37 protein-coding genes and 4 pseudogenes are annotated in these 48,297 nt (G+C 67.8%); 23 read left to right on the top strand and 18 right to left on the bottom strand.

Annotation, left to right across the window (positions count from 1 at the left end; translation table 11 throughout):
* Both OZ671_RS25765 and lpdA read left to right on the top strand, forming a co-directional pair.
* Positions 1 to 801 (top strand): dihydrolipoamide acetyltransferase family protein (locus OZ671_RS25765; protein WP_268863362.1); only part of this gene is annotated, 801 nt, incomplete at its 5' end.
* 4 nt (positions 802 to 805) lie between these two features.
* Entirely contained in the window at positions 806 to 2,203 is a 1,398-nt protein-coding gene (gene lpdA / locus OZ671_RS25760; RefSeq protein ID WP_268863361.1) for a dihydrolipoyl dehydrogenase, read from the top strand.
* A gap of 100 nt (positions 2,204 to 2,303) precedes the next feature.
* Here lpdA and OZ671_RS25755 read toward each other — a convergent pair.
* The 3 genes and pseudogenes from OZ671_RS25755 to OZ671_RS25745 form a co-directional block, all read right to left on the bottom strand.
* Positions 2,304 to 2,582 (bottom strand): annotated as a pseudogene (locus OZ671_RS25755) (type II toxin-antitoxin system RelE/ParE family toxin); the annotation flags it as partial.
* 24 nt (positions 2,583 to 2,606) lie between these two features.
* Positions 2,607 to 2,797: pseudogene (locus OZ671_RS25750) on the bottom strand (ribbon-helix-helix domain-containing protein); the annotation flags it as partial.
* A gap of 100 nt (positions 2,798 to 2,897) precedes the next feature.
* A complete protein-coding gene (locus OZ671_RS25745; protein WP_268863360.1) occupies positions 2,898 to 3,500 on the bottom strand; it encodes a nuclear transport factor 2 family protein in 603 nt (200 codons plus the stop codon).
* A gap of 87 nt (positions 3,501 to 3,587) precedes the next feature.
* Here OZ671_RS25745 and OZ671_RS25740 point away from each other — a divergent pair, with 87 nt between their 5' ends.
* Positions 3,588 to 4,361, top strand: a complete 774-nt coding sequence (locus OZ671_RS25740; RefSeq protein WP_268863359.1) for an IclR family transcriptional regulator — start codon at positions 3,588 to 3,590, stop codon at positions 4,359 to 4,361.
* A gap of 149 nt (positions 4,362 to 4,510) precedes the next feature.
* Positions 4,511 to 5,485, top strand: coding sequence for a Bug family tripartite tricarboxylate transporter substrate binding protein (locus OZ671_RS25735; RefSeq protein ID WP_268863358.1), 975 nt, complete (start codon positions 4,511 to 4,513; stop codon positions 5,483 to 5,485).
* A gap of 13 nt (positions 5,486 to 5,498) precedes the next feature.
* Here the strand turns inward: OZ671_RS25735 and OZ671_RS25730 are convergent, their stop codons facing one another.
* Positions 5,499 to 6,188, bottom strand: coding sequence for a TetR/AcrR family transcriptional regulator (locus OZ671_RS25730; RefSeq protein WP_268863357.1), 690 nt, complete (start codon positions 6,186 to 6,188; stop codon positions 5,499 to 5,501).
* A gap of 279 nt (positions 6,189 to 6,467) precedes the next feature.
* Between OZ671_RS25730 and OZ671_RS25725 the strand changes: the two genes are divergently transcribed.
* The 3 genes from OZ671_RS25725 (at position 6,468) to OZ671_RS25715 (ending at position 9,059) form a co-directional block, all read left to right on the top strand.
* Positions 6,468 to 7,274 (top strand): SDR family NAD(P)-dependent oxidoreductase, encoded by an 807-nt coding sequence (locus OZ671_RS25725; RefSeq protein WP_038301740.1) that lies wholly within the window; start codon positions 6,468 to 6,470, stop codon positions 7,272 to 7,274.
* A 74-nt stretch (positions 7,275 to 7,348) separates the two neighbouring features.
* Positions 7,349 to 8,470, top strand: a complete 1,122-nt coding sequence (locus OZ671_RS25720) for a DUF5938 domain-containing protein (RefSeq protein ID WP_268863356.1) — start codon at positions 7,349 to 7,351, stop codon at positions 8,468 to 8,470.
* A 166-nt stretch (positions 8,471 to 8,636) separates the two neighbouring features.
* Positions 8,637 to 9,059 carry a hypothetical protein gene (locus tag OZ671_RS25715; protein WP_268863355.1) on the top strand — a complete coding sequence of 141 codons (423 nt, stop codon included), beginning with the start codon at positions 8,637 to 8,639 and terminating at the stop codon, positions 9,057 to 9,059.
* 35 nt (positions 9,060 to 9,094) lie between these two features.
* Here OZ671_RS25715 and OZ671_RS25710 read toward each other — a convergent pair whose 3' ends face one another.
* Positions 9,095 to 10,693, bottom strand: a complete 1,599-nt coding sequence (locus OZ671_RS25710) for an ABC-F family ATP-binding cassette domain-containing protein (RefSeq protein WP_268863354.1) — start codon at positions 10,691 to 10,693, stop codon at positions 9,095 to 9,097.
* A 307-nt stretch (positions 10,694 to 11,000) separates the two neighbouring features.
* On the opposite strand from OZ671_RS25710, the gene OZ671_RS25705 reads away from it, so the two are divergent.
* A complete protein-coding gene (locus tag OZ671_RS25705) occupies positions 11,001 to 11,954 on the top strand; it encodes a hypothetical protein (RefSeq protein WP_268863353.1) in 954 nt (317 codons plus the stop codon).
* Between the two features lie 214 nt (positions 11,955 to 12,168).
* Here OZ671_RS25705 and OZ671_RS25700 read toward each other — a convergent pair whose 3' ends face one another.
* From OZ671_RS25700 to OZ671_RS25655, 10 genes are all read right to left on the bottom strand, one after another.
* Positions 12,169 to 13,632, bottom strand: a complete 1,464-nt coding sequence (locus OZ671_RS25700; protein ID WP_268863352.1) for a hypothetical protein — start codon at positions 13,630 to 13,632, stop codon at positions 12,169 to 12,171.
* A gap of 180 nt (positions 13,633 to 13,812) precedes the next feature.
* On the bottom strand, positions 13,813 to 16,443 hold the full coding sequence (gene tssH / locus OZ671_RS25695) for a type VI secretion system ATPase TssH (protein WP_268863351.1): 2,631 nt from the start codon (positions 16,441 to 16,443) through the stop codon (positions 13,813 to 13,815).
* Positions 16,440 to 17,477, bottom strand: a complete 1,038-nt coding sequence (tssG, locus tag OZ671_RS25690; protein WP_268863350.1) for a type VI secretion system baseplate subunit TssG — start codon at positions 17,475 to 17,477, stop codon at positions 16,440 to 16,442. Before tssG ends, tssH begins: the two co-directional genes overlap by 4 nt.
* The gene (tssF, locus tag OZ671_RS25685) at positions 17,474 to 19,438 is read right to left on the bottom strand and encodes a type VI secretion system baseplate subunit TssF (RefSeq protein WP_268863349.1); all 1,965 of its coding nucleotides are present in this window, start codon (positions 19,436 to 19,438) and stop codon (positions 17,474 to 17,476) included. The genes tssG and tssF overlap by 4 nt, the downstream gene beginning before the upstream one ends.
* Positions 19,435 to 19,995: a type VI secretion system baseplate subunit TssE gene (gene tssE, locus OZ671_RS25680; protein ID WP_268863348.1), complete on the bottom strand. Its 561-nt coding sequence runs from the start codon at positions 19,993 to 19,995 to the stop codon at positions 19,435 to 19,437. The genes tssF and tssE overlap by 4 nt, the downstream gene beginning before the upstream one ends.
* 127 nt (positions 19,996 to 20,122) lie before the next feature.
* Complete coding sequence (locus OZ671_RS25675) at positions 20,123 to 20,602, bottom strand: Hcp family type VI secretion system effector (RefSeq protein ID WP_038301731.1); 480 nt, start codon at positions 20,600 to 20,602, stop codon at positions 20,123 to 20,125.
* Positions 20,603 to 20,702: 100 nt separating this feature from the next.
* Complete coding sequence (gene tssC, locus OZ671_RS25670) at positions 20,703 to 22,196, bottom strand: type VI secretion system contractile sheath large subunit (protein ID WP_268863347.1); 1,494 nt, start codon at positions 22,194 to 22,196, stop codon at positions 20,703 to 20,705.
* Positions 22,197 to 22,240: 44 nt separating this feature from the next.
* Positions 22,241 to 22,759 (bottom strand): type VI secretion system contractile sheath small subunit, encoded by a 519-nt coding sequence (gene tssB / locus OZ671_RS25665; protein ID WP_268863346.1) that lies wholly within the window; start codon positions 22,757 to 22,759, stop codon positions 22,241 to 22,243.
* A gap of 90 nt (positions 22,760 to 22,849) precedes the next feature.
* Positions 22,850 to 24,340 carry a type VI secretion system protein TssA gene (locus OZ671_RS25660; RefSeq protein ID WP_268863345.1) on the bottom strand — a complete coding sequence of 497 codons (1,491 nt, stop codon included), beginning with the start codon at positions 24,338 to 24,340 and terminating at the stop codon, positions 22,850 to 22,852.
* Positions 24,341 to 24,434: 94 nt separating this feature from the next.
* Positions 24,435 to 25,106: an OmpA family protein gene (locus tag OZ671_RS25655; protein WP_268863344.1), complete on the bottom strand. Its 672-nt coding sequence runs from the start codon at positions 25,104 to 25,106 to the stop codon at positions 24,435 to 24,437.
* A gap of 239 nt (positions 25,107 to 25,345) precedes the next feature.
* Here OZ671_RS25655 and OZ671_RS25650 point away from each other — a divergent pair, with 239 nt between their 5' ends.
* The 3 genes from OZ671_RS25650 (at position 25,346) to tagH (ending at position 29,166) form a co-directional block, all read left to right on the top strand.
* Positions 25,346 to 27,202 carry a type VI secretion system Vgr family protein gene (locus OZ671_RS25650; protein WP_268863343.1) on the top strand — a complete coding sequence of 619 codons (1,857 nt, stop codon included), beginning with the start codon at positions 25,346 to 25,348 and terminating at the stop codon, positions 27,200 to 27,202.
* An 11-nt stretch (positions 27,203 to 27,213) separates the two neighbouring features.
* A complete protein-coding gene (locus OZ671_RS25645) occupies positions 27,214 to 27,765 on the top strand; it encodes a DUF6931 family protein (RefSeq protein ID WP_268863342.1) in 552 nt (183 codons plus the stop codon).
* Between the two features lie 84 nt (positions 27,766 to 27,849).
* Entirely contained in the window at positions 27,850 to 29,166 is a 1,317-nt protein-coding gene (tagH, locus tag OZ671_RS25640) for a type VI secretion system-associated FHA domain protein TagH (RefSeq protein ID WP_268863341.1), read from the top strand.
* 44 nt (positions 29,167 to 29,210) lie between these two features.
* Here the strand turns inward: tagH and OZ671_RS25635 are convergent, their stop codons facing one another.
* Positions 29,211 to 34,520, bottom strand: coding sequence for an autotransporter domain-containing protein (locus OZ671_RS25635; RefSeq protein ID WP_268863340.1), 5,310 nt, complete (start codon positions 34,518 to 34,520; stop codon positions 29,211 to 29,213).
* Between the two features lie 241 nt (positions 34,521 to 34,761).
* On the opposite strand from OZ671_RS25635, the gene OZ671_RS25630 reads away from it, so the two are divergent.
* Together OZ671_RS25630 and OZ671_RS25625 are read left to right on the top strand one after the other, a co-directional pair.
* On the top strand, positions 34,762 to 36,348 hold the full coding sequence (locus OZ671_RS25630) for a sensor histidine kinase (protein ID WP_268863339.1): 1,587 nt from the start codon (positions 34,762 to 34,764) through the stop codon (positions 36,346 to 36,348).
* Positions 36,345 to 37,040, top strand: coding sequence for a response regulator transcription factor (locus OZ671_RS25625; RefSeq protein ID WP_268863338.1), 696 nt, complete (start codon positions 36,345 to 36,347; stop codon positions 37,038 to 37,040). The genes OZ671_RS25630 and OZ671_RS25625 overlap by 4 nt, the downstream gene beginning before the upstream one ends.
* Positions 37,041 to 37,097: 57 nt before the next feature.
* On the opposite strand, the gene OZ671_RS25620 is transcribed toward OZ671_RS25625, so the two are convergent.
* Positions 37,098 to 37,688 (bottom strand): helix-turn-helix domain-containing protein, encoded by a 591-nt coding sequence (locus OZ671_RS25620; RefSeq protein ID WP_268863337.1) that lies wholly within the window; start codon positions 37,686 to 37,688, stop codon positions 37,098 to 37,100.
* A gap of 336 nt (positions 37,689 to 38,024) precedes the next feature.
* Here OZ671_RS25620 and OZ671_RS25615 point away from each other — a divergent pair, with 336 nt between their 5' ends.
* From OZ671_RS25615 to OZ671_RS25570, 10 genes and pseudogenes are all read left to right on the top strand, one after another.
* A complete protein-coding gene (locus tag OZ671_RS25615) occupies positions 38,025 to 39,644 on the top strand; it encodes an ABC transporter substrate-binding protein (RefSeq protein ID WP_268863336.1) in 1,620 nt (539 codons plus the stop codon).
* Between the two features lie 60 nt (positions 39,645 to 39,704).
* Complete coding sequence (locus tag OZ671_RS25610; RefSeq protein WP_268863335.1) at positions 39,705 to 40,703, top strand: ABC transporter permease; 999 nt, start codon at positions 39,705 to 39,707, stop codon at positions 40,701 to 40,703.
* Positions 40,696 to 41,541 carry an ABC transporter permease gene (locus tag OZ671_RS25605; protein WP_268863334.1) on the top strand — a complete coding sequence of 282 codons (846 nt, stop codon included), beginning with the start codon at positions 40,696 to 40,698 and terminating at the stop codon, positions 41,539 to 41,541. Before OZ671_RS25610 ends, OZ671_RS25605 begins: the two co-directional genes overlap by 8 nt.
* Positions 41,538 to 42,530 (top strand): ABC transporter ATP-binding protein, encoded by a 993-nt coding sequence (locus tag OZ671_RS25600; RefSeq protein ID WP_268863333.1) that lies wholly within the window; start codon positions 41,538 to 41,540, stop codon positions 42,528 to 42,530. The genes OZ671_RS25605 and OZ671_RS25600 overlap by 4 nt, the downstream gene beginning before the upstream one ends.
* Before the next feature lie 2 nt (positions 42,531 to 42,532).
* The gene (locus OZ671_RS25595) at positions 42,533 to 43,516 is read left to right on the top strand and encodes an ABC transporter ATP-binding protein (protein WP_268863332.1); all 984 of its coding nucleotides are present in this window, start codon (positions 42,533 to 42,535) and stop codon (positions 43,514 to 43,516) included.
* A 104-nt stretch (positions 43,517 to 43,620) separates the two neighbouring features.
* On the top strand, positions 43,621 to 43,875 hold the full coding sequence (locus OZ671_RS25590) for a hypothetical protein (protein WP_268863331.1): 255 nt from the start codon (positions 43,621 to 43,623) through the stop codon (positions 43,873 to 43,875).
* 88 nt (positions 43,876 to 43,963) lie between these two features.
* On the top strand, positions 43,964 to 44,452 hold the full coding sequence (locus OZ671_RS25585; protein WP_268863330.1) for a (2Fe-2S)-binding protein: 489 nt from the start codon (positions 43,964 to 43,966) through the stop codon (positions 44,450 to 44,452).
* On the top strand, positions 44,439 to 45,416 hold the full coding sequence (locus OZ671_RS25580; protein WP_268863329.1) for an FAD binding domain-containing protein: 978 nt from the start codon (positions 44,439 to 44,441) through the stop codon (positions 45,414 to 45,416). The genes OZ671_RS25585 and OZ671_RS25580 overlap by 14 nt, the downstream gene beginning before the upstream one ends.
* 61 nt (positions 45,417 to 45,477) lie before the next feature.
* Positions 45,478 to 45,813, top strand: a pseudogene (locus OZ671_RS25575) (hypothetical protein); the annotation flags it as partial.
* 105 nt (positions 45,814 to 45,918) lie between these two features.
* A complete protein-coding gene (locus tag OZ671_RS25570; protein ID WP_268863363.1) occupies positions 45,919 to 47,613 on the top strand; it encodes a xanthine dehydrogenase family protein molybdopterin-binding subunit in 1,695 nt (564 codons plus the stop codon).
* Between the two features lie 12 nt (positions 47,614 to 47,625).
* On the opposite strand, the pseudogene OZ671_RS25565 reads toward OZ671_RS25570, so the two are convergent.
* Positions 47,626 to 48,297 (bottom strand): annotated as a pseudogene (locus OZ671_RS25565) (hypothetical protein); the annotation flags it as partial.

Here is a 48,297-nt window from a genome sequence, read left to right as displayed (position 1 = left end):
CGCGGCACCGGCCCGGCCGGCCGGATCGGCCATGAGGATCTCGACGCCTTCATCGCACGCGGCCCGTCCGGCGAACGGGCGAGCGGCCTTGCCGAGAACCATGCCGTCGAGGACATCAAGGTGGTGGGCCTGCGCCGGCGCATCGCCGAGAAGATGGCGCTGTCGAAGTCGCGCATCCCGCACATCACCTATGTCGAGGAGGTCGACGTCACCGCGCTGGAGGACCTGCGCGCGGCGCTCAACAAGGCCAAGCGCGCCGATCAGGCCAAGCTCACCCTCCTGCCCTTCCTGATGCGCGCCATGGTCAAGGCGCTGGCCGACCAGCCGGGCCTCAACGCCCTGTTCGACGACGATGCCGGCATCATCCACCAGCATGGCGGCATCCATATCGGCATTGCCGCCCAGACCCCGACCGGCCTCGTCGTGCCGGTGGTGAAACATGCCGAAGCCCGCGATCTCTGGAATTGCGCCGCGGAGGTGAACCGCCTGGCCGACGCCGCGAAGGCCGGCACCGCGACGCGCGAGGAGCTGACCGGCTCGACCATCACCATCACCTCGCTCGGCGCGATGGGCGGCGTGGTGACGACGCCGGTCATCAACTATCCGGAAGTCGCCATCGTCGGCGTCAACAAGATGATGATCCGCCCGGTCTGGGACGGCACGGGCTTCATCCCGCGCAAGATGATGAACCTCTCCTCCAGCTTCGACCATCGTGTCGTCGACGGCTGGGACGCCGCGGTCTTCGTCCAGCGCCTCAAGACGCTGCTCGAAACCCCGGCCATGATCTTCGTCGAGGGCTGACGCGATGAAAGAGATTTCCTGCAAGCTGCTGGTCATCGGCGGCGGCCCGGGCGGCTATATCGCCGCGATCCGCGCCGGCCAGCTCGGGCTCGACACGGTGATCGTCGAGAAGCGCAAGCTCGGCGGCACCTGCCTGACGATCGGCTGCATCCCCTCCAAGGCTCTCATCCATGCGGCCGAGGAGTTCGACAAGGCCAGCCACATGGCCGCCGGCACCAGCCCGCTCGGCATCAGCGTGGCGAAGCCGGCGCTCGATCTCGGCAAGACCATCGCCTGGAAGGATGGCATTGTCGGCCGCCTCAACAGCGGCGTCGCCGGTCTCCTGAAGAAGGCGCGCGTCAAGATCGTCGGCGGCACCGCCCGCTTTCGCGACGGCAAGACCGTCGAGGTCGAGACCGAGACCGGCCTGCAGGTGATCCGCGCCGAGACGGTTGTCATCGCCACTGGCTCGGCGCCGGTCGAACTGCCTTTCCTGCCCTTCGCCGGACCGGTCATCTCCTCGACCGAAGCGCTCGCCCTGACGACGCTGCCGAAGGCGCTCGCCATTGTCGGAGCCGGCTATATCGGCCTCGAGCTCGGCATGGCCTTCGCCAAGTTCGGCACCGCCGTGACCGTGGTCGAGGCCGAAGCGCGCATCCTGCCGCAATATGACGCCGAGCTGACCCGGCCGGTGGCCAGGCGCCTTGCCGATCTCGGCGTCGAGGTGCTGACCGGCGCCAAGGCCAAGGGGCTCGCGCCGAAGAACGACGGGCTGCTGGTCGAAACCGCCGCCGGCACCGACCGGCGCATCGCCGCCGACCGGATCCTCGTCACGGTCGGCCGCCGGCCGGTCACCGAGGGCTGGGGGCTCGAAGAGCTCGGCCTCGACATGGACGGCCGCTTCATCCGCATCGACGACCGCTGCCGCACCTCGATGCGTGGCATCTATGCCATCGGCGACGTGACGGGCGAACCCATGCTCGCCCACCGCGCCATGGCCCAGGGCGAGATGGTCGCCGAGATCGTCGCCGGCCATGCCCGCAGCTGGGACAACCGCGCCATCGCCGCGGTCTGCTTCACCGATCCCGAGATCGTCACGGTCGGCCTGTCGCCCGATGCGGCGCGCGCCGCCGGCATCGAGGTGAAGACCGGCCAGTTCCCGTTCACCGCCAATGGCCGCGCCATGACCATGCTGGGCGAGGCCGGCTTCGTGCGCGTCGTCGCGCGCGCCGACAATCACCTGGTGCTCGGCATCCAGGCCGTCGGCCAGGGCGTCTCGGAACTGGCCGCCGCCTTCGGACTGGCGCTCGAAATGGGAGCTCGCCTCGAGGACATTGCCGGCACGATCCATGCCCATCCGACCCAGGGCGAAGGCTTCCAGGAGGCGGCGCTGAAAGCGCTCGGCCACGCGCTGCACATTTGACAATGAAATGGCCTGCCCTGTCGCGCCGACGTGCTCTGCAGGGCAGGCTGTCTCGGGAAGCGCAATCCAATCCCGGCAGATCTCGGCTCGACGCCGCTTCCGCCCAATCCTCGTGCCCGTGACGCACACGGACAATGAGAACGTCGCCATCCTCGTCAATACGATAGATCACCAGATGCGCCCTGAAGGGATGAATACGCATCGGCGGCGATAGTTCATGGCGCTCGCGCGCCATGCGCGGACTGCCGGCAATCAGGTCGCAGATGCCGAACAGTTCGCCATGGTACGGCCGGGCTTGTGCAATGCCGAACAGGCGCACGCCATTCTCGGCAATGCCGACAATGTCCTCTTCAGCCGCGAGGGAAAGGCGAAACCCCACCGTCGATCGCCGCGCGGAGTTTCACGCGCGTGCCAGCGCCGCCGCAAACAGGTCGTCCGTGGTCCTGTCGCCGATGCCGCTCTTCAAGCCTTCGTCGACAAGACGCCGCATGGCGGCAATCCTGTCGTTGCGCTCCTGATACCGGCGGATCAGGTCACGCACATAGTCGCTCGCATTGGCGTAGGGTCGGGCAAGGATACGTTCATCGTCGCCATGGCGGTCTCCCTTGGCATCAAGGTCGTTTGCCAAAGCTTGTCAAAAAATTGATCCACCGGCCGACCGGCGCCTATCCTGCCATGTCGCCTTTCGCCACGCTCAGCGCGCCGGACCACCCTCGAGCCAGCCGCGGCCGCGCGCATAGAGCGCCTCGACCTCGGGGCCGCTGAGCCCAGGCATGTCGCGCTTCACGCGATAGCCGATCTCCTCCTGGATATAGGCCAGATGGCGGTAGCCGGCCGGCAGGGCCGCCAGAACCTCCTGCTTGAGGCTGAGCCGCGCCGCCGGATCGACCGGATCGATCCGGTCCTTTTCGTAGATCGGCTGGCGCAGGACGACACCCCAGCGCCCGTCGCGCTTCTCCACGAAGTCGAAGAAGCGCCCGGTGCAGACGACGTCGCAGAGGACGCCGTGCACCTCGGCGCGCTGGGAGATGGTCATCTTGGTCTGGGCGATGGCCCGGGTACCGGCGAGCTCGATGCTCATCCCGCCGAGGAAATGCAGGATGCTGACGCCCCGCGACCGCCCCTCGCGGCTGACCTTGATGAAATCCGCCGCCGGCCCCTGAAACCAGGTCGCCGACATCCAGCCGTCGTCGTGCCAGACGGTCGCGAAGCGCTCCCAGTCGCCGGCATCACGCCAGACCGCCCAGTTTTCGATGAGCTCGCGAATGATCAGGCGATCCGTCAGAGATGAGTCCATCGGGTAGGATCCTCGGCTGCCGGCCTCCCGCATTCTGGACAACCAGGTCGGCCGCATATAGTTTATACTCATAAACCGGTTCACCAAATGAAAACCGAGCCGACTGCCGCCGTCAAGTCCGCCGACCGCGCCCTCGACATTCTCGAACATGTCGGCGACGCCGCCGAGCCGCCGTCCTTTTCCCGCCTCATGGCGGATCTCGCCATTCCCCGCAGCAGCCTGTTCCACCTTCTGAACACGCTCCTGGCGCGCGGCTATCTCGACCAGGACCTGGGCAGCGGGCGCTATCGCCTCGGCCCCAGGGTCGCGATGCTCGCCGGGCGGATGGCCGGGCCGCCGCTCGCGGTCCTCGTCCAGCCGGTGCTGAACGACCTGAGCCACCAGCTCAACGAAACCTCCGGCTTCTACATGCGGGCCGGCGACCGGGCCGAGACGATCGCCTCGGCCGTCGGCAACCAGGCCCTCTCCTATACGATGAGGGTCGGCGAGCGGGCTCCGCTCTATGCGGTTTCCGCCGGCAAGGTGCTGCTGGCGGCCTTGCCGCCGGATGAGATCGCCAGCTATCTGGAGAGCGTCGGCTTCGACGAGATCACGCCTGCCACCATCCGCTCCAAGGACCGGCTGCGGGAAGAGATCGCCGCGGTGCGCCGCGATCGTTTCGCCTATTCGCGCGAGGAGTTCACGCCGGGCATCACCGGCATCGCGACCGCGGTCCTGCGCCACGGCGTCGTTTGCGGCGCGCTCAATCTCGCCGTCCCGACCGCACGCTTCCCGCAGAGCCGCGAAGCCCTGTTCCGGCGCCACCTGGAGGCGAGCGCCGCAGCGCTCGGCCGTCTTCTCGATCAGAGCCGGGCGGCCTGACACGCGCCTGGAAGGCTGCGACGCGCCGGCAGCCTTGCCGCCATTGACGGCAGGTCGCCTCTGTGTTCAGTTCATAAATAAGAACAGTTTCACAGATGAAACTCGGCAAGTGCAAGGCACCGCCGCGAAACGAGCCTGGGGAGGCCGTCATGATTCTCTCGCGCCGCGACGCGCTGGCCCTCGGCGCCGCCGTCGCCGCTTTTCCGGCACGGGCCGCAGACTATCCGAGCCAGGCGATCAAGCTGATCGTGCCGCAGCCGGCCGGCGGCGGTTTCGACACGGTCGCACGCATTCTCGCCGACCGGCTGGCGCCGCGCCTCGGCCAGGCGGTGGTGGTGGAGAACCGGCAGGGCGCGGGCACGATCGTCGGCACGCAGGCCGCGGCGCAGGCCGCCGCCGACGGCTACACGCTGCTGCTCGGCGGCCTCTCCAACATCGCGCTCAACCCCGGCCTCTATCCGTCCCTGCCCTATGATCCCGAAAAGGACCTCGTGCCGGTCGGCCTCGCCGTCAGCTGGTCCTACACGCTCATCGCCCGCAAGGACCTGCCGCAGCCCGACCTCGCCGCGCTGATCGCCTTTGCCCGCGCCAATCCCGGCCGCGTCACCTATGCCTCCGCCGGCCGCGGCTCAGGGCAGCACATCGCCGCGGCGGTGACCGAACATCTCGCCGGCGTCAGGATGACCCATGTGCCCTATCGCGGCGCCCAGGCGGCCTATCAGGACCTGATGGGCGGGCGGGTCGATCTGTTCTTCGACATTTCCTCGACCGCCCGCGCCCAGGTCGAGGCCGGGACGGTCAGGCCCCTCGCCGTCTCCTCGCGGCAGCGCCAGCCGTTCCATCCCGACGTGCCGAGCGTCGCGGAGACCGGCATCGCCGATCTCGACATGGAAAGCTGGTTCGGCCTGTTCGCGCCCGCCGCGACGGCGCCCGCCATCCTCGAGCGGCTGCGCCGCGAGCTTGCCGCCGTGCTCGCCCTGCCCGATGTCGACACCGCATTCGCGCGCACCGGGGGCCGGATCCTGAGGCTCGGCGCGGAGGAGACCCGCGCGCAGATCCGCGGCGACATCGAGCGCTGGACCCGGCTGATCCGTGCGGCCGGGCTCAGCGAGGCGGCAAACTGAGACGCGAGTCTATTCAGGCGACGAGCGGAAACAGGCGCCGCAATTCGCCGGCAAGGCTTTCGGCCGCGGCATCGTCGCCGGCGAGCTGCCGGAGCAGGTGGCGCTGGAACAGGCCGTCGAAGAGCGCATAGAGAGCGGCCGGCGAGACCGCCGGCTGGCGACCGTCGAACGCCGCCAGGCGCGCCAGGATGCGCCAGATCATGTCTTCCAGGCTCTTGTCGATGGCCTCGACATCGTCCTGGAACGCCTTCTCGAACAGCGCCTGCGAGCGCAGCTCGTACCAGAGCCGGTGCATCGGCGCCTCATCGCGCAGCGTCTCGCCGAGTTTTTCCAGAAAGCCTTCGATCAGTTCGTCGCGGCCGCGCGCCGTCACCGTGATCTGGTCGTAGCGGCTGACGCAGCGCGCCTTGTAGTGCTTCACCGCGCAGCAGATCAGATCGACCTTGTCGACGAAATAATAATGGAAGACGCCGTGCGAGAACTCCGAGTTCTGGGCGATCTCGCGCAGGCTCGCCCGGGCAAATCCGAGCTCCGCCAGCGTCTGCAGGGCGGCATCGGCAAGCTCCATGCGGCGTTCGTCGAACCTGTTGACGCCGGCGCGCTCCTGTCGCCGTGCCACGGCCCCGGCCGGCCCGCGCTTGGGGGCCACCGCGGTGCCGCGCCTCGCCGCATGCTGGCGCACCGTGCTGCCTGTGACTGCCATTGCTGCCGCTACACTGTCCTCGACCGCCTCCATTTAGGCGCCGGCGCCCGGCTTGACAACATCGAGGGCCGGTGCCGGCGGCATGACGCCGGGATCGTGCCGCCGAACCGGCGCCGGACCAGCTTCGGGGGCTCCTCGCCCCGCCAGGTTGCGCGCGCCGCCTTCTTTGACAGATGTCAAAATCAATCTTGACACATGTCAAGTTTCGTTCCGGAATGATCGGAACACCCATCAAGGGAGCCGCGGCCACGAACGGCATGCGCACGGGAGGAGGAACGGATGGCTGGACAGTTCGATCTGGCGGGCCGCAAGGCCCTGGTCACGGGCGGCGCCCGCGCGATCGGCGCAACGATCGCGGAGGCGCTCGCGGAGGCCGGCGCGGCGGTCGTCATCGGCGACATTCTCGACGATGTCGGCCGCCAGACCGCGGCGAAACTGGCGTCCAAGGGCGCCAAGGCCGGCTATGTCCACCTCGACGTGGCCGATGACGCCCAGTGGGAAAAGGCGGTGCCGGAGGTGATCGGCCAGATCGGCGGTTTCGACATCCTCGTCAACAATGCCGGCATCGAGGTCACCGCGCTGGTGTCCGAGATCGACGCGGCGAGCTTCCGCCGCATGCTCGACATCAACGTCCTCGGCGTTGCACTCGGCATGAAGCACGCCTTCAGGGCGATGCGGCCCGGCGGACCGGCCGGCGCGGGCGGCGCCGTGGTCAATATTTCGTCGGTGGCGGCGACCATCGCCTTCCCGGCCATATCCGGCTATTCCGGCAGCAAGTCCGCGGTCGACCGCATGACGCGCATCGCGGCGGTCGAAGCCGGCAAGCTCGGCTACGGCATCAGGGTCAACTGCATCTATCCCGGCCTGATCGCCAATGAGATGGGCGTGAAGCTTGCCCAGGACATCGTCGCGCTCGGCCTTGCGCCCGATATCGACGCGGCGGTCGCCGATGTCGTCGGCCAGACGCCGCTCGGCCGGCTCGCCGTCATGCCGGAGGTGGCCGACGCCGCGGTGTTCCTCTGCTCCGACGCTGCCCGGTTCATCACCGGCGCCGGCCTGCCGGTCGATGGCGGCATGGGCACGTGACGCCGCACCGGCGCCGTTTCCGCGGTCTGCAACCACAGCCTTCGAACCGACCCTGATCAGGAAGGAGCCACACGATGAGCGGCAAGCGACCCGTCGTCGTCTACGGCGTCTCCGGCTATACCGGGCGCCTCGTCTGCGAATATCTGCGCGAATACAACATCCCCTTCATTGCCGCGGGCCGCGACAAGGCCAAGGTGCAGGCCGTGGTCGACAAGATCCCCGGCATCGAGACCGCCGACTGCGAGGTGGTCGGCGTCGAGCACACGGTCGAGGCGCTCACCGAACTGTTCCGGGGCGCGCGATATGTCTCCAACATGGTCGGCCCCTTCATCAAATACGGCTCCGAAGTGGTCGAGGCCTGCCTTGCCGCCGGCTGCCACTATTCCGATACGACCGGCGAACAGGACTGGGTGCTGCTGGCAAAGGAGAAATGGGGCGCGAAATTCGCCGAGAAGAACCTGCTGCTCGCGCCCAACATCGCGCAGATGTACACGACCGGCGAGATCGCCGCGAACATCGCGCTCGAGACGCCCGGCCTCGACACGCTCGACATCCTGGTGTTCTGGAAGGGTTTTCCGACCTACGCCTCGACCCAGACCATCTTCACCATCCTCAAGGCGAAGTGGTTCCACATGGTGCAGAACAAGTTCGTCGAATGGGACGTGACCGCGCGGGCCGACGTCGTTGTGCCAGGCCAGCACGAAACCGCGATCGCCGTCCCCTGGGGCGGCACGGCCCATCCGGTCTGGTTCAAGGATGACCCGCGCGTCGCCAATGTGCGGGCGCTCGGCGGCGTTCTGGCCCGCGAGGTGATGGAGGGCGTCGTGCAGACGACCCAGATGGTGAAGGAGACCATCCGGCCGCTGCCGCTCGACCAGCAGGAAATCGAGCTCGGCAAGATCGCCGCCTCGCTGCAGGCGGCGATGCCCCCGCGCGAGAACCCGCGCATCAACACCTCGATCGATTCCGTCTACGCCTCCGGCCCGCTCGGCCGCAGCCATGTCGTCATCCACGGCAACTGCAACTACAAGCAGACGGGGCTTCTGCAGGCCTATGCCGGCTATTCCCTGCTGCAGCAGGCGCCGAGACGGGTCGGTTTCGCCTCCGGTTGCCAGGCCTTCGGCTACAAGGAGCTGCTCGGCCAGTTGCGCGCCTTCGGGCTGGTGATGAATCCGATCGTCACCGTTCACGCCTGAGCGAAAGAGCCTGCATCGTGGCCATGCCGGCGCCCGCGGTCACCCGCGGGCGCCGACGCTTTTGCGCAAGGCTCGGCAAGCCTCGGCAAGCCGAACCGATTGCGGTGCTGGCGCGCCCGGTTCACGCTGCCTTGCGAGCCACCGCCACCATCGACGAGGCCCTGCCATGACGCATTCACGCCTTCTCGCCAGCCTGGCCGGCGCCGTCTGCACGGTCCTGGCCACGCAGGTCGGCCGGGCCGAGCCAGCAGCCCGGGCGGAACCGCCGCCGACGGTCCGTCTCGCTCAGGCCGGATCCGTCGTCTATTCCGGCCCTGGCCGCTGCCTCCTCGAGATCAACGGCCGGACATATCTCGCGGGAGCCTGCCAGATCGAGCAGGGTTCCGACACTTTGCGCGCGCTGCCGCCGAACGGCCGGCTCCCGGGCTATTTCGGCTACCTCGTTTTCGACGACGCGACACAGGCCGAGGGCTACTGGAACGGCGAGCCCCGGGCGAGCCGCGCCCACAGCCGGCTCGGCACGATGCGACGCGACGGCGATTGCTGGGTCAATGCCGGCGCCCGGATCTGCGCGACTCCGGCACGATGATAGCGACGGGGCGGCTGGGACATCGAGAAGCGCGGCTAGTGAGCCGGCTCCTGCACCGGCAGCACGAGCCTCCGGTCGAGGTCCAGCGCGGCGAGGAAATCCTCGTCGTGGCTCACCACCATCAGCGCGCCGCCGAAGCCGGCGAGCGCCGTTTCGACCGCCGCGATGGCGGCGAGGTCGAGATGATTGGTCGGCTCGTCCAGGATCAGAAGGTCGGGCGGCCGGTCGCCGGCCAGCGTCGCGGCAAGACCCGCCCTCAACATCTCGCCGCCGGAGAGATGTCCGACGGGGGCGAGCGCCGCATCGGCCCGGAACAGGAAGCGGGCCAGCGCCGCGCGGCAGGCATTGTCGTTGCAGCCGGGATTGAGCCGGCGGAAATTGTCGAGGATCGACGCCGCGGGATCGAGCAGCGCCACCTGCTGGTCGAGCATCGCGACATGCCCGGCGCGCCGGATGGTCCCGTCGACCGGCGTGATCAGTCCTGCGGCAAGTTTCGCCAGGGTCGATTTACCCGCACCGTTCGGACCGACGATGGCGAGCCGGTCGGCGCCGGTCACGTCGAACGACAGTCCGCGGATCGCCGGGCGGCGCGGATCGGCACCACCCGTCACGCGGTCGAAGGACAGGATCACCTTGCCATGGGCCGCGCCGCCATTGCCGACGGCGAAGGCCAGCGGCGCGACGGTCTCGACCCGCCTGCGCGCCTCCGCCAGGGCGCCCTCGGCCTCCGCGCGCTGCCGGTCGGCCAGCGCGTGGCCGCGCCCGGACGTCTTTTCGGCACGGTCCTGACGCGCGTCGAGCAGCAGCTTGCTGGCCCCCGCCTTGGCGCGCGAGCGCTTGCCCGCGCCGTCCCTGCGCGCCTGGCGCTCGGCGGCGAGCTGGGCGCGCTCGGCCGTGGCGGCAACCGCCCTTTCCGCGCGTCCGAGCTCGCGCTCGGCGGCGGCGACGTCCTCCGCCTTGCGCTGGGCATAGAGATCCCAGCCGCCGCCGTGGACGCTCGCCCCGAGGCTGCTCAGTTCGACGATCCGGTGCATCCCGCGCAGCAGGTCCCGGTCATGGCTGACGACGACGGCGCCGCCGCGCCAATCGGCGAGGAAGCGGCGCAGCACCGCCCGGCCTTCGCGGTCGAGATTGTTGGTCGGCTCGTCGAGAACCAGGAAGTCGATGGGATCGATCGTCAACCCGGCGAGCGCAAGGCGCGTGCGCTCGCCGCCGCTGAGGCTCGCGAGCGGTCGGTCGAGGGGCACATGCGCGAGGTCGAGCCGCGCCATCGCCTGGGCGAGACGCGTCTCCAGCGTCCAGTCCGGTTCCTCATCGGACGCATCGGCGAGGCCGGCGACCGCCCGCGCGAGCTGATCCAGCCGCGGGCGGATGCCGAGGCCGTCGGCGACCGTCTCGTCCGCGCCGACCTGAACGACCTGGCGCAGGACGCCGATCGTGCCCTGGCGCTGGACCGCACCGGCCGCGGGTGGAAGCTCGCCGCAGATGAGGCGGATGAGGGTCGACTTGCCGACGCCGTTGCGGCCGACGAGACCGGTCAGCTCGCGGCCGAAGCTGAGGTCGAGATCGCGGAAAAGCTCACGCCCGTCGGGCGTCGCATAGGCAAGGGAGAACAAAGTGATGAAGGCAGGCATGGCGGACCAAGGGAACGAGGGCGTGGCGATGGGATCCTTCGCGCGTCCTCAGTCTCATCGGTCGTCCTCCCGTCATGCCCCGTGAAAGCCCCGGGCAGCCCTGCGGCGCCGCCGACATAGGCCGACATGCGGGCATGATCAAGGCAGCACGGGGGTGAAACCTCGCTCGGTCAGACTGTGGTCCAGCGCACAGTGCAGAGCATCCGGCCGGGACTACTGGCATCGAAGGCGGCCGCCAGACTGCTGTCGCCGGACCATCGAGAACAGACGACGCCCGCCGGACCTTGACGTGCGATGGGAGGCATCCATGCCGCATTTCCGCAAGATCGGCTGGGACCAGGTCGGCTTCGACGCGGACCGGAGCCTTCAGCTCATTCCGGTCGGCCGGCAGGCGACCCTTTACCTCGTCGCCGGACCCGGCCTCGACGTTCAGGTCGACGACGACACCGTGGTCAAGCTCAATGCCGGAACCAAGGACGACCGGCAGGCCCATGGCGCGGGCGGTCTCAGCGCCTGGGAGAAGGACCAGACGATCCGCAAGATCGTGCTGACCGCGTCCAGCAAGCCCGATGCGACGACGACGCTGAGGGCCCTGCTCGACGGCCGGGATTTCGCCAAGCCCGTCGAGATCCAGACGATCATGAACAGCAATTGGTGCCAGGCCGGCGCCAAGACGGCCGCAGTGACCCCTGCCCTCATGGCCGAGCTCAAGCGCATGCCGCTGCGCGACGCGGTCATCCGCATCGCCGAGGACCAGATGAACAGCGCCATCGCCAAGCAGGGCGACGGCTTCGGCGTCTACGACATCGACAAGAGCTACAACTGGTGCGGGGCCTTCGCCTACTGGTGCTGGGCCCATGCCGCGGCGGTGCAGGGCGAGTTCAATCCGTTCGGCCCCAGCAACAATGTGCTGTTCTCGCCGCAGAAGGCGATCCATTGGGCCATGAAGCCGGAATCGGCCGGCCAACTGCTGCGCTATTCGGGAACGAGCCCGATGGACGGCAAGGGCCACCAGGACTATCGCGAGATCGGCTGGAACGGCTGCAGCCTGGAACGCGGCGACATCGTCCTGCTGCGCAAGGCCCATGCCGGCGACTGGAAACATGTCTGCCTGGTCGACACGGTCGAGGGCGACGCGCTGACGACCATGGACGGCAACCAGGGCAAGTACAACGCCATCAAGCGCACCAGGCGCAGCCTCAGCGCCATGACGGCCGACGGCAAGGCCCCGGCGCTGGTCTTCGTGCACGCGATGATCTGAGGTGAACGCCGGGACAACGGCTGTCACGCTCCCGGCTTGTCATGCAGGCGATGACAGCCTCCCGGACCCAGGAGCAAAACCGCGGCTTCGACACCCGTCAGCCCCGGAAATCTGGCTGTCGCCGACATTCTTTTTCAGCACAACTCGAAGGCACAGATCCAACCGCCGACAATGACATCTCAGTATGGCTGGACAGCCCCGAGATAATGTTGGTTCAATTTTCGGAATCGAGGTCGGCCTGCAGCTTTTCGAGAAACTTGTTCAACTTCTCCAATGGATCTTTCATTTTTTCCAGCTCTTGCTTGGCGCCAGGCTGCAACAGTTCCAGGGCAATGAGATTTGCTTGAGCATCATCCAATAGAATCGCAATCCGGCTATCGGTCTTGAATTTCTGCTGAACGTCCTTTGCGAGTTGCCCGACCGTCTCCTTCGCGACTGTCAGGAAGCCGCCCGGCAGATGCAGGGCGGTGACGAGGAGCGCGCATTCGATGGTGACGAACAGTATTCGTCCCATCGTTATTTCGATCATCGTTTTTCCCGGTGACGCCTTTCCAAGCAGCATTTTGTCAACGCCGCCCACACCACGCAATATCCTTCCAAGGCAAAAGGCGATGTTTTCCGGATTTGTCACTGTCTCCTTAAGCGCACTGACTATTTCCTGACCTGCAACCTGGCCGATCTTCGCAATCAGGACGGACCATAAAACTGGACAATGATCATTGATATATTTCAACGCTCGGAAGGCTTGCGGTGCGGCGTCATAGGCATCTCCCACAAGTTTCGGATGTGCGCCGCCCCACATGACCAAGACGATGATCTTTCCGGCTACCGCTTCCACGGGGCCAACCAAAAGCCCCTGGATGAAGCCCATGACAATATGCGTGACTCTCACCAGCGGCTTTGCCGCGAGCATGCCTTCGATGATGCCGTCGAGCAGAACCTCTCTGGCAAAGTCAGCGGTTGGGACGGACCAGAGCGTATCTTCCTGCAGATAGACAATATGGTCCCAACCTGTAGAAACGATCAGGCGCTTGGATTTCCCCCAAATATCCCCCTTGCGGACGATCAGAGCACCCCAGGGCGTGGGAAAAGGGGCCATTTCGGGCTGTGGCGTATTGAGCAATTCACGCGCACGCCGCCGCGCTTCCGGCCCTGAGACGATCCAGCTCGGCGGGTGATCGATGTGATTTTCGAGCTTCCCCGCAGTCAATCGGAAAACAGCAGAGCGAAAAAAGCCCTGATGCGACTCGACTTGATCCTTTCTCAAATGAAGCAGTCCGGCGTCGATCCTCGCCAGGTCATCAGCAATTTGAACGGTGTTTGGATTTATCGTCGTTTTGTCGATAGTCGGATCGATCTTGGCCTCGGCTTCAAACATGCGTATCGCCGCCATGGCGGAATTATAGGCTCGTTTTCCGGCAAGATCTTCGTTGAAAGCCCTAGGTCCGGTCGAGCTTGCCATTCCGAGAACCGATAAATTGTATTCGCCCTGCCCCATGGCACGCACGGCATTGATCATATAACGAACAACCTTGCCTCGGATGACGGCCGCGTGTCCGGGAAGTATTTCAGCCTTGTTCTTTTCAAAGAAAAGAAAAAGATTACCCTTGATGACAGCATGGTATTTATCATGACTCGGAGGTAATTCCTCCTTATAGAAAAGGAAATCTTTTGCCATCCCACTCTCCTACGATGATTTTGGACAAAGCGGAGAAATTCGAAACGATGACGCCTGGCAGGCGCAGGTCCATGCCGGACGTCCCGCGCGTTCGTCCGAACGAATGGGAGGGCCGCGAGACATCAATCGGATCAGCGGCTCGACACCATTTCCGCGGCTCGAGCGCACCTCGTTGAACCGTCAGCTCACCGCAAAGGAGAACTGACCGTCTTCGGCGACGCCGACGCGCGCCGTCGTCCACTCCCGCCTGTCGATCTGCTGCTTGAGGATCTGCCGCGACAGCTCCGGCAGGATCCGGTTGGTCAGGATGTTGTCGATCATCCGCCCGCCGCTGGCGGGGTCGTTGCAGAGCCCGACGATCGCCGCCACGACGGCCTCGTCATAGGCGAAGGCCGCGCCGTGATTGTCGCGGATGCGCCGGCCGATGCGGTCGAGCTGCAGCCTGACGATGCCCGCGAGCATGTCGGGCGAGAGCGGCAGGTAGGGAATGGTGACGATCCGCCCGAGCAGGGCTGGCGGAAACACCTCCAGGAGATCCGGCTTCAGGGCGGCCGCGAGCTTTTCCGGATCGTCGCGATACTCCGCCTTGCCGGCGAGATGCATCAGCCGCTCGGTGCCGACATTGGAGGTGAGGATGATCAGGGTGTTCTTGAAGTCGATGCGCCGGCCGCTGCCGTCCTCCATCACCCCCTTGTCGAACACCTGGAAGAAGATCTCGTGCACGTCAGGATGCGCTTTCTCGACCTCGTCGAGCAGCACCACCGCATAGGGCCGCCGCCGCACCGCCTCGGTCAGCCGGCCGCCCTCGCCGTAGCCGACATAGCCCGGGGGTGCGCCCTTCAGCGTGGAGACGGTATGGGCCTCCTGGAACTCGCTCATATTGATGGTGATGACGTTCTGCTCGCCGCCATAGAGCGCCTCGGCGAGCGCCAGCGCCGTCTCGGTCTTGCCGACGCCGGACGGGCCGCACAGCATGAACACGCCGACCGGCTTGTTCGGATTGTCGAGCTTTGCCCGGTTCGTCTCGATCCGCCTGGCGATGGCGGCAAGGCCGTGCGACTGGCCGACCACGCGCCGGTTCAGCCCCTCGGCGAGCGTCAGCACCGCCTCGATCTCGTCCTTCACCATCCGTCCGACCGGAATGCCGGTCCAGGCCGAGACGACGGCGGCGACCGCCTCCTCGTCGACATGGGGATGGATCATCCGGCCTTCCGCCGGCAATGCGCCGAGCGCGGCGCTGCGCTCCTTGAGGCGTGCGCGCGGCTCCGCGCCGTCCTCGGACGCGGGCATGCCCGAAAGCTCCGCCCGCAGCGCCAGGATCTCCTCGACGAGCGCCTTCTCCGCGGCATGGGCCGCCTCGGCGGCGCCGAGCCTTTCCATCAGCGCGGCGATCTCGCCGTCGATCTCGGCCATCCGCGCGCCGGTATCGGCACCGAGATCGACATCCTTGCCGAGCGCATCCCTCTCCTTCTCCCGCGCGGCGATGGTCGCGCGGGTCGCCTCGATCGCCGCCGGCGTGGTCGTCTGGCTGACCGCGACGCGGGCACAGGCCGTGTCGAGCAGGCTCACCGCCTTGTCGGGCAAATGCCGGGCGGGAATGTAGCGCTGCGAGAGCGTGACGGCCGCCACCACCGCGGCGTCGGCAATGCGCACGCCGTGGTGCTTTTCCATCGGCGCCAGAATGCCGCGCAGCATGTCGCAGCAGCGCGCGGCATCGGGCTCGTCGACGGCGACCGGCTGGAACCGGCGCGTCAGGGCGGGATCCTTCTCGATATGCTGGCGATATTCCGACCAGGTGGTCGCCGCGACGGTCCTCAGCGTGCCCCGCGCAAGCGGTGGCTTCAGCAGATTGGCGGCATCCCCCGTGCCGGCCGCGCCGCCGGCGCCGATCAGCGTATGGGCCTCGTCGATGAACAGGATGATCGGCACAGGCGAAGCCTGCACCTCGTCGATGACGGCGCGCAGCCGCTGTTCGAACTCGCCCTTCATCGAGGCACCGGCCTGCATCAGCCCGACATCGAGCGCGCAGAGCCGCACGCCGCGCAGGAGCGGCGGCACGTCCTCGGCGACGATGCGCTGCGCGAGGCCCTCCACCACCGCGGTCTTGCCGACGCCGGCTTCGCCCGTGAGGATCGGATTGTTCTGGCGCCGCCGCAGCAGCACGTCGATCACCTGGCGGATCTCGGCGTCGCGCCCGAGCACCGGATCCATGCCGCCGGCGCGCGCGCGAGCGGTCAGATCCTGGCTGAAGCGGTCGAGCGCGGTCGTGCCCTTCTGGCCGGGCGCGGCGTCGGCCGCCATGGCGCCCGACCCGTCCATCGGCCGCATGCTGTCCTCGACCGAGCCGCTCCAGATCGCGCGATGCTCGGCAGCGAGCGTGTCGGCATTGATCTTCTGGAACTCGGGCGAAATGGTCACCAGCGCGCGCCGGAGGTCCATCGACTTCATGGCCGCGAGCAGGGCATGCCCGGTGCGGATCTGCAGCTCGCCGAAGAACAGCGTCGCGTAGTGCCAGCCGCGGTCGAGCAGGTCGACCATGGCATTGGCGACACCCGGCATCTCGCTTTCGTTCCTGCGGAAGCCGTTGATGGCCGCGAGCGTGTCGGCGCCGAGCCGGGCGCGGTCGAGCTTGAAATGGTCGAGGGTGAGACCGAGGTCGCTTCGCTCGGCCTGCAGCACCTGATGCAGCCAGTGCGCCAGTTCGAGATTGCGGTTGCCGGCGGTCTTGGCCTGCCGCAACGCCTGGATGAAGGCGTCGTAGCCCACCCGGTTCAGCTTGCCGGCGACGGTCTCCAGGCTGATGTCGGTCATCGGCGCGATCCTTGTGCTGAGGCGGCGGCCGCCCGCCGCCGCTTGGCCCGTTCATGCACGTCGAAACGGGCGTCGGTGCGCAGCGCGCCCGGAGCCTCGGTCCAGTCCGGAGCCATCCAGCTGGTCCAGCCGAGGCGGCCGGCCTCGCCGAGGCGCATGGGCGCCGCCTCGCCGGCGGGCAGGGCCAGCTCGACGTCCCATTCCAGCTCCTCGCCGAGATAGAAGCTGACGAGATCGTCGAGCTGGTCGGCGCGCCGGCGCCCCGGCAGATAGGACTCGTATTCGGCGAGCGTCGCGGCGAACAGGCGGATGCGGAACTTGTCCGAGACGCTGTAGGTGCGCGAGCCCAGCATCAGGCTGGCGCCGAGACCCGCATTGGCACCGCCGAGCCGGCTGCGGTCGGCGGCCTCCAGCACCTGCCAGCTGCCGACGAACTCCTCCACCTCGCAGCGCAGGCCGAACACCCCCGATATCAGCGTCGCGAGGCGCGAGGCGCTCTTGGCGCCGGCGCTCATCAGCCCGGCAAAATGCAGCTTCAGGGCATCCGGGACGGTGCCGAGATCGCGAGCTCCGGGTGAGCCGAGCCCGATCGCGGCGCCGAGATAGGCCTTGAACCGGTCGGCCTCCGGCCGGTCGGCCTGGGCGATCGGGCGGACATCGGCCCAGGCCCGGTAGAACAGCTGCAGGAAGCGGTTGTTGAAGAGGTCGGCGAAGCGCACGAAGGCATCATCGCCGCGCAGCTGATAGGCCTGGGCCTCCTCGGTCAGGGCCAGCGGCTGGGCGCCCTGCGGACCGAACTGGCCGAGGAAGCGCACCGACAGCCGCAGGCGGCCCTTGCGGTCCGGCCGGGCAGCCGAGAGGTTCGAGGCCGGGAAGGCCAGGAACGGGTCCTGGCCGAGACAGACATAGTCCTCGCGCGCCGCCGCGCTGTCGCCGATGCGCGGGCGACCGGGGTGCCGCGCCTCCAGCATGCGCATCACCGCGAAGAAGTCGTAGAGCTCCGGGTTTTCGGTGAGGCCCGCCGGCAGCGTCATAGCGGCCTCCTCAGGCCCATGCGCGGCGGCCAGCGCATCACCTCGCCGCGCTCGGTGCTGCGGATGACGGTCTGGGTGAACTGATTGAGATGGCTGTATTCGGCGAAGAAGCGGTCGAGCACGGCGCCGAGCAGGAAGATGCCCGAGCCTTCGAACGCCTTTTCGTCGAAGCTGACGGTCACCTCCAGTCCACGCGCGACGCCCGTGCCGTCGCGCCGCTGGACGCGCCGGACCACCGGCCGGCTCGCCACCTGGCGGATGCCCCAGATGCGCCGTTCGGCGCTGCCGTCGGCAATGTCGGCGAAGATGAACAGCGTCTCCTTCAGCATGCGCGCATCGCCCCCGGCCTGGTCCTCGACGAGGCCGAGATGGTTGAGGCTGAGCAGGTTGAGCAGCCGCCAGACGGTCACGCCGGTCGACCAGGTCTCGGTGCGCCCGCGCCGTTGCGACACGATCGGCTCGCGCGGACGGGTCGGCCCGGCCACGCAGGCCACTTCCAGCTCCGTATCGTTGAGCAGGCGAAAATCGCCGCCGGCGCCGCCGACCGGCAGAAGCTCGGGCAGATGGCGGTTGGAGCAGAGCGCCCTGACCGACAGCTCGACGAGACGGTCGTCCTCGGTCTGGCCGAGCGGCGAGGAGATCGCCAGATACATCTCGGTGCCGACATAGTCCGACGGCGTGCCGTAGCGCCGTTCCGCCGAGGTGCGCCGGCGCGGCAGCCGGCGCACCGTATAGGCGAGCTGGTCGGGACCGGCCGGCCCTTCCAGAGCCGCGCCGTAAAGCGGTGGCACGGGGATGCGCTCGCGGCCGCCGGGGCGGTGGGCATGGACGCTGAGAATGCGGTGCGGCTCGTAGTCGAGCGGCCGGCCGCGGTCGGGCACGACATTGTATTCGTGCAGGCCGGTCTTCACCGGCAGCCGGTCGGTGGTCTTCTCGAACAGATTGACCGCAGGCGCCGCATAGAGCGCCAGGACCTCCGGCGTCACGAAGGCCGGGAGCCGGGGATTGGCCTCGTCGAAACCGAAAATGATGTCGATCGTGCGCGCCTTCAGCCGCGGCAGGATCGTGTCGAGGCCGGTCAGCGCGAAACCGATGAACTTCCGCGGCAGGACGAAGAATTCGCGCAGCAGCTCGAAGCCCCGGAAGGTCCGCTTGTCGGCCGGGAAGAGCTGCTCGTCGTCGCCGAAGCCGATCTGCTCGAGCCCGACGCCCGGCGCCTCGATCACGACGGGATCGCCGAGGGCGTCGAGGCTGCGAAAATGGATCGACCGGCAATGGGCGAAGATCTGCTCGTAGAGGGCGATCGCATCGGCCTCGGCGCCCAGGATGTGCACGGGCAGGCGCGTCGTGCGGCAGCCGGCGAACAGTGCCAGCGGCTCGGCCAGGGCCGCCGCATCGTCGGGCTCCTCGGCCGGGTCGGCGAGGCTGCGATGGGTCAGCGACAGGACGAGGCCGGCGGTCACGCCGCGCCCGACGGGGACGCCCATGGCCTGCAGCGGCGCCGGCGTCGCGACATACTGGGCTCGCGTGATTTCGAACGGCCAGAGGGTGACGGCCTGCGACAGGCGGAAGCGGCAGGCGACCTGGCGCTCGCGTTCGACATGGACCGCGTCCATCGCTTCGCCCGCCGCGATCACCTGGCCGTCGCGCAGGGCCGGATCGCCGAAGCGCGGGCGGATCCTGACCAGGGCCGTGGAGGCGATCGGCGCCAGCGCATTGGGCAGGAGCTGCTCGAGCAGGTTGCCGGTCAGCTCTGGAAATTCGTGCTTCATCTTGAGCTGGACCCGGGCGGCGAGGAAGGCGCAGCCCTCCAGGAGGCCGGCCACCATCGGATCGGCGCGTTCGGTGGTGAGGCCTCCGAGCCGCTGGGCGATGTCGGGATATTCCTCGGCGAACTCGCCGGCCTGCTCGTAGAGCAGCAGGAGCTCGCGATTGTAGAGATCGAGGAATTCGCGGTTCATGAGGCCGATGCCCTGGCAATGTTGATCTTGCGGCTGTCGACGTCGATGTCGGCGATGAACACGACGGGCACGTCGACCGGCTCGCAGGAGAGGTCCGCGCTGATCTCCAGCCGCACGTTGAGCGAAGGCTCGTCCACCCGGACGACCTGCTTGATCCGCAGCGTGCCGGCGAGAAGCCGCGGCTCGTGATGGCGGATCGCCTCCTCGACGTCGCGCGCCAGCCGGCCGTCGGCGGCCTGGTCGGCGAAATGCGCGGTCACCTCGCGCAGGCCGAAATTGAGCACGGAGCGGCGCACCGCGTCGAAGCCGTCGAGGTCGATGGCCGAAGCGAGGCTGACCGTATTGACGAGATTGGCGAGGTCGCGCGCGACCTCCTGGCGCAGCGCGCCTTCGGTGATCGGCGGGCGTCCGGACAGCCGCGTCGGCCTTGCCTGCCGCGGCGCGTCGCCGGCTGCCGCGTCGCCGATCCTCGGCGCGAAGCTGCGCTCGGCATGGGCGCTGCGGAAGGCGTGCATCAGCGGCGGCGAGAGCCTGTCTTTGCTGCGCTGCGGTCCCAAGACACCCCCCATTCCTCGCGTCGGAATGCGTCATGCGGCGCGAACGGCAATGGCCTTGCGGGTGCGCCGCGGACGCAAGGCGTCCGCGGCGGATCCTGCATGGACGGCGGCCGCCCGCGCCGGCGGCTCAGGCGGTGACGTTCTTGGCGACGTCCCAGCCCATCTCGTTCTTGCCGCTGCCGGAGCCTTCCGCCTTCTGCGGCGTGTAGGCGACCTTGAACTTGGCGAAGTTCAGCGTCAGGCTTTCGCTCACCAGATCCCCGGCATTGCTGCCGCTGGTCTGGAAATTCGTGATGAGGATGTGCTCCATGTCCACCACGATGTATTCGATCGGCTTCTGGCCGCCGGCCTTGCGCACGACGATCTTGCCCTTGGCGATGTGATCGCCCTTGCAGAGCTTCAGCATGAGCGTCGGCGTCGACTTGTCCGAATGCTTCATGATGGAGATGTCCTGGACCTGCACCTTGCCGGCGCCGCTGCCGGTCGCGACGTGACCGGTGCCCTGCTGGTGCATGCCGAAGCTCCAGGATTCGATGTCGATGGCGTTCGTCTTGATCGCCGACTCGCCCTGCACGCCGTCAAGTTCGAGATACATGTCTACAGCCATGGATGCCTCCTTTGGTGGCCGTATTCAGGGATAGGCGAATGCTTCAGGGGCCGATGTGCGCCGGCACACGCCGCAGCGGGCGGCGCGGCGCACGCCGCGGTCAGCCACTCTTCGCCGGCAGGCGCGAGACCAGGCTGAGACCGATATCCATGCCTTCCAGCTGGTAGTGCGGACGCAGCATGAACTTGGCGAAGTAGTAGCCGGGGTTTTCCTCGTTCTCGATGATCTCCACCGAGGCCGCGGCGAGCGGCCGGCGCGCCTTCGTCTCCTCGGAGGAATTCATCGGATCGCCGTCGACATAGAGATGGATCCAGTCGTTCAGCCAGCGCTGCAGCTGCGACTTCTCCTTGGTCGAGCCGATCTTGTCGCGCACCATGCATTTCAGGTAGTGCGCGAAGCGCGACACCGCGAACATGTAGGGAAGGCGCGAGGAGAGGTTGTCGGACGCGGTCGCCTCGTCCGTCATCCGCTTCTTCGGCCGATACACCGACTGCGCGCCGATGAAGGCCGCCTTGTCGGTGTTCTTGCGATGGATCAGCGGGATCAGCCCCGACTTGGCAAGCTCCGCCTCGCGCCGGTCGGTGATGGCGATCTCGGTCGGGCATTTCAGGTCGATGCCGCCCTCGTCCGTCGGGAAGGTATGGACGGGCAGGTTGATCACCTCGCCACCCGATTCCACACCGCGGATGCGCGTGCACCAGCCCCATTCCTTGAAGGCGCGGTTGACATTCGTGCCCATCGCATAGGCCGCGCTCATCCAGGCATATTTGCTGCCGTTGTGGCCGTCGGTCTCCTCCTCGAAGCCGAACTCCTCGATCGGATCGGACTTGGCGCCGTAAGGCAGGCGCGCCAGCACGCGCGGCAGGCAGAGGCCGAGATAGCGGGCATCGTCGGAGTCGCGCAGGCTCTTCCAGGCCGCATAGTCGGGCGTCTCGAAAATGGTCGAGAGGTCGCGCGGGTCGGAGAGCTGGGTCCAGCTGTCCATGCCCATCAGGGTGGGGTTGGCCGCGGCGAACAGCGGGCAGTGCGCGCTGGCGGCGATCTTGGTGAGGCTGCGCAGCAGCTGGATGTCCTGCGCCTCGTGCGAGAATTCGTAGTCGCAGACCATGGCGCCGAAGGGCTCGCCGCCGAGCTGGCCGAACTCCTGCTCGTAGACCTGCTTGAACAGCGGGCTCTGGTCCCAGCGCGCGCCGGGATAGCTCTTCAGATTGTTATTCAGCTCGGTCTTGCCGACATTCATGAACTTGATCTTGAGGGTGGCGTCGGTCTCCGAGTTGAAGACGAGATAGTTGAGGCCGCGCCAGGAGCTTTCCAGCTTCTGGAACTCGGGCGCGTGGATGATCTCGTTCATTTGCGCCGACAGCTTCTCGTCGAGCCGGGCGATCATCTCGTCGATCGTTTCCAGCACGTCGGACTTGACGAGCGACTGGTCCGCGAGCGCCTCGCGCACCAGCGTCGCCACCGCATTCTCCACCTCGGTCGCCGCCCTTTCGTTGCGCGGCTTGAAGCTCTGCTTCAGGAGCGTGGCGAACTCGTCGACGTCGCGCGTGGCGACGCCCGGTTCGGCTGCGGATTTCTGCAGTTCCTGGGCCATGGTCTAATCTCTCCTGATCGATGCCGACAGCGCCGCGGGCGCCTTCATTCGGCTCCGTCCGTCTTGCTCGTGGCGGCGCTGCGGTCGCGCAGGGCGGCCATCAGCTCGGGATCACTCAGCAGCTCCCTGAGGCGGTTCTCCGCGCCCACCTTGCCGTCCATGTAGCGCTGCAGGTTCTTCAGCTGCTCGCGCGCCTCAAGGAGCTTCGCCACCGCGGGGACCTGGCGCGCCACGGCCGTCGGCTTGAAATCGTCCATGGTCTGGAAGGTGAGATTGACGCCGAGCTTCTCGCCGGGATCGCCCAGCTTGTTGTCGACGCGGAACGACAGGCCCGGGGCGATCGCCGCCATGCGCTTGTCGAAATTGTCCATGTCGATGTCGAGAAACTTGCGCTGGCCGACCTCGGGCTTCTCGACCGTCGAGGCATTGCCGGAGAGATCCCCGAGCACGCCCATGATGAAGGGCAGCTCGATCAGCTTCTCGGAATTGTAGGGATCCTCGTAGGTGATATGCACCCGTGGCTTGCGGTTGCGGCGAATGAATTTCTGGCCACTGTCGCTCATGGCAATTCCCTTCCGTTCGCGTGGGATGCGTTGGATGACGACTGCGATATGCGGATCTGCGAGACGTGGATGCGGCGCCGGCGGCCGGCGCTAGTCGTCCCCAGCGGGACGCAAATGCGATGCGGGCAGCATTTCCTCGAGAATGGTCAGGAAGTCGCGCCCGGCGAGGCCGCGGGCGCGGTCGAGCAGCAGCGGCAGCGGGCTCGACGGTTCGACCGCGCGGTAGAACTGGGCGACCTGGGCCATCGTGTCGTTGGCCTCGGCGCGCGTTGCGAGGCGCCGGAACGGATGGCCCGCGGGCGGCGCGGCTGCGCGGAGCCCTTCCATCGGAACGCCGGCCGCCTCGCCGCCCTCCGCGAAGGGATCTGCCGGCTCGAACGCCGCGCCGCCGTCCGGTGCCTCGTCCGTCTCGGCGGGCGGCGCGGACGTGTCGAAGGCGCCGAGCCGTTCGATCGGAATGTTGAAGCCGGTATCCTGGCCGACCCGGATGCTGGCGATCTCGACCGCGTTCGGCACCAGCGTCCTGATCGCCTCCAGGAAGGAGACGCCGGCGAGCTGGCGGCACTGGCGCACCAGCAGGAGCCCGACGGACGAGGGCTCGTTGCGGGCGAGGTAGTCGGCGACGGCGTCGAGCGCGGCCGCCGCGTCGCTATGGCCGGCAATGCCGATCCTCGCCATCCGCGCCGCCCCGGCGGGCGCCGCCTCGGCATGGCCGGCGAGCTCATCCGCCGGGGCTGCCAGAGTCGCCCCGGGATCGCGGCGGGCGAGCTCCGCGCCCAGCCAGGCCGCCTGCTCGCCGACCAGCTTCAGGAGATTGGGCAGGGCGAGATCGTGTCCCGGCCCGAGCGCCGCCGAAAAGCTCGCCGCGATCCGCTTGAGGCCGGCCTCCAGCCGCGCGAGCTCGCCGTGCACGGCCGTCAGCTCATCGAGATCGGCGCGCTCGAGCCCGCCGGCGATGGCGGCCGCGTCATAGACGCTCTCATTGTCGCGCGGCGCGACCGTGCCGGCCGCGACCAGATGATTGCGATAGGACACCCGCCCGAGATTGCGGGTCTCGAACAGCGGCATGACCTGCAGCGGCATGACCGTGTGCGGCATGTCGTCGAGCGCCATCAGCACGCCGCGGCGCAGCTCCACGTCACGGCCGGTCACGGCCGGGTGGACCTCCGTCCACTGCCTTTCGAGCAGATCGGCCATCGCCGTGACCAGGCCGGCGAAGCCTTCGAGATCCCGGTCGAGCACGCGCAGCTTGGCGAGCAGCACCATGACGCGCAGGTCGCGCGAGCGCTGCATCAGCGCGGCGCCCGCCTTGGCCTCCGCGGCGAAGTCGATGGTCGACCGGTCGAAGGCGGCGAAGACCGGCGGCAGGACGCCTTCGACGCGCGCGAGGAAGTTCAGATAGTCCTCGTCGCCGAGCGCATCGAGATCGGGCCCGCACGGCGCCGCGCCGGATCCCGCCGCCATGTCGGCCTCGCCTTCGGTCGCGGACGTGAGCGTCGGCTCGGTGTCGGGCGCCGGTTCGGACACAAGCGCCGGTGCGGCCTCGGGCGGCGCGGGCATGGCATGGTCGATGGCGCTCATGTCCTCAACTCTTCCGATGCGACGCGTCCCCCGCACAGGGCGGGCTGGCGAATGACCTGGCGCGGCAGGGGCGGCAAGGCCGCCATGACGCGACTCAGCGGTTGACGCGGGTCTCGACCCGGCGATTGGTGCCGTCGAACCGGTCGGCGGTGCGCGGCTGCGAACTGCCGAAGGCGCGCGGCATGATGCGTGTGCTGGGAATGCCCTGCGCTTCCAGATAATTCACCACCGCGCTGGCCCGCCGGCGCGACAGGTCCATATTGTGCGCGTCGGAGCCGCGGGCGTCGGTATGGCCGTCGACCGCGAAGTTCAGCCCGTTCAGCCGCGGATCCCGGAGGGCGCGGGCGAACTCGTCGAGATTGCGTCGCGCCTCCGGCGTCAGCCGGTCGGAATCGAGCGCGAAATTGACCATCAGGTCGAAGCTCGGCGGCGCTGCCGGCCGACCGCACTCCGCATCGGTGCCCGAGCAGATCGTGCGGCTGGCACTATAGTTGCTGTTCTGGCCAAGTCCCCGCGACTGCCCGAGAGGAAGGTTCGTTTCCGATTGACGTGGCACGGAAAATCGCTCGATGATCTGATCAGCGGTATAAGCCGGCTGCGCAATCGCCTGTCCGGATACAGTCATCGCCGCCAATAAAGCGAAACCGCAGAAGCTCCAACGCATGGAAATCCCCCCGGAGCGATTGAATACTCGCCGAGAATGACTCAGTCTGCTATGACCGTCAATCGATTGACCGGCGTGGACACTTGTCAAATGGGTAACCATCGCGGGCCTCCCTCCGTAAGGGAAATCGGACGTCGACAGGCGGTCTCGGCGCGAGCCGCGATCCCGTCCCGCCGCAGCGGTCCGGCCGCGGCGGCATCACGTGATCGACGCATCGCAGACTGGCACGGCCGCGCCCTCGCCGGTGTGACCGGGCGCACATCGCATCGCGCCGCTCCATGCTTGGTTCGCCTCGCGGAACGGCCTGAACCGCTTCGTTCAATCGCCGGCGAGGACACACGATGACGCTCGCTCTCACGCAGGACCAGCGGCCCGCGCGCCTGAAGACGCCGTTCGGCGGCGACGTGCTGAACCTCGTCCGCTTCGATGGTCACGAAGCGATCAGCACCGCCTTCGACTATGCCATCGAGGCGGTCAGCACCGAGGCGGGCCTGGACTTCGACAAGGCGCTCGGGCGCAATTGCGCGGTGACCTTCCACACCTATGGCAAGGCGCAGCGGCACTTCAACGGCGTGCTGACCGAAAGCGAATGGCTCGGCAAGCGCGGCGGGCTGCATCACTACCGGCTGAAGCTGCAACCCTGGTTCTCGCTGCTCGGCTTCACCGCCAATTGCCGCTTCTTCCAGGACATGTCGGTCACCGACATCATCCGGAAGGTGTTCACCGAGGCGGGCTTCTCCGATTTTCTGTTCAAGACCAGCGAGAGCTACGAAAAGATCGAATATTGCGTGCAGTATCGGGAGAGCGATCTCGCCTTCGTCAGTCGCCTGATGGAGCACTACGGCATCTACTATTTTTTCGAGCACACGGCCGACAAGCACGAGATGATCCTGGCCGATGGCCGCTCGTCGCATCAGCCGGTGCCGGGCCTTGCCACCCTGCCCTTTCGCCACCTCGCCGGCACCAATGTCCGGGACGAGCAGCACATCACCGAATGGAAGCCGGTGCGCCGGTTCCAAAGCGGCAAGGTGAGCCTCAACGACTTCGACTATCTCAAGCCCAATGCCTCGCTGCTGGCCGAGAAGAGCCAGCCCGGCGGCTACGCCAAGAGCGGGCTCGAGGTCTACGACTACCACGCGAGCTATCAGGACCGCGGCAAGGGCGAGAAGCTCGCCCGGGTCCGGCTGGAAGCCCGCCAGGCTCTCGATTTCCGGCGCGAATGCACCGGCGATGCCGCCTCGCTCGCACCGGGCGGCCTGACCACGCTCAAGGACCACCAGGAGGCCTCCGAGAACATCCCCTATCTCGTCGTCGCCTGCACCCATCGCATCCACGCCCAGGGCTATCTCTCGGGCGAGGGCGGCGGCACGAGCTATGAGGGCAGCTATCGGCTCCAGCCCGCCGGCCGGCCGTTCCGCGCACCGGCCGTCACGCCGCGCCCGGTCATTTCCGGTCCGCAGACGGCCAAGGTGGTCGGCAAGGCCGGCGAGGAGATCGACGTCGACGAGCACGGCCGCATCCTCGTCCAGTTCCACTGGGACCGCGACCGCAAGCCCTCGCGCCGTGTGCGCGTCGCCCAGACCTGGTCGGGCAAGTCCTGGGGTGGCGTCGTCATCCCGCGCATCGGCATGGAGGTGGTGGTCGAATTCATCGAGGGCGACCCCGACTACCCGCTCGTCACCGGCACCGTCTACAACGGCGACAACCGGCCCCCCTACGAGCTCCCCGCCAACAAGACCATGGCCGGCGTCAAGTCGCGCTCGTCCAAGAACGACAACGGCTACAACGAGCTCGTCTTCGAGGACAAGGCGTCGTCGGAGAAGATCCGCATGCACGCGGAGAAGGACCTCGATATCACCGTCAAGAACTCCGAAACCCGCGAGATCGGCGCCGAATTTCCCGTGCCGATGGGCCAGCCCTCGCGCAAGACCCAGCTGAAATCCGGCGACGACGAGCTCAGCGTCGATACCGGCAACCAGACGGTCAAGGTCGCCCAGACGATGACGCTGAAAGCCGGCCTGATGATCGAGCTCGTCTGTGGGGCCAGCAAGATCACGATGACGCCGGCATCGATCGACATTTCCTCGCCGCTGATCAATATCAAGGCGGCGGCCGTCCTCAATGCGCAGGGCACGCTGACCAACGTCAGCGGCGCCGCGAACCTGGCGCTGCGCGGCGGCCTCGTGCTGATCAACTGAACGGGGCCGCCATGGCAACCTTGCGCTTTGCCACTGCCCGCGACGTCGCCGAAGCCTTCCCGACGCTGGCCGAAGACATGCTGGCCGAGCCGGGCGAGCACGAACCGCTCGCCTTCCTGCGCGCGCTCGCCGACGGCGAGACGCCGGAAGACGCGATCAGTTTCTGTGCCTATGTCCTGCCGCGCCGCGACGCGGTCTGGTGGGCCTGCCGGTCGGTGCGCGCCCTGGCTTCGCCCGGCGCCGCGGTCGAGGATGTCGCCCTCACCGCAGCGGAAGCCTGGGTGCGCGCGCCATCGGAGGCAAGCCGGATCGAGGCGATGCAGGCCGGCCAGGCAGCAAGCTCTGCCCAGGCCACGACCTGGGCTGCCTTCGCCGCCGCCTGGTCGGGCGGCAACCTTTCGGTCGGCGAGCATGCCGGGGCACCCGCCCCGGCCCATCTCACCGCCAAGGCCGTGCGCGCCTGCCTGCTGATCGCGCTTGCCCGCATTTCGGCGACCGAGCGCCGTGATAGACTGCGTGCCTGCATCGAAGGCGGCATTCGCCTCGCAGCGGTGGATGCCTGACGCAACCGCTCCGGGGGAGACCGATGCCGGAACCAGCTCTGTCGAGATCAGGCCTGTATCCGGGCCAAGATGCGGAGGCCGCCCGTGCTCGCGCTGCGCCTGACCATTGAAAACGAGGCCGCCCTTCCGGATGGCGGACCGCTGAGCTATACGCTGACCGGCCGGCGCGGCATCGACATCGGCCGCGACAAGCACCTCGACTGGGTGCTGCCGGACCCGACCCGCTACATTTCGAGCAAGCACTGCGAGATCCGCTTCCGCGATGGCGGCTACTGGCTGCACGATGTCTCAAGCAACGGCACCTTCGTCAATGGCGCGGCGTTCCGCCTGACCGAGCCGCGACGGCTGCGCGCCGGCGACCGGCTGGAGATCGGGCGCTACATCATCAAGGTCGAGGTCGAGGGCGACGGCTCCGCCGGAAGCCTCGAAGGAGAGGCCGTGCCACCGGCCGCGGCCAGCGACATCTGGGCCGCCGACGGCGAGGCGGCGCCGGCCGCGGCAGGCGAAATCCGCGCGCGGCGCAACGGCCGGCCGGTGATGTCGGGCGACCTGATGGACTGGGCCGTCGATCTGCCCGGCCCGCTCGGCCGGCCGCAGCCCGAGCCGGTTCTGCCCGCCCCGCGCCGCCGGCAAGCGTCCCCGCAGGACGGGATCGGGGACGCGGCTTCGATGGACTGGGCCTTGCCGGAAGAGTTGCCGCCGCCGAAACCGCCGGAACCGGCCGACGCGGCCCCCGTGCCGCCGGCGCCGGAAGCAGCTCGCGCGGAACCGGCCGCGCCGACGCCCCGCCCCGAACCGCCCGCGCGCCCATCCGCGACCTCGGACGCCTTCATCGCGGCCTTCGCCCGTGGCGCCGGCCTGCCGCCGGATCTCTTCGGCGGCCGCGATGCGACGGCCCTCGCCGAGGAACTCGGCCGGCTGATGCTGCTCGTCACCACCGAGCTCAAGGTCCTCATGCAGGCACGCGCGGAAGCGAAGGGCGCCATGCGCAGCGCCAACCAGACCTCGGTCCAGGCGCTGGACAACAATCCCATCCCCTTCGCCCCCACCGCCGAGGATGCCTTGCGGCTGATGCTCGCCGGCAGCGGGCCCGGCTATCTCGGCGCGAGCGCCGCGGTCGCCCGCAGCTTCGAGGCGCTGAAGACCCATCAGCTCGACACGTTCATCGCCATGCAGGCGGCGGTGGACGCGCTCCTCACGCAGCTCGACCCGGAAACGGTCGACCGCGACGCCGCCCCCGACCGGGCGCTCGGCCAGTTGTTCGCCTCGCGCAAGGCGCGGCTGTGGGACCTCAACCTCGCCCGCTGGCAAGCCCTCGCCGCCGCGCATGACGGCGGACTGCGCGGCGCCTTCATGAGCTTTTTCGCCAGCGCCTACGACCGGCGCACAACCGGTCGCTGAATGAGCCAAAGGGCCCGCGCCCCCTTGCAGGCGCGGGGGCGGTTTCAGAACCTCATGCTGAAATTGGCCTTGAAGCCGTGTTGCCGAGCGGATGAGCCGAGCTGGGCGTCATAGGAGAGGCCGAGAACGGCGTTTCGCGAGACCGCCATGTCGAGACCGGCGTTGATGACGGCGGCGTCCCGTGCGAGGGGCACGCCCGCGACGGTGAAGGCATCGCCCCCCACAAAGGCATGGGTCGACAGCGGAACGATGGCCCCGAAGGCATGTCGCCAACCGATCGAGCCGCGCACCGTCGTGCCGATGCCGCCCAGCTCGAAGCCGGCCGAGGCTCTGAGCCCGATCGTGGTGAAGGTGGCGGCCGTCACCTGGCCGTTCGCGTGAAGCGCCGCCGCCCCGCCGCGCTCGCCGAAGCTGTCGGAATCGAGGCTCACATAAGCGAGATTGGCGAAAGGTTCGAAGGCCGCGACCGGCGTATCGATCCGATAGCCTATATCGCCGAAGGCCTGGAAGGTGCCGGCCCTGTACCTGCCCCCCGGGCTGTCACCGAACCCCGCAAAGGCGACGGTGCGGCTGGTGACGAGCTGATGCCACGTATAGGCCAGGCCGGCGCGGAACCCCAGACGACCCCATTGCGTCCCGCCGTAGAGGCCGAGATGATAGTTGTCGCTTTCGCCGGAGGAGAGGCGGCCGCGCGCATTGAAGGTGCTGCGGCTGTAGCCGGCGAGCGTGCCGAAGCGCCAGGTCCCGAACGGTCCTGCGCCGAACGCCGGCCCGTCGGCGCCGATCAGGATGCCGCCGGTGGCCGTCGCAAGCCCGGCGGCGTTGCCGTTGCCGTTGACGCGGCCCCAGGCGCCGAAGCCCTGGGCCCAGACGGCTGCGCGGTCGGCGTTGGCGGGAGCGGTCTGCAGGCCGCTGTCGCCATAGGCCGTGACGGGCATGGCGGAGGCCGCGACGGCGCCGAAGGCGGCGCGGATGCGATCGGTCGCGGCCTCGCGGATGAAACGGCTGTCGGCGATCAGCGCCGTCTTCGCGCTCGCATGGATCTCGCCGGAAAGCTGATCAAGCGCCGCGCGGGCTGCGGTTGCATCCGGAAGGGCCGCCACCGCATCGTTGGCGGGATTGCCGGGTCCGGTGCTTTCGAGGCCGTTGCCCACCGCGCACTGGTTGGAGGTCTGAGCGACGGCGCAGAACGGCACGCTGTTGCGCTTGGCGTCGATATAGACACGGTGGGCATCGTAGCTCAGCGTCAGGTCGACGAAGGGCATGTTCTGGTCGAATGCGTCGAACCTGCCGGTTACGCCGCCATGGGCATCGAGGATCGTCCAGCGGCTGCCGGGCGTATAGAGGCCGCCGGCCTTGAGGGCATGGACCGTGCCACCGTCGATCACGGCTGTGCCGCTGACCCTGATCAGGTCGGTCTGAAGCGCGGGATTGATCTCGGCCTGATAGATCGAGCCCGCGGCGAAGACGAGATTGCCGTTGACGGTGAGGGTGCCGATCGAGTTGCCCGGCGCGATCGTGCCGCCTGAGGCGACCGTCACGACCGATCCGGCACCCGAGCCGACCGTGCCGTGGCCGCCGAGCGTGCCGCCACCGGCCACATGGAGCGAGCCTCCGAGCATGGCCTGGGCGTGGGCGGTGTCGGAACCGACGATCAACGCCCCGGCGGCAATGTCGGTCATGCCGGCAAAAGCCGAACTGTTGCCGTCATAGACCAGCACGCCCGTGCCGGCCTTGACGAACCGGCCCGTGCCGGTGAGCACTCCGCCATAAGCGGCGTCCGCGGCCTGGTCGAACGTGAGCGATGCGCCGGCGCCGATCGCGGCATTGCCGGCAAAGCGCTCGGCGGCGGCGGACAGTCCACCGGCCTGGATCGACCAGTCGAGACCGGAGTTTCCGGTCAAGGTCAGGGTGCCGGCGCCCTGCTTGATCATGAGGCCGGCGGAGCTGCTCAGGCGGCCGATATTGCCGGCCAAACGGCCATCCGCCGGCTGATCGAACACCACCGTGCCGGCATTGATGATGTCGCCCGAGATCGAGCCCGTGCTGCCGATCAGCGTGCCGCCCAGGACGGCGGTATTGCCATAGCTGTTGACGCCCGTCAGGCGCAGCGTGCCCGCGCCGATCTTGATGAGATCGCCCGCGCCCGAGACGCTTCCGGTGAGACCGAGCTCGGTATTGGTTGCCACGTTGAAGACAGCCGAGCCGTCGAGCGTGATCGCGCGCGCGCTGTGCATGCCGGCCGTGGTTGCGAGCGTGCCGCCATTGAAGCGAAGCCCACCCGCCGCATCGCCGAGATTGGCGTCGCTCGATACCGACACGGTGCCATCGAGAAGGCTGGTGCCGCCACGATAGGTGTTGTTGCCTTCGAGAACGAGCGTGCCGCCCTCGGTCTTGCTGAGGCCGCCGGTGCCGGCAATCGTCGTTGCGATATGAGCGGTCGTATTCGTCAGCACCCGAATCTCGGCATTGCCGTCGCTCCGGCCCGAACCGTCGATCATCAGCGTCCCCGAGCCTTCGAGGCGGTAGCCGTTGTCGACGAACTGCAGCCCCTTGAAGCTCTGCACGCCCGCGACCGCGATCGTGCCGCCGCTGAAGCCGCCAGGCTCGTTCTTGAACACGGCGTGATGGCCGGCCCAGGGGACGGGCGCCACGCCGCCCTGATTCAGCCATTGCACGCCGGCGGCGTTCCACGTGCCGTTGCCGCCCTGCCAGTGCTGCAGGGTATTGTCGCCGTTGGCGGCGATGAACAGGTCCACATTGCCGCCACCGGCCTGGATTTCGTAGATGCCGGCAACCGGGGTCGCGCCGATCGCGAGGCCGCGATCGGTGAGGACACCGCCATAGGTCATCAGCCGGTAATAGCCGAAAGCCGCCATGCCATCGGCGGGATGGCTGCTCTGGGACAGGTTCAGCGTGCCATCCAGCGTCAGATCGACGGCGACAATGATGCGGTCGCTGGTTCCCGGGGCGCCGGCCGACAGTCCCGGACTGCCGAGCTCGAAATCGAGGATCGAACCGGGTGACAGCGTGAGATTGCGGGAGAAGTGCAACGTGCCGATCGAATGGCCGGGCGCGATGTGACCGCCATCCGCGATGATCGTGCGGCCCACCGTGCCCGACCCGCCAAGCGTTGCGCCGGCCTCGACCGTGACCGCCGACAGAGGGGACAGCGAACCGTTGACGATCAGCGCGCCGCCGCGGACAGTCGTCGCTCCGCCATACGCGCTGTCGCCGTTCAGCGTGAGGCTGCCCGTGCCGATCTTGGTCAGGGCGCCGTCCACACTGATGGTGCCACCGATATTGCCGCCGAAGACGTCGTTCGTATTGTTCGTTCCCGTCGTCAGCACGGCGCCGGTGTCGAATCGCACTTCGGTTCCCGCCCCGCCGGAGAGCGAGCCGATCTGCTGGTTGAGCTGAAGACGGAAGATCGAAGCGGTCCCCGTCAGGCTGACGGCGACGATGGGCGACAGCGCGTTTTCCCTGTAGACGCCGAACTCCGCGCCATTGGAAATATTGATCGTCGCCGAGGCGAGAAGGCCGCCAAGTCGCATCACCCCGCCGGTGACATTGGTCGGGCCGGAATAGGTGTGGGTCCCAAACAGGTTGAAATCGCCCGCGCCCGTCTTGGTCAGGCCGCCCGAGCCGGAAATGTCACCCGAAAAACCCGCGAAGGACGTATTGTCGACGGTCAGCGTCGCGGCGCCGAGCGCGATGCTCGTGCCGACGTTCCCGCTCAACCCCTTCACGGCCTGGCTGTAGCCGTCGAGATCCCAACTGCCATCGCTGATGTGGATCCCGGCCGAGGCTCCCAGCACATTGGCCGCGCCCATGCGCAGCGTACCGCCGAGAATATTGGTCTCCCCGGTGAAGCTCTGTGCGCTCATCAGGGTGAGGCTCGCTGCGCCCGTCTTGACGAAATCCCCGGGCCCCGAAACGGTCCCGGCATAGGTGCCATCGCTCGCCTGGTCGAAGACGACGCTGCGCGCAATCCCGCTCGCGCCGGTAAAGGTGAGATTGCCGCCAAGGCTGTTGGTGTCGCCGGCCAGCGCCCCCTGCTCGATGGTCCAGTTCTGCGCGCCCGTCCCGGTCAGCCGCACCGTGTTCGAGCCGCTCTTCAGGAAGATGCCGAAGCCGACGAACTGATCGGTCGCGCCGGCGGTGGCCGTCGTCACGATCTTCGAAACATCGAAGGCCGGTGTGGACGGCAGCGTGTCGTAGTCCCCCAGCATCAGCGTGCCGGTGGCGCCGCTCGCCACCACCACATTGCCGCTGATGATCGAGCCGTTGCGCAGCGACAGCGTATTGGTGCCGCCGGTGAAGGTGATGGCGTTGGCCTGGCCGTCCACGCCGACACCGCCGGCGATCGTTCCCGCATTCATCACGCTCAGGCTGGTGCCGACGATGCCGACACCGCCGGACCCCCGCGAGGCCGTGAAGGGGACGAAGCCAGGCGCGCCGCCGCTTCCGGTTCCGCCGGCCGGGGCGTTCTGCGGACCGCCGGCGCCGGGGTTGCCGGCGCCACCACGGATGGTTCCCATGTTGAGCACGGTGCCGCCATAGCGCAGATCGAGCGCCGCTCCAGCCGGTCCGGCATCGCCGCCCGCACCACCGGTGATCTCGCCCATATTGGCGACGCTGGTCGCGCCGCCCGATATCACCCCGGCGCCACCGGTGGAATGATATCCGCCGGCGCCGCCGGCAATGCTGGTGCCGGCGCTGGTGTTCAGGGTCCCGCCGGCGTTCAGGATGACGCCTGCTCCACCACCGCCGCCCGCAACGGTCCCGCCGCCGCCACTACCGCCAACGGCCTGGCCGCCCGGGTCGAAGGTGAGCGTACCGGCATTGTCCAGCACGATCCCCGCCCCGCCGCCACCGCCGCCGCCGAGCCCGTATCCCGCGCCACCGTGACCGCCGCGGACGCTTGCGCCGACACGGATATTCGGGACGGCCTCGGCATTGCGCGCGCCATCGCCGCCCGCACCGCCGCCGCCCCCGCCGCCGCTGAGGCTCAGGCCGCCGGCGCCACCATTCCCGCCCGTACTGCTTGCCGGGATGTTGCCGGTGGTGACGTGGCTGTAGCCACCGCCACCGCCGCCGCCAGCGCTCTGAACGGTCGAGAAGTCGTCGCCGCCGGCGCCGCCATCGGGGCTGACCACCGTCCCGGCGCTGCCACCGCCCCCCGCCGTGGCGCCCGTGCCGGGGCTGCCGGCCTGCCCGGCATTGCCGCCGGCACCGCCATTCGCGTCCCCCTGGCCGCCCGTCGCGCCGAAGAGAAGCTGCGCCCGAGCGGGCGCCGGCATGGCGGCCAGCGTCACCGAGGTGAGCGCGGTGGAACAGAGCAGCGCAAGCATGCGCGCGGTCGCAGGGCGATCGTGAGCAGAATTGGCCGGCATAGTCCCCCCGCAATGTGTTCGGCCGCCGGAAGCAGCCGGACGTCGATGCGGTGGAGACGCTTTCGATCGGCGATGCGACGCTTCGTCGTCGATCGCCCACTGGGATCCCCCAAGGCTTTTTGCGCCGCAGCCGAACTGGCCGGCCGCGGCAGAAGACGAGCCGCATCAACCCAGAGGCAGAGTAGATTCATGCCGGTATATGATTCCACCGATCAATTCTGATCAATTCTTGCCAATTCTTGCAAAGCGCCTTTGCGCTTGCATGCCTCCGCAACTTTTGCGAAGTGGTTGCAAAGGAAAAATGCCGTGGGGGGAGCCCTTATGCAGCCGCGAGGCGATGCTTGATCTCAAGACCCTCCTGGTCGTCACCATGGCAGTTGCAGCGCTGCAGGCCGTGGTCTGGATTTTCGTCTGGAGGGCCTGGCGTCATCTCTACGAGCTGAAATACCTTGCCGTCGGCTTCATCGCCATCGCCGCGGGCGTCCTGCTCATGCTGCTGCGGGGCGACGGTCCGGCACCGTGGGCGATCGTGGTGCACAACACGATCATCAAGCTGGGGCTCGTCCTGCTCGCCGAAGGGCTCGCCCGGTTTCTCGGACAACCTCGCTACAGCTGGATCGGCATCGCGCTGCTGGTCGTGCAGATCGTGGTCTGGAGCGCCGCCGTCGGCATCGATCCGGACGCGATCGAGTTCCGCATCTACGCATCGACCCTGTTCACCGTCATCATGATGTCGATGATGTGCCTGGCGCTCCTGCGCGACCGGACGCAGCCGCCGCTGCTGCGCTGGATCACGATCGCCATGCTCGTCGAATACATGGCTGCCAGCATCCTCCAGAGCGTTCTCGAATACCGGTTGCCGGAGAATTTCGAAAGCGCGCCGATCCTGGCCGACCGCAACGCCTGGTATCTGCTGCAGGGCACCCTGTTCCTCATCGCGTTCTTTGCCTGCCTGCTCTTCATGGTCAGCTGGCGGCTGTCGGCCGACCTGCGCGAGAAGAACGCCGCGCTCTCGCGCGAGGTGGAGGAGAGGAGAACGCTGGAAGCCAGGCTGAATGCGAGCCTCGAAATGGAGCGGACATTGCGCGAAGAGCAGGCGGACTTCATGCGCGTGGTCAGCCATGAGTTCCGCACGCCGCTCGCGGTCATCCGCAATGCGACCGAGATGATCGGTCTCACCGGCGGCCCGTCCGAGCCGGCGACCGGCGCGCGGCTCGCCGGCATCGGCGAGGCGCTCAACCGCCTGTTTTCCCTGATCGACCGCTTCATGGCCGACGACCGGGAGAGCGGCTTTCAGCCCGAGCCAATGGCGGTCGGGTCGCTTCTCGGCGATGTGCGCCTGCATTTCGACATGATTGGACGCGGCGACCGCCTGAACTTTTTCCTCGACGACGACACGCTGTCCTTCTGCGTCGATCCGGACATGCTCGGGACGGTCATCATCAACCTGATCGACAATGCTCTCAAATACTCGCCGAACGGGCAGAACGTCGACATAGCCGCCAGGAATGGACAGGATGTGATCGTGATCGAAGTGCGCGACCGCGGCATCGGCATTCCCAGCGCGGAACGCGGCAAGATCGGGCGCCGCTTCTTCCGCGCGTCCAACGTCAAGGCGATTGCCGGCACCGGTCTTGGGCTCTATGCGGCCCGGCGGCTTCTGGCCTACCACAATGGAACGCTGCAACTGGACGGGAATGCCGATGGCGGCACGACAGCGGTTGTCCGCCTGCCCCTGTCGCGCAAATCCTCCGGTGCGTTCATGCCGAGGGAAGCAGCGGCATGACGCATATCCTGATCGTCGAGGACGAACCGCGGCTCCGGCAGGACCTCGGCGATTTCCTCGAATTGCGCGGCTTCACCACCACCGGCGTGGAGACGGCCCGTGACATGCGCCGCGTGCTCGCCGCCGGCTGCACGCCCGCCATCGTCATCCTCGACGTCGGACTGCCTGATGGCGACGGATTCGAGCTGGCCGCCGAGATCCGCCGGTCCCACGCCTGCGGCATCATCATGCTGACCGCACTCAGCCATAGCGACAACCGCATTCGCGGCTTCGACAGCGGCGCCGACATCTATCTCGTCAAGGACAGCACGCTGCGGGAGGTCGAAGCCGCCATCCGCAGCCTGCTGCGCCGGACCGGGATCCTGCCCGACGCCGCCGCCTCGGCCGAGGACCGCTGGATTCTGAACAATGCGACCTGGCACCTCCATGCCCCGAACCAGCAGGCGCTCAAGCTCACCGCCACCGAATTCGCCTTCGTGAGCGCGCTGTGCCGGCGCTGCGGCGAAGTCTGCCGGCGCAAGGATCTGATCGAGATCCTGATGCGGCCTCGATCCCATTTCGACAATCGTCATCTCGACGCTGTGGTCAGCCGGCTCCGTCGCAAGATCGAGCAGACGCTGCACGTGCCTGCGCCGATCAAGGTCGTCTATGGCGTCGGCTACACATTCACGGGCAATGTCGTCGTGGAATGAATGAAGGCGATGCGGAGGCGCATGCCCCGCCACGCCTCGCCACGCCGGGCGAGCCCGCTAGCCGGCCTCGCTGGACCGGATGATCCAGATGACCCTGGTCTCGCTGTCCGCCAGGTTGCGGAACCAGTGCGGCTGGCGGCTGTCGAACTGGAAGGCGTCGCCCTGCTCCAGGACATGGATCTGCTCGCCGATCTGCAGTTCGAAGCGCCCCTGCATGACATAGCCGGCCTTCTCGCCGTTGCGGCGCCAGGGGTCGGAGCCGGAGCCGCCGCCGACCGCGATGGAGAGCATCAGCATTTCCATCTCCGAATGGCCGGGAGGCGAGAGAAGCTCCTTGGTCAGGCCCGTCTTGCTGAACGCCAAGGTCGAGCGATGGCCGATGCGGGTGATCGTCCCCTCCTCGGCGCTGCGGTCGCCATGGGCCTCGAAGAAGCTCGCCAGCGGCACGCCCAGGGCAACCCGCAGCCGGTCGAGGAGCTTCAGCGACGGCGACGTCTTGCCACGCTCGATATGGCTGAGCATGCCGACCGAGATCTGGCTCTTGGCGGAGAGCGCGGCGAGCGTCAGATCCCGCTCGACACGCAGATTGCGGATGCGCTCGCCAAGCCCGAGCAGCGTGTTCGTGTCGAGGTCGTTGTCGTCGGACATCGAGGGACCATTTCCTGGGCATGCGTGCGGCTGCATGATGCACTTTATACGCCAGTTGAAAAATTCTGACGAGCATCGCCGCTTGTGGCTTGTCAAATTATATTCTGCTGATACAAATTTCTCCCGCGACCTTCAATGAGGGTTTCGCCGGAGAGAATTTCGTCCCAATTCGCGCCCGCAATCGCGGCAGATTGTGCCATAATCCGACCTGGCTGCCCCCATCGGCTTCGCAAGCTAGAACAATCGCCATTGAAATCACGCTCAGGCGATTTCAATGGAGTTGAAAATACTGCGCCACGTCCAGGCTGAAGCCGGATCCAGGATCGGGGATTGCCCATGTCAAAGCTCTCGACCACCAGACGGGGGGCCAATGCCCTGCTTCTCGGGACCGCCCTCGGGGCCTTCCTTCCGGCCCGGCTGTCGCACGCGGCCCCGCAGTCCGGCGGCACCCTGACGATCACCACCACGCCCGAGCCCGCGATCATCACCAATGCGCTGAGCTCGGCGCCGACGACGGCCGAGCTCGCGACGAAAATCTTCGACGGCCTGCTCGAATACGACATGAACCTGAAGCCCCAGCCCTCGCTGGCCGAGAGCTGGACGATCACGCCCGACGGCAAGACCATCACCTTCAGGCTGCGGCAGGACGTCGTCTGGCACGACGGCAAGCCGTTCACCAGCGCCGACGTGCAGTTCGCCCTGATGGAGGTGGTCAAGAAATATCACCCGCGCGGACAGGGCAATCTCGGCCCGGTCGCCTCGATCGATACGCCGGACGCCCATACCGCGGTGTTCAATCTCGCTCACCCCTACCCGCCCTTGATGATGGGCCTGTCGAGCCTGGAATCCCCGATCGTTCCGCGCCACATCTACGAAGGCACGGACTTCCGGAACAATCCGGCCGTCAACAATCCGATCGGCACCGGCCCGTTCAAGTTCACGCGCTGGGAGAAGGGCAACTTCATCCAGCTCGACAAGAACGAGCGCTACTGGCGCCCGGGCCGCCCCTATCTCGACCGCCTGATCGTCCGCTTCATCGCCGACTCGGCGACGCGCGCCGCCGCCGTCGAGCGCAGCGAGATCGACGTCGCCACCTTCGGCACGATCAACCCGGTCGAAATGCGCCGGCTCGAAACCCTGCCGCACCTCGCGATCGCCAAGGGCGGCTACGAGGCGATCGCGCCGGTGATGATGCTGGAGCTCAACACCCGCAGGCCGCCCTTCGACGACAAGCGTGTCCGCCTTGCGGTGGCCTATGCGCTCGACCGGAATTTCATCACGCGCGCCATCTGGCACGGCTTCGGCCGGCCGGCCGTCGGCCCGATCTCCTCGTTCATGAAAGGCAGCGGCGCCTTCACCGACCAGAACATTCTGCGCTTCGACGTGAAGGACCGCCTGGACATCGCCAACCGCCTGCTGGACGAGGCGGGGCTGAAGCGCGGCGCCAATGGCATGCGCGTCAAGATCGTCCACGACCCCGCCCCGTTCGGCGAGGACTGGCGCCGCATGGGCGAATATATCAAGCAGGCGCTCGGCCGGGTCGGCATCGAAGTCGAATTGCGCAACCGGGACTATCCGTCCTTCGTGCGCCAGGTTCACAACGAATATGATTTCGACATGACGTCGACCTGGTCGATCGGCATGGCCGACCCGACGCTCGGCGTGCAGCGGCAGACCTGGTCCAAGACGATCAACCGCAACGTGCCGTTCGGCAACGTCTCGCAATATGCCAACCCGGAGGTCGATGCGCTCTGGGAGGCCGCGCAGACCGAAAACGATCCGGCGAAGCGGAACCGGATCTTCCACAAGCTCCAGGAGCTGCTGGTCGCCGACAGCCCGATCATCTGGCTGATGGAAATGGATCTGGTCGCGGTCCAGAACAAGCGCGTCCAGGATCTGATCACTTCGCCGCTCGGGCTGCGCGGCGGCCTCTACGACACCTGGATCAAGCGCTGACGCGCTTTGCGCAGGGCGCCGGCCTGCGCCGGCGCCGCCCTTCCCCAAGCGAGGTGTGCGATGTGGATCGCCCGCGGCAGGTACATCGTGGATCGGTTGATCCGCGGCCTGCCCATCATCTTTGCCATCGTGGTGGTCAATTTCTTCCTGATCCGCCTCGCGCCGGGCGATGCCGCGCAGGTCCTCGCCGGAGAGGCGGGGGCCGCGAGCGAGCAGTATCTCGAGCAGGTGCGCCGCCAGTTCGGGCTCGACCAGCCGCTCTATGTCCAGTTCTTCAGCTACATGAAGAACATCGTTCTCTTCGACCTCGGCTATTCGTTCCGCCACGGCCGCGACGTCGCCTCCCTTATCTTCGATCGGCTCGGCGCGACGGCCCTGCTGATGGTCGCCGCCATGACCGTCTCGGTCACGCTCGGCATGCTGCTCGGCGCCATCGCGGCCATCCGCGACCGGACGCTGGTCAGCCATGTCATCGTCGTCTTCGCCGTCGTTTCCTACGCCACGCCGCTGTTCTGGGTGGGGCTGATGCTGATCATCGTCTTCGCCATCAATCTCGGCTGGTTTCCGACCAGCGGCATCATCACTGTCGGCGCGGACTATACGGGCCTGCGCGCCGTGCTCGACGTCCTGCACCATCTCGTCCTGCCGGCCGCCGCGCTCTCCTGCTTCTACATGGCGCTCTACACCCGCCTGATGCGTGCCTCGATGCTCGAGACCCTCGGTCTCGACTTCATCAAGACCGCCCGCGCCAAGGGGCTGGGCGACCGCAAGATCGTGCTGAAGCACGCCCTGCGCAACGCCGTCCTGCCGGTCCTGACCATGGCCGGCGTGCAGGTTTCGGCGATGCTGGGCGGCTCCGTCATCGTCGAGTCCGTCTTCGGCTGGCCGGGCCTCGGGCTCCTCGCCTTCGAATCGCTCTTTGCCCGCGACCTCAATCTCCTGCTCGGAATCTTCTTCCTCTCCTCGATCCTCGTCGTCGTCACCAACGCCGTCGTCGACGTGATCTACACGATCGTCGATCCCAGGATCGAGCTCACATCGGGACGTGCCCATGGCTGACGACCACATTCGCCAGCCCGGCGTGCTGTGGCGGGTTCTGACCAATCCCGCCGGCGCGGTCGGACTGTTCCTCATCAGCTGTGTCGTGGTTCTGGCCATTGCCGCGCCCTGGCTTTATCCCGACGGCCCGTTCGAAATGGTCGGCATGCCCTATGGCCGGCCTTTCGACGAGTTCCTGCTCGGCACGGACATGCTCGGCCGGGACATCGCCGCCGGCATCGCCTATGGCGCCCGCATCTCCCTCGTCGTCGGCGCCGTCGCGACGCTCTGCATCGTCGTGCTCGGCACGGTCGTCGGCGGCCTCGCCGGCTACTATGGCGGCCGCATCGACTCGGCGGTGATGCGCGTGACCGAATTCTTCCAGACGATCCCGACCTTCATCGGCGCCATCGTCATCGTCGCGATCCTCGGTCCGACATTGCCCCATGTCATCGGCGCCATCGCCATCGTGTCATGGGCGCCGCTCGCCCGCCTCGTCCGCGCCGAGGTGATCAGCGTCAAGAACCGCGAATTCACGTCGGCCTGCCTCGCGCTCGGCATGGGCGACGTCAGGATCATGATCGTCCAGATCCTGCCGAACATCCTGTCGACCATCGTCGTCGCCGGCTCGCTCATGGTCGCGACCGCCATCCTGTTCGAGTCCGGCCTGTCCTTCCTCGGGCTTGGCGATCCCAACATCATGACCTGGGGGTTCATGATCGGTGCCGGCCGGTCCGCCATCCGCACCGCCTGGTGGATGGTGACGCTGCCGGGCCTTGCCGTTCTGTTGACCGTGCTTGCGATCAATCTGCTCGGCGATGCGCTGAACGAGGCCCTCAATCCAAGGCTCAAGCGATGACCGGGTCTTCCGCCCTCCTCACCGTCGAGGGACTGCGCACGGAATTTGTCTCCTCGCGCGGCGCCTGGTTTCCGGTCGTCAACGACGTCAGCCTGCAGGTCGCCGGCGGCGAAACCCTGGCCGTGGTGGGCGAATCCGGCTGCGGCAAGAGCATGCTGGCGCATTCGATCATGCGGCTGCTGCCGAAGCGCATCGCCCGCAATGCCGGGGGCAAGGTCCGGGTCGACGGGCGCGACCTCCTCGCCCTGACCGAGGACGCGATGCGCGGCGTCCGCGGCAAGGACGTCTCCATGATCTTCCAGGAGCCGATGACCAGCCTCAATCCGCTGATGCCGGTCGGTCCGCAGATCGTCGAGAGCATCGTCGAGCATGAAAGCGTCAGCCTGCGGGAGGCCAACAGGCGCGGGCTCGATCTCATGGAGCTGGTCGGAATTCCCGAGCCCGCCGCCCGCTTTCATCAGTACCCGCACCACCTGTCGGGCGGCATGCGCCAGCGCATCGTCATCGCCATCGCTTTGGCCTGCCGGCCGAAGGTGCTGATCGCGGACGAGCCGACCACCGCGCTCGATGTCACCATCCAGGCCCAGGTCCTGGCGCTGATCGACCGGCTGAAGCGCGAGCTCGGCATGGCCGTCGTGCTGATCACCCACGATCTCGGCGTCGTCGCCGAATGGGCGCAGCGCGTCATGGTCATGTATGCCGGCCGCAAGGTGGAGGAGGCCGATGCCGAGACCTTCTTCGCCTCGCCCATGCATCCCTACAGCCGTGCCCTGCTGGCCAGCGTGCCGCGTCCGGACGACGTCATCGACGGGGTCGTGACGCCGCTCGCCGAAATCCGCGGCGCGGTTCCGCCGCTCGATCGGCTGGGGCCCGGCTGCGCGTTCGCCGAGCGGTGCGATCTCAGCACCGGCGCGTGCCTGTCGGGCACACCCGCATTTCGTCCCACCGCGGCGGCCGGGGCGGTTGCCTGCATTCACGCAGGACAGTGACCATGTCCCAGCCTCAGTCCCCGCTTCTCGCCGTCGACGGCCTCGTCAAATACCACGCGACCGGCGCTGGCACGGTGCGTGCCGTGGACCGCGTCAGCTTCGACGTGAAGCCCGGCGAAACCCTTGGCCTTGTCGGTGAATCCGGCTGCGGGAAATCGACTCTCGGCCGCACCATCGTGCGCCTGCACGAGCCCGATGAAGGCGCGATCCTGTTCCAGTCGCAGGATATCAGCCATCTGTCGCGACGCGCGCTGAGGCCGGTGCGCCGCCGGTTGCAGATGGTGTTCCAGGATCCCTACGCCTCGCTCAATCCGCGCCGCACCATCCGACAGATCCTCGACGAGCCCTATTCCGTCCACGGCATCGGAAGCCGGCCCGAACGGGTCGAAAGGGTCGCCGCGCTGATCCAGAAGGTCGGCCTGCACGCCGACCACGCGAACCGGTATCCGCACGAGCTCTCGGGTGGCCAGCGCCAGCGCATCGCCATTGCCCGGGCCATCGCCCTCGAGCCGAGCCTCGTCGTCTGCGACGAGCCGGTCTCCGCCCTCGATGTCTCGATCCAGGCGCAGATCATCAACCTGCTGCGCCGCCTGCAGGCCGACAGCCACGCGGCCTACCTGTTCATTTCGCACGACCTCTCCGTCATCGGCTATCTCGCCGATCGGATCGCGGTCATGTATCTCGGCGAGATCGTCGAGCTCGCGCCGAAGCGCGACCTCTGGAAGCAGCCGCTCCATCCCTATACCCAGGCGCTGTTCTCGGCCATCGCCGAACCGCTGCCGCCGAGCGTGCCGCGGCGCAAGCGGGTCGAGATGACCGGCGACATGCCGAGCCCCATGAAGCCGCCCTCCGGCTGCCGCTTCCATACGCGCTGTCCGATGGCGATGCCGCGGTGCCGCGAGGCCGTACCGGCCTTGAAGGAGGTCGCCTCGGAAGCGGGGGACGGCCGGAAGGTCGCCTGCCACCTCTATGCAGACCCCGCCTAGCCCCGCGCCGCCCATGCCATTCGCGGCCGCCGGCCGGCCCTGTCCGGACGCGCCGGCACCGCCCGTCCTCTCCCCTCGCTCGACATTTCCTGAAAGGAACGACGATGAAGTACATCACCGCACGCGTCAGGCCGGAAAAGGTCTATTTGGGCTATGACGAGAATGATCAGATCGTCACCCGCCCGATGCCGAACACCGAGTTCGTCGAGAAGGTGATCCGGATCGACCGCATCCTCTCCTTCACCGAGTCCTACATTTTCATCGAATGCCCGCACGAGACGGTTCAGACCTGGGAATACGAGGGCAGTCTCGAAGACATCAAGTCGCGCCTGCGCGGCGCCGGCATGCTGATCGACTGAGGCGGCCAGGGAGGCTCGCCTTCGCGGGCCTCCCGTGCCCTTTCGCCCGTTTTGCAGAGCCCTGTCCCGATCCTGCCGACGAGTGCCGATGATGGAGAGTTCCTGCCCCACCGCCCGGATCGCCTTCCTCGTGAACGGCGAGACCGTCGCCGTCACCGCCGATGTCAGGCGGACATTGCTGGACCTGCTGCGCGAGGACCTGCGGCTGACCGGCACGAAGAAGGGCTGCGACCACGGCCAGTGCGGCGCCTGCACGGTGCATGTGAACGGCCAGCGGGTTCTGTCCTGCCTCACGCTCGCCGCTTCCGTGCACGGCAAGGCGGTCGCCACCATCGAAGGCGTCGGCCGTCCGGACCAGCTCCACGCGCTTCAGGAGGCCTTCATACGTCATGACGCGCTCCAGTGCGGCTATTGCACGGCCGGCCAGATCATGTCGGCCCTGGAGGTCATCGCCGACACGGCCATCACGACCCGCGACCAGGTGCGCGAACAGATGAGCGGCAATCTGTGCCGCTGCGGCGCCTATAACGGCATCGTCGACGCCATCATGGATGTCAAAGCCCATGCGGCCCTTTGAGTTCCAGCGCGCCTCGTCGCTCGCCGAGGCGCTCGATCTGCTCGCACGGCCGAACGCCCGCGCGCTCGCCGGCGGGACCACGCTCATCGACCTGATGAAACTGGGGGTCGAAGCTCCCGCCACCGTGATCGACATCGGCGGGCTGCCTCTCGACGAGGTCACACTCGCCGATGGCCGGCTGCGACTGGGCGGGCTGGCCAGCAACAGCAAGGTGGCGAGGGATGCCATCGTGCGCGCGCAGTTCCCCGTCATTTCCGAAGCGATCCTGGCCGGCGCCTCGGGCCAGATCCGCAATGCGGCGTCGATGGGCGGCAACCTGCTGCAGCGGACCCGCTGCGCGTTCTTCCGGTCCCACGACTGGCCCTGCAACAAGCGCGCGCCCGGCACGGGCTGCCCCGCGCGCGACGGCGCCAATGCGCACCATGCCGTTCTCGGCACAAGCGATCACTGCCTGGCGGTCCATCCATCCGACCTGGCGGTGGCGCTTCTGGCGCTCGACGCGGTCGTCGCCCTGCAGTCGAACGCGGGCATGCGGCGCATTCCCCTTGCCAGCCTCTACCGCCTGCCCGGCTCGACGCCGGACATCGAGACGGTCGTGGCCGCCGGCGAGCTCATCACCCATATCGACGTGCCCCAGACGGAATTGGCGGCGCGATCGGGCTATCTGAAGCTGCGTGGCCGTGCATCGTACGAATTCGCCAGCGCTTCGGTCGCCGCCGCCGTGCGCTGCGAGGACGGCCGCGTGGCGGAGATTGCCGTTGCCCTCGGCGGGCTCGGGACCGTGCCCTGGCGCGACCGGTCGGCGGAGGCGCTGCTGATCGGCGAGAGCCTCACCGACGCGGCCATCGACCGGTTCTGCACCGCGCTGCTCGCGCCGGCCCGGCCGACCGAAGCCAATGCCTACAAGCTGGATCTGGCGCGCGGCGCCGTCCGCCGGGCCCTGATGCGGAGCGCGTCATGCTGAAGCAGATCGGCTCGCCGCGCAGCAGGATCGACGGCAAGGCGAAGGCGACGGCCGCGCGGCCTATGCGGCCGACCGCAGGCCCGCGGGCCAGCTCTACGCCCTCGCCGTGCGCAGTCCTGTCGCCGCGGGGATCATGACCGGGATCGACACGGCCGCCGCGCGCGCGGTGCCCGGCGTCGTCGCCGTCTACAGCCACGAGAACGCCGCCGCCCTGCTCGACTGGACGCCGGACCCGGACGTCTTCGCCCTCAGCGGCGAGGCGCTGGGACGCACCGCCCTCGCCGCGGCGGAGCCCGAGGCCCCTCCCGCCTATCTTCCCCTCGCCGGACCGGACATCGTCTTCGCCGGACAGTGGATCGCCGTGGTCGTCGCCGAGACGCTCGAGGCGGCAAGGCAGGCCACGCTCTGCGTTCGGCCTGCGATCGACGCGGCGCCCGCCTCCGTGGATCCCCGCCCGGACGACGACCGGTTCCTCGATCCCGGCTTCTTCTTCGCGGCGGACATGCAGGTCGAGCGCGGCACCTGGCCGTCCGGCGCGACCGAGACCGCCATTTGCGAGACCTACCGCACGCCGATGCAGTTGCATCACCCGATGGAGCCCTCGGCGACGGTCGCCCACTGGGACGGCGATGCCGTGACCGTCCATGATTCCACCCAAGGCACGATGGCCGCGCGCGACTATATCGCGCGATCGCTGAAGGTACCCGCGGAGAAGGTCAGGGTCGTCGCGGCCTATGTCGGCGGCGGCTTCGGCGGCAAGAACCAGATGTGGCCGCACCAGGCGCTCGCGGCCCATATCGCCCGCGCGCTGAAGCAGCCGGTCCGCCTCCAGCTGACCCGGGCGGACATGGCCGTCGCCTCCGGCCATCGCTCCGGGACCGAGCAGCGGATCGCGCTGCGGAGCGACCGCGACGGCGCGCTCTCCGCCCTGCGGCACGTCTCCTATGTGCCGACCTCCATGCGCGGCAACTTCTTCGAGCCCTGCGGCCTCAACACCCTGATCCTCTATGACACGCCGGCGCTCGAAGTGCGGCACCACGTGGCGCGCAAGAACATTCCCAGCCCGACACCGTTCCGCGCGCCTGGCGAGACGCCCGGCTCCTTCGCCCTGGAATGCGCAATGGATGAGCTGGCCTTCCGGCTGCGCATGAACCCGCTCGAGCTGAGGCGGCGGAACTTTGCGGCCGAAGATCCCTACCATCGGCGCCAATGGTCCTCGAACCAGCTGCTCGAATGCTATCGCCGCGGCGGCGAGGCCTTCGGCTGGCCCGGCGGGTTCGTGCCGCCACGGACCATGCGCGACGGCGAGGCACTGGTCGGCTACGGCATGGCGACGACCGCCTATCCCGCGCCGGCCCTGCCCGCGACCGTGAGGCTGAGGCTGACCGTTGCCGGGTCCCTCACCATCGAGACTTCGGCGACCGACATCGGAACGGGAATGTATACGATCCTGGCCCAGACCGTCGCCGACGCGCTGGACCATCCCTTCGACGATATCGCCGTGCGCCTCGGTGACACGACCCTGCCGCTCGCCCCGACGGCCGGCCGTTCGAAGTCGACGGCCAGCATCCTTCCGGCCGCGGCCCGCGCCTGCAAGGAGCTGAGGGCGCGATTGGAGGAACTCGCGTGCCGGCACGCCGCTTCGCCGGCGTCGAATCGGTCCCCCGGCGCGACCCTGGAGGCCGCCGGCCTCGACGAGCTCGTCGTCGAAGGCAGCTCCGCCGGCATGACCGGCGTGAAGGACCGGAGCTACTATTCGTTCGGCGCCCATTTCGTCGAGGTTCGCGTCGACGAGGCGATCGGGCGGATCCGCGTTTCACGCATCGTCAGCGCTCTCGACTGCGGCCGGATCATCAATCCGAAGACCGCGGCCAGCCAGATCAAGGGCGGCATCATCTTCGGTCTCGGCATGGCACTGATGGAGGCGGCCGAATTCCACCCGACCCACCATCGCATCGTCGGCGACAATCTTGCCGATTACGCGGTACCGGTGAATGCCGATGTGCCTGACATCGACGTGATCTTCCTCGACACACCCGACGACGCCTTCAACGAGTTCGGCGCGCGCGGGCTGGGCGAGATCGGCGTGCCCGGCATGGCCGCGGCGATCGCCAATGCGGCGTTCCATGCGACCGGGCGCCGGTTCAGAAGCCTGCCGATCACGCCGGCGGCCATCGTCGGCGCGAGGCCGGGCTGAGTCCGGCCGCCGCTAGTCGACCCGGAAATACTGCCTGAGCACGGCGACCGGCTGCGTCGCCGCGCCGATATCGCGCTGCAGGGCCGGGAACAGGACGCTGGCGGCCACCTGGCCGCGGAAGTCGAGGGCGGCCGGCCGGCGCAGCGCGATGATGGCGAGCGCCAGTTCCGGCCGGCGCTGTCCCGGCGGGCCCGGCTCGGCGGTGATGCTGACCAGGCCGCCGCCGCCGGCCTGTCCGCGCATCGGAACCTGGCGCACCATGCCGTCATCGGACACGACCAGCACGCTGACGCTGCGCGTACCGCTGCCCAGCACCGTGCCGTCGATGCGGCCGCCCGGGGCGACCGAGAAGCTGGCGAGTTCGAAGCGCATGGCGGCATCGCGTGTTTCGGCCGCGGCCTTCAGGAAGGCGACCGCCGGGCATTGCGCCTCGGCGAGCGGCCGGAACAGCACCGTCGGCTCGAAACCGTAGGCCCGGCTGAAGGCGCCATGAAAAGCCTCCACCGCCGGGCGCGAGGCGCCGAAGGCTTCCACCTCGATCCGCCGCCCGCTGGCCGCGCGAACGGCGAGGAACAGGCACGCACCGCCGTCATGAGCGCGAACGAATTCGTCTGGTGTCGGCGGCACCGCGGGCTGGGACGGCGGCGGCACGGACGGAGCCGGAACGACCGGCGGCGCGGCGGC

The organism is Phreatobacter sp. AB_2022a (assembly GCF_026847585.1).
GTDB lineage: Bacteria > Pseudomonadota > Alphaproteobacteria > Rhizobiales > Phreatobacteraceae > Phreatobacter.
The sequence above is the reverse complement of the archived record's forward strand: the minus strand, read 5'-3'. Positions and strand labels throughout refer to the sequence as shown.

What these genes read in the sequence shown, in the direction of transcription:
- lpdA (WP_268863361.1), top strand. Translation starts at nt 806, where the DNA reads ATGAAAGAGATTTCCTGCAAGCTGCTGGTCATCGGCGGCGGCCCGGGC.
- OZ671_RS25745 (WP_268863360.1), bottom strand. Translation starts at nt 3,500, where the DNA reads ATGGACTCATCTCTGACGGATCGCCTGATCATTCGCGAGCTCATCGAA.
- OZ671_RS25740 (WP_268863359.1), top strand. Translation starts at nt 3,588, where the DNA reads ATGAAAACCGAGCCGACTGCCGCCGTCAAGTCCGCCGACCGCGCCCTC.
- OZ671_RS25735 (WP_268863358.1), top strand. Translation starts at nt 4,511, where the DNA reads ATGATTCTCTCGCGCCGCGACGCGCTGGCCCTCGGCGCCGCCGTCGCC.
- OZ671_RS25730 (WP_268863357.1), bottom strand. Translation starts at nt 6,188, where the DNA reads ATGGCAGTCACAGGCAGCACGGTGCGCCAGCATGCGGCGAGGCGCGGC.
- OZ671_RS25725 (WP_038301740.1), top strand. Translation starts at nt 6,468, where the DNA reads ATGGCTGGACAGTTCGATCTGGCGGGCCGCAAGGCCCTGGTCACGGGC.
- OZ671_RS25720 (WP_268863356.1), top strand. Translation starts at nt 7,349, where the DNA reads ATGAGCGGCAAGCGACCCGTCGTCGTCTACGGCGTCTCCGGCTATACC.
- OZ671_RS25715 (WP_268863355.1), top strand. Translation starts at nt 8,637, where the DNA reads ATGACGCATTCACGCCTTCTCGCCAGCCTGGCCGGCGCCGTCTGCACG.
- OZ671_RS25710 (WP_268863354.1), bottom strand. Translation starts at nt 10,693, where the DNA reads ATGCCTGCCTTCATCACTTTGTTCTCCCTTGCCTATGCGACGCCCGAC.
- OZ671_RS25705 (WP_268863353.1), top strand. Translation starts at nt 11,001, where the DNA reads ATGCCGCATTTCCGCAAGATCGGCTGGGACCAGGTCGGCTTCGACGCG.
- OZ671_RS25700 (WP_268863352.1), bottom strand. Translation starts at nt 13,632, where the DNA reads ATGGCAAAAGATTTCCTTTTCTATAAGGAGGAATTACCTCCGAGTCAT.
- tssH (WP_268863351.1), bottom strand. Translation starts at nt 16,443, where the DNA reads ATGACCGACATCAGCCTGGAGACCGTCGCCGGCAAGCTGAACCGGGTG.
- tssG (WP_268863350.1), bottom strand. Translation starts at nt 17,477, where the DNA reads ATGACGCTGCCGGCGGGCCTCACCGAAAACCCGGAGCTCTACGACTTC.
- tssF (WP_268863349.1), bottom strand. Translation starts at nt 19,438, where the DNA reads ATGAACCGCGAATTCCTCGATCTCTACAATCGCGAGCTCCTGCTGCTC.
- OZ671_RS25675 (WP_038301731.1), bottom strand. Translation starts at nt 20,602, where the DNA reads ATGGCTGTAGACATGTATCTCGAACTTGACGGCGTGCAGGGCGAGTCG.
- tssC (WP_268863347.1), bottom strand. Translation starts at nt 22,196, where the DNA reads ATGGCCCAGGAACTGCAGAAATCCGCAGCCGAACCGGGCGTCGCCACG.
- tssB (WP_268863346.1), bottom strand. Translation starts at nt 22,759, where the DNA reads ATGAGCGACAGTGGCCAGAAATTCATTCGCCGCAACCGCAAGCCACGG.
- OZ671_RS25660 (WP_268863345.1), bottom strand. Translation starts at nt 24,340, where the DNA reads ATGAGCGCCATCGACCATGCCATGCCCGCGCCGCCCGAGGCCGCACCG.
- OZ671_RS25655 (WP_268863344.1), bottom strand. Translation starts at nt 25,106, where the DNA reads ATGGTTACCCATTTGACAAGTGTCCACGCCGGTCAATCGATTGACGGT.
- OZ671_RS25650 (WP_268863343.1), top strand. Translation starts at nt 25,346, where the DNA reads ATGACGCTCGCTCTCACGCAGGACCAGCGGCCCGCGCGCCTGAAGACG.
- OZ671_RS25645 (WP_268863342.1), top strand. Translation starts at nt 27,214, where the DNA reads ATGGCAACCTTGCGCTTTGCCACTGCCCGCGACGTCGCCGAAGCCTTC.
- OZ671_RS25635 (WP_268863340.1), bottom strand. Translation starts at nt 34,520, where the DNA reads ATGCTTGCGCTGCTCTGTTCCACCGCGCTCACCTCGGTGACGCTGGCC.
- OZ671_RS25630 (WP_268863339.1), top strand. Translation starts at nt 34,762, where the DNA reads ATGATTCCACCGATCAATTCTGATCAATTCTTGCCAATTCTTGCAAAG.
- OZ671_RS25625 (WP_268863338.1), top strand. Translation starts at nt 36,345, where the DNA reads ATGACGCATATCCTGATCGTCGAGGACGAACCGCGGCTCCGGCAGGAC.
- OZ671_RS25620 (WP_268863337.1), bottom strand. Translation starts at nt 37,688, where the DNA reads ATGTCCGACGACAACGACCTCGACACGAACACGCTGCTCGGGCTTGGC.
- OZ671_RS25615 (WP_268863336.1), top strand. Translation starts at nt 38,025, where the DNA reads ATGTCAAAGCTCTCGACCACCAGACGGGGGGCCAATGCCCTGCTTCTC.
- OZ671_RS25610 (WP_268863335.1), top strand. Translation starts at nt 39,705, where the DNA reads ATGTGGATCGCCCGCGGCAGGTACATCGTGGATCGGTTGATCCGCGGC.
- OZ671_RS25605 (WP_268863334.1), top strand. Translation starts at nt 40,696, where the DNA reads ATGGCTGACGACCACATTCGCCAGCCCGGCGTGCTGTGGCGGGTTCTG.
- OZ671_RS25600 (WP_268863333.1), top strand. Translation starts at nt 41,538, where the DNA reads ATGACCGGGTCTTCCGCCCTCCTCACCGTCGAGGGACTGCGCACGGAA.
- OZ671_RS25595 (WP_268863332.1), top strand. Translation starts at nt 42,533, where the DNA reads ATGTCCCAGCCTCAGTCCCCGCTTCTCGCCGTCGACGGCCTCGTCAAA.
- OZ671_RS25590 (WP_268863331.1), top strand. Translation starts at nt 43,621, where the DNA reads ATGAAGTACATCACCGCACGCGTCAGGCCGGAAAAGGTCTATTTGGGC.
- OZ671_RS25585 (WP_268863330.1), top strand. Translation starts at nt 43,964, where the DNA reads ATGATGGAGAGTTCCTGCCCCACCGCCCGGATCGCCTTCCTCGTGAAC.
- OZ671_RS25580 (WP_268863329.1), top strand. Translation starts at nt 44,439, where the DNA reads ATGCGGCCCTTTGAGTTCCAGCGCGCCTCGTCGCTCGCCGAGGCGCTC.
- OZ671_RS25570 (WP_268863363.1), top strand. Translation starts at nt 45,919, where the DNA reads ATGCAGGTCGAGCGCGGCACCTGGCCGTCCGGCGCGACCGAGACCGCC.